Annotated in this window: 58 protein-coding genes (1 of these 58 running past the window's edge); 27 read left to right on the top strand and 31 right to left on the bottom strand. The window is 65.0% G+C overall.

Annotated features, from left to right (window positions below; translation table 11 throughout):
- Positions 1-320: the 5' end (the start) of a conjugal transfer protein gene (locus G6N59_RS28435; RefSeq protein ID WP_234884207.1), read on the bottom strand. 607 nt of this gene lie to the left of the window's left edge; the window shows 320 of its 927 coding nt (coding positions 1-320); its start codon is at positions 318-320; its stop codon lies off the left edge, out of view.
- Between the two features lie 125 nt (positions 321-445).
- Between G6N59_RS28435 and G6N59_RS28440 the strand changes: the two genes are divergently transcribed.
- The 3 genes from G6N59_RS28440 (at position 446) to G6N59_RS28450 (ending at position 4,051) form a co-directional block, all read left to right on the top strand.
- Positions 446-1,933, top strand: a complete 1,488-nt coding sequence (locus tag G6N59_RS28440; RefSeq protein ID WP_138230322.1) for a prolipoprotein diacylglyceryl transferase — start codon at positions 446-448, stop codon at positions 1,931-1,933.
- A gap of 9 nt (positions 1,934-1,942) precedes the next feature.
- Positions 1,943-2,116, top strand: coding sequence for a hypothetical protein (locus G6N59_RS28445; RefSeq protein ID WP_163910734.1), 174 nt, complete (start codon positions 1,943-1,945; stop codon positions 2,114-2,116).
- A 111-nt stretch (positions 2,117-2,227) separates the two neighbouring features.
- The gene (locus tag G6N59_RS28450) at positions 2,228-4,051 is read left to right on the top strand and encodes an AAA family ATPase (protein WP_138230323.1); all 1,824 of its coding nucleotides are present in this window, start codon (positions 2,228-2,230) and stop codon (positions 4,049-4,051) included.
- A gap of 132 nt (positions 4,052-4,183) precedes the next feature.
- On the opposite strand, the gene G6N59_RS28455 is transcribed toward G6N59_RS28450, so the two are convergent.
- The 7 genes from G6N59_RS28455 to G6N59_RS28485 all read right to left on the bottom strand — a co-directional run bounded on the left by G6N59_RS28455 (position 4,184) and on the right by G6N59_RS28485 (position 10,681).
- Positions 4,184-4,405: a YaaW family protein gene (locus tag G6N59_RS28455; protein WP_138230324.1), complete on the bottom strand. Its 222-nt coding sequence runs from the start codon at positions 4,403-4,405 to the stop codon at positions 4,184-4,186.
- A 56-nt stretch (positions 4,406-4,461) separates the two neighbouring features.
- A complete protein-coding gene (locus tag G6N59_RS28460; RefSeq protein ID WP_138230325.1) occupies positions 4,462-4,728 on the bottom strand; it encodes a hypothetical protein in 267 nt (88 codons plus the stop codon).
- Positions 4,725-5,147 (bottom strand): hypothetical protein, encoded by a 423-nt coding sequence (locus G6N59_RS28465; protein WP_138230326.1) that lies wholly within the window; start codon positions 5,145-5,147, stop codon positions 4,725-4,727. Before G6N59_RS28465 ends, G6N59_RS28460 begins: the two co-directional genes overlap by 4 nt.
- 157 nt (positions 5,148-5,304) lie before the next feature.
- Positions 5,305-7,119 carry a hypothetical protein gene (locus tag G6N59_RS28470; protein WP_234884208.1) on the bottom strand — a complete coding sequence of 605 codons (1,815 nt, stop codon included), beginning with the start codon at positions 7,117-7,119 and terminating at the stop codon, positions 5,305-5,307.
- Positions 7,120-7,426: 307 nt separating this feature from the next.
- Positions 7,427-8,419 (bottom strand): helicase associated domain-containing protein, encoded by a 993-nt coding sequence (locus tag G6N59_RS28475; RefSeq protein ID WP_138230328.1) that lies wholly within the window; start codon positions 8,417-8,419, stop codon positions 7,427-7,429.
- A gap of 263 nt (positions 8,420-8,682) precedes the next feature.
- Positions 8,683-9,696, bottom strand: a complete 1,014-nt coding sequence (locus tag G6N59_RS28480; RefSeq protein WP_163911835.1) for a hypothetical protein — start codon at positions 9,694-9,696, stop codon at positions 8,683-8,685.
- 361 nt (positions 9,697-10,057) lie between these two features.
- Positions 10,058-10,681 (bottom strand): crossover junction endodeoxyribonuclease RuvC, encoded by a 624-nt coding sequence (locus tag G6N59_RS28485; protein WP_138230330.1) that lies wholly within the window; start codon positions 10,679-10,681, stop codon positions 10,058-10,060.
- Positions 10,682-11,368: 687 nt separating this feature from the next.
- Between G6N59_RS28485 and G6N59_RS28490 the strand changes: the two genes are divergently transcribed.
- The 8 genes from G6N59_RS28490 to G6N59_RS28525 all read left to right on the top strand — a co-directional run bounded on the left by G6N59_RS28490 (position 11,369) and on the right by G6N59_RS28525 (position 20,303).
- Positions 11,369-11,560: a hypothetical protein gene (locus tag G6N59_RS28490; protein ID WP_138230331.1), complete on the top strand. Its 192-nt coding sequence runs from the start codon at positions 11,369-11,371 to the stop codon at positions 11,558-11,560.
- Positions 11,561-11,563: 3 nt separating this feature from the next.
- Positions 11,564-11,800: a hypothetical protein gene (locus tag G6N59_RS28495; protein WP_138230332.1), complete on the top strand. Its 237-nt coding sequence runs from the start codon at positions 11,564-11,566 to the stop codon at positions 11,798-11,800.
- Positions 11,797-12,018: a hypothetical protein gene (locus G6N59_RS28500; protein ID WP_138230333.1), complete on the top strand. Its 222-nt coding sequence runs from the start codon at positions 11,797-11,799 to the stop codon at positions 12,016-12,018. Before G6N59_RS28495 ends, G6N59_RS28500 begins: the two co-directional genes overlap by 4 nt.
- Positions 12,019-12,569: 551 nt before the next feature.
- Complete coding sequence (locus G6N59_RS28505) at positions 12,570-13,253, top strand: helix-turn-helix domain-containing protein (RefSeq protein ID WP_163911838.1); 684 nt, start codon at positions 12,570-12,572, stop codon at positions 13,251-13,253.
- Positions 13,254-13,317: 64 nt separating this feature from the next.
- Positions 13,318-14,964 carry a type VII secretion integral membrane protein EccD gene (eccD, locus tag G6N59_RS28510; RefSeq protein ID WP_235678703.1) on the top strand — a complete coding sequence of 549 codons (1,647 nt, stop codon included), beginning with the start codon at positions 13,318-13,320 and terminating at the stop codon, positions 14,962-14,964.
- A gap of 91 nt (positions 14,965-15,055) precedes the next feature.
- On the top strand, positions 15,056-16,411 hold the full coding sequence (mycP, locus tag G6N59_RS28515; RefSeq protein ID WP_138230388.1) for a type VII secretion-associated serine protease mycosin: 1,356 nt from the start codon (positions 15,056-15,058) through the stop codon (positions 16,409-16,411).
- A complete protein-coding gene (gene eccE, locus G6N59_RS28520; protein ID WP_234884210.1) occupies positions 16,411-18,519 on the top strand; it encodes a type VII secretion protein EccE in 2,109 nt (702 codons plus the stop codon). Before mycP ends, eccE begins: the two co-directional genes overlap by 1 nt.
- Before the next feature lie 89 nt (positions 18,520-18,608).
- Positions 18,609-20,303, top strand: a complete 1,695-nt coding sequence (locus G6N59_RS28525; protein ID WP_234884211.1) for a type IV secretory system conjugative DNA transfer family protein — start codon at positions 18,609-18,611, stop codon at positions 20,301-20,303.
- A 29-nt stretch (positions 20,304-20,332) separates the two neighbouring features.
- On the opposite strand, the gene G6N59_RS28530 is transcribed toward G6N59_RS28525, so the two are convergent.
- From G6N59_RS28530 to G6N59_RS28545, 4 genes are read right to left on the bottom strand one after another with little or no spacing between them, the layout of a single operon-like run.
- Complete coding sequence (locus tag G6N59_RS28530) at positions 20,333-21,319, bottom strand: DNA adenine methylase (protein ID WP_138230337.1); 987 nt, start codon at positions 21,317-21,319, stop codon at positions 20,333-20,335.
- A 3-nt stretch (positions 21,320-21,322) separates the two neighbouring features.
- Positions 21,323-21,523, bottom strand: coding sequence for a hypothetical protein (locus G6N59_RS28535; protein WP_163911841.1), 201 nt, complete (start codon positions 21,521-21,523; stop codon positions 21,323-21,325).
- 12 nt (positions 21,524-21,535) lie between these two features.
- Positions 21,536-21,799 (bottom strand): hypothetical protein, encoded by a 264-nt coding sequence (locus G6N59_RS28540; protein WP_138230338.1) that lies wholly within the window; start codon positions 21,797-21,799, stop codon positions 21,536-21,538.
- Positions 21,796-22,380, bottom strand: coding sequence for a hypothetical protein (locus G6N59_RS28545; protein ID WP_234884212.1), 585 nt, complete (start codon positions 22,378-22,380; stop codon positions 21,796-21,798). Before G6N59_RS28545 ends, G6N59_RS28540 begins: the two co-directional genes overlap by 4 nt.
- A 69-nt stretch (positions 22,381-22,449) precedes the next feature.
- Here G6N59_RS28545 and G6N59_RS28550 point away from each other — a divergent pair, with 69 nt between their 5' ends.
- Positions 22,450-22,950: a hypothetical protein gene (locus G6N59_RS28550; RefSeq protein ID WP_138230340.1), complete on the top strand. Its 501-nt coding sequence runs from the start codon at positions 22,450-22,452 to the stop codon at positions 22,948-22,950.
- A complete protein-coding gene (locus G6N59_RS28555) occupies positions 22,947-23,858 on the top strand; it encodes a hypothetical protein (protein WP_138230341.1) in 912 nt (303 codons plus the stop codon). Before G6N59_RS28550 ends, G6N59_RS28555 begins: the two co-directional genes overlap by 4 nt.
- A gap of 353 nt (positions 23,859-24,211) precedes the next feature.
- Here G6N59_RS28555 and G6N59_RS28560 read toward each other — a convergent pair whose 3' ends face one another.
- On the bottom strand, positions 24,212-24,655 hold the full coding sequence (locus tag G6N59_RS28560) for a hypothetical protein (protein WP_138230342.1): 444 nt from the start codon (positions 24,653-24,655) through the stop codon (positions 24,212-24,214).
- Positions 24,656-24,670: 15 nt separating this feature from the next.
- The gene (locus G6N59_RS28565; protein ID WP_138230343.1) at positions 24,671-27,652 is read right to left on the bottom strand and encodes a bifunctional DNA primase/polymerase; all 2,982 of its coding nucleotides are present in this window, start codon (positions 27,650-27,652) and stop codon (positions 24,671-24,673) included.
- Positions 27,653-28,141: 489 nt separating this feature from the next.
- On the opposite strand from G6N59_RS28565, the gene G6N59_RS32040 reads away from it, so the two are divergent.
- From G6N59_RS32040 to G6N59_RS28590, 6 genes are all read left to right on the top strand, one after another.
- Positions 28,142-28,483 (top strand): DUF7457 domain-containing protein, encoded by a 342-nt coding sequence (locus G6N59_RS32040; protein ID WP_420872672.1) that lies wholly within the window; start codon positions 28,142-28,144, stop codon positions 28,481-28,483.
- Between the two features lie 348 nt (positions 28,484-28,831).
- Positions 28,832-29,116 (top strand): hypothetical protein, encoded by a 285-nt coding sequence (locus tag G6N59_RS28570; protein WP_138230345.1) that lies wholly within the window; start codon positions 28,832-28,834, stop codon positions 29,114-29,116.
- The gene (locus G6N59_RS28575; protein ID WP_138230346.1) at positions 29,100-29,714 is read left to right on the top strand and encodes a hypothetical protein; all 615 of its coding nucleotides are present in this window, start codon (positions 29,100-29,102) and stop codon (positions 29,712-29,714) included. The genes G6N59_RS28570 and G6N59_RS28575 overlap by 17 nt, the downstream gene beginning before the upstream one ends.
- 60 nt (positions 29,715-29,774) lie before the next feature.
- Positions 29,775-30,485, top strand: coding sequence for a hypothetical protein (locus G6N59_RS28580; protein ID WP_138230347.1), 711 nt, complete (start codon positions 29,775-29,777; stop codon positions 30,483-30,485).
- Between the two features lie 332 nt (positions 30,486-30,817).
- Complete coding sequence (locus tag G6N59_RS28585) at positions 30,818-31,885, top strand: hypothetical protein (RefSeq protein WP_138230348.1); 1,068 nt, start codon at positions 30,818-30,820, stop codon at positions 31,883-31,885.
- A 141-nt stretch (positions 31,886-32,026) separates the two neighbouring features.
- Positions 32,027-32,377, top strand: a complete 351-nt coding sequence (locus G6N59_RS28590; protein WP_138230349.1) for a helix-turn-helix domain-containing protein — start codon at positions 32,027-32,029, stop codon at positions 32,375-32,377.
- Here the strand turns inward: G6N59_RS28590 and G6N59_RS28595 are convergent.
- The 3 genes from G6N59_RS28595 to G6N59_RS28605 form a co-directional block, all read right to left on the bottom strand.
- On the bottom strand, positions 32,371-33,321 hold the full coding sequence (locus G6N59_RS28595) for a lysozyme family protein (RefSeq protein ID WP_235678704.1): 951 nt from the start codon (positions 33,319-33,321) through the stop codon (positions 32,371-32,373). The two genes, G6N59_RS28590 and G6N59_RS28595, sit on opposite strands and share 7 nt — an antisense overlap.
- 94 nt (positions 33,322-33,415) lie before the next feature.
- Positions 33,416-35,296 carry a hypothetical protein gene (locus tag G6N59_RS28600; protein ID WP_138230351.1) on the bottom strand — a complete coding sequence of 627 codons (1,881 nt, stop codon included), beginning with the start codon at positions 35,294-35,296 and terminating at the stop codon, positions 33,416-33,418.
- 545 nt (positions 35,297-35,841) lie between these two features.
- Positions 35,842-36,249, bottom strand: a complete 408-nt coding sequence (locus G6N59_RS28605; RefSeq protein WP_138230353.1) for a hypothetical protein — start codon at positions 36,247-36,249, stop codon at positions 35,842-35,844.
- 81 nt (positions 36,250-36,330) lie between these two features.
- On the opposite strand from G6N59_RS28605, the gene G6N59_RS28610 reads away from it, so the two are divergent.
- A complete protein-coding gene (locus G6N59_RS28610; protein WP_138230354.1) occupies positions 36,331-37,869 on the top strand; it encodes a hypothetical protein in 1,539 nt (512 codons plus the stop codon).
- 31 nt (positions 37,870-37,900) lie between these two features.
- Here the strand turns inward: G6N59_RS28610 and G6N59_RS28615 are convergent, their stop codons facing one another.
- The 9 genes from G6N59_RS28615 to G6N59_RS28655 form a co-directional block, all read right to left on the bottom strand.
- Positions 37,901-39,136: a PPE domain-containing protein gene (locus G6N59_RS28615; protein ID WP_138230355.1), complete on the bottom strand. Its 1,236-nt coding sequence runs from the start codon at positions 39,134-39,136 to the stop codon at positions 37,901-37,903.
- Positions 39,137-39,186: 50 nt separating this feature from the next.
- The gene (locus G6N59_RS28620; protein ID WP_138230356.1) at positions 39,187-39,792 is read right to left on the bottom strand and encodes a hypothetical protein; all 606 of its coding nucleotides are present in this window, start codon (positions 39,790-39,792) and stop codon (positions 39,187-39,189) included.
- 368 nt (positions 39,793-40,160) lie between these two features.
- Complete coding sequence (locus tag G6N59_RS28625; RefSeq protein ID WP_138230357.1) at positions 40,161-40,466, bottom strand: hypothetical protein; 306 nt, start codon at positions 40,464-40,466, stop codon at positions 40,161-40,163.
- Positions 40,467-40,548: 82 nt separating this feature from the next.
- Positions 40,549-40,731: a hypothetical protein gene (locus G6N59_RS28630; protein WP_138230358.1), complete on the bottom strand. Its 183-nt coding sequence runs from the start codon at positions 40,729-40,731 to the stop codon at positions 40,549-40,551.
- A complete protein-coding gene (locus G6N59_RS28635) occupies positions 40,728-42,806 on the bottom strand; it encodes a hypothetical protein (RefSeq protein WP_179970251.1) in 2,079 nt (692 codons plus the stop codon). The genes G6N59_RS28630 and G6N59_RS28635 overlap by 4 nt, the downstream gene beginning before the upstream one ends.
- Before the next feature lie 99 nt (positions 42,807-42,905).
- Positions 42,906-43,868, bottom strand: a complete 963-nt coding sequence (locus G6N59_RS28640) for a C40 family peptidase (RefSeq protein WP_138230359.1) — start codon at positions 43,866-43,868, stop codon at positions 42,906-42,908.
- Positions 43,869-43,871: 3 nt separating this feature from the next.
- Positions 43,872-44,240 carry a hypothetical protein gene (locus G6N59_RS28645; protein ID WP_138230360.1) on the bottom strand — a complete coding sequence of 123 codons (369 nt, stop codon included), beginning with the start codon at positions 44,238-44,240 and terminating at the stop codon, positions 43,872-43,874.
- A 14-nt stretch (positions 44,241-44,254) separates the two neighbouring features.
- Positions 44,255-44,593: a hypothetical protein gene (locus tag G6N59_RS28650; protein ID WP_138230361.1), complete on the bottom strand. Its 339-nt coding sequence runs from the start codon at positions 44,591-44,593 to the stop codon at positions 44,255-44,257.
- Positions 44,594-44,794: 201 nt separating this feature from the next.
- Positions 44,795-45,037 (bottom strand): hypothetical protein, encoded by a 243-nt coding sequence (locus G6N59_RS28655; RefSeq protein WP_138230362.1) that lies wholly within the window; start codon positions 45,035-45,037, stop codon positions 44,795-44,797.
- 160 nt (positions 45,038-45,197) lie between these two features.
- Here G6N59_RS28655 and G6N59_RS28660 point away from each other — a divergent pair, with 160 nt between their 5' ends.
- Positions 45,198-46,751, top strand: coding sequence for an AMP-binding protein (locus G6N59_RS28660; protein WP_163911844.1), 1,554 nt, complete (start codon positions 45,198-45,200; stop codon positions 46,749-46,751).
- Positions 46,748-48,217: a FadD3 family acyl-CoA ligase gene (locus G6N59_RS28665; RefSeq protein WP_138230363.1), complete on the top strand. Its 1,470-nt coding sequence runs from the start codon at positions 46,748-46,750 to the stop codon at positions 48,215-48,217. Before G6N59_RS28660 ends, G6N59_RS28665 begins: the two co-directional genes overlap by 4 nt.
- A gap of 48 nt (positions 48,218-48,265) precedes the next feature.
- Here G6N59_RS28665 and G6N59_RS28670 read toward each other — a convergent pair whose 3' ends face one another.
- Both G6N59_RS28670 and G6N59_RS28675 read right to left on the bottom strand, forming a co-directional pair.
- Positions 48,266-48,451 (bottom strand): hypothetical protein, encoded by a 186-nt coding sequence (locus G6N59_RS28670; RefSeq protein ID WP_138230364.1) that lies wholly within the window; start codon positions 48,449-48,451, stop codon positions 48,266-48,268.
- Between the two features lie 38 nt (positions 48,452-48,489).
- Positions 48,490-49,143, bottom strand: coding sequence for a metallophosphoesterase family protein (locus tag G6N59_RS28675; RefSeq protein ID WP_235678757.1), 654 nt, complete (start codon positions 49,141-49,143; stop codon positions 48,490-48,492).
- Between the two features lie 116 nt (positions 49,144-49,259).
- Between G6N59_RS28675 and G6N59_RS28680 the strand changes: the two genes are divergently transcribed.
- Positions 49,260-50,258, top strand: coding sequence for a hypothetical protein (locus G6N59_RS28680; protein WP_163911847.1), 999 nt, complete (start codon positions 49,260-49,262; stop codon positions 50,256-50,258).
- Positions 50,259-50,329: 71 nt separating this feature from the next.
- Here the strand turns inward: G6N59_RS28680 and G6N59_RS28685 are convergent, their stop codons facing one another.
- From G6N59_RS28685 to G6N59_RS28695, 3 genes are all read right to left on the bottom strand, one after another.
- Positions 50,330-50,887 carry a DNA N-6-adenine-methyltransferase gene (locus tag G6N59_RS28685; protein WP_234884214.1) on the bottom strand — a complete coding sequence of 186 codons (558 nt, stop codon included), beginning with the start codon at positions 50,885-50,887 and terminating at the stop codon, positions 50,330-50,332.
- A gap of 22 nt (positions 50,888-50,909) precedes the next feature.
- Entirely contained in the window at positions 50,910-51,458 is a 549-nt protein-coding gene (locus G6N59_RS28690) for a hypothetical protein (protein WP_138230366.1), read from the bottom strand.
- A 195-nt stretch (positions 51,459-51,653) separates the two neighbouring features.
- Entirely contained in the window at positions 51,654-52,145 is a 492-nt protein-coding gene (locus G6N59_RS28695) for a hypothetical protein (RefSeq protein ID WP_138230367.1), read from the bottom strand.
- 731 nt (positions 52,146-52,876) lie between these two features.
- On the opposite strand from G6N59_RS28695, the gene G6N59_RS28700 reads away from it, so the two are divergent.
- From G6N59_RS28700 to G6N59_RS28715, 4 genes are all read left to right on the top strand, one after another.
- Positions 52,877-53,164, top strand: coding sequence for a type VII secretion target (locus G6N59_RS28700; protein ID WP_138230368.1), 288 nt, complete (start codon positions 52,877-52,879; stop codon positions 53,162-53,164).
- 5 nt (positions 53,165-53,169) lie between these two features.
- Positions 53,170-55,308: a Tox-REase-5 domain-containing protein gene (locus G6N59_RS28705; RefSeq protein WP_234884215.1), complete on the top strand. Its 2,139-nt coding sequence runs from the start codon at positions 53,170-53,172 to the stop codon at positions 55,306-55,308.
- Positions 55,309-55,327: 19 nt separating this feature from the next.
- Positions 55,328-56,032: a hypothetical protein gene (locus tag G6N59_RS28710; RefSeq protein WP_138230369.1), complete on the top strand. Its 705-nt coding sequence runs from the start codon at positions 55,328-55,330 to the stop codon at positions 56,030-56,032.
- 248 nt (positions 56,033-56,280) lie between these two features.
- On the top strand, positions 56,281-56,427 hold the full coding sequence (locus G6N59_RS28715) for a hypothetical protein (protein ID WP_163910737.1): 147 nt from the start codon (positions 56,281-56,283) through the stop codon (positions 56,425-56,427).
- Positions 56,428-56,499 lie beyond the last annotated feature (72 nt).

The following is a 56,499-nucleotide window of genomic DNA, read 5'->3' on the forward strand; positions in this document are numbered from 1 at the left end:
ACCTGGGACAACGTGATCGCTAGAGCCGCCGAAGATCGCGCCACCAACGGGTTCTCCGACGACGTGGTCCCGCCGAGCCAGAGCAGCAAGCTGTTTCTAGCGAAGTTCTGCACGCGGGTGACCTCGGTGATCGCTGCGTAGGTGTTAACCGGCTTGGGTAGCCGCGCCAAAATGCTCACCAGCAGCACTACCGCGCCCAGGACCATCACCAGCGACAGCGGGCCGCTGATCATTGCAAACAGCAGCGCTCGTTCGCGCGCCTTCGGTTTCCACTGCGACAAGTCAGTGAGCTTGCGCAAGGTCAGAACCAGGTTCGGCATGGGGTCCTCGATCCATCGCTGTTGATCCGCGCCGGGGCACCTCTGCGTCCCGGAGTCGGCCGTACCGTAGCCGCGCCTCGCCCTGTACTGGGACCTACGACGCGAGAGAGCCAGGGAGGATCCGCGTGAGCGTTTTCCGTGCACTGATGGATGCCCAGCGGCGCCCCGAGGACGAAGCCCGCCGCCTGACTCAGGCGATCGGCTCCGCACTGGGGGACGCAGACGGGCAACTCCGTCCCGATGCGCACCAAGCCGCCGAGGCCGCTGTCGCATCGGTCAACCAGCAGATTGCCGACGAGAAAGCGCCGCCGCGGCCCAAGCCGGTATGGCGCAGTGATGATTTCGAAGACGCCCTGCCCGACGAGCTCACCGTCGAGGATGCCGAGCGGTCTGCGGAGCCCTCGATCCAAACCGACCCTCGGTTTGTGCTTTCCGACGAACCGCTGCTTGCGGAGCCCGCGCGCTCGGCGACCACAGAGGCAGCTGCCGCCGGCATCGCGCCCCCGTGGGATACCGGAGTTGCCGCCGAAGACATCGCAGCTCGGGACCTCGAGCTCGAGGAGGCTGATCCCACGGGCCCGATCGAGTTGCCGGAAACGAGCGACGTCGAGTCGGCAGACGAACAACTGGACACCGAAGTCCACCACCCGGACAGCGCAGATGAGGCTGCGCCGGCGCCGGCGGTCTGGAATCCACACCAGCCGCCATCGCCGACTGACCTGTACGCGCCATTGAGTTCCCCGTGGGGGGACGCAGCTGAGATCGTGACGCCGCCAGCGGACACTGATGATGACGGCGACAGCGACGACCTCGACGAATCCAGCGGGCCACGTCCCGCGACGCGGGCGACCGACCCACCTGAAGACATCGACGCTCCCGAGGCTGACAAAGGGCCTTCGGTTCCCCAGCGTGTGCGGGACTGGATCGAAAGCACGTGGCAGGACCGCAGAAAGACGCTGCGTTTGGCCGCGGCTGCGGTTGTGTTGATCCTCGTAGTCAGCGTGATCGCGGTGTTCTCCACGAGCGGCAGCCGCGGCAATCCTCCCGACCCTGCCGGCACGTTGACGGCGCCGCCGCCTCAAGCTGACAATCCCGACCCCACCGTGAAAACGGAATCCCTGATCCCGTCGGAGGTTTCGGCCAGCTGCGGTAACGACTCCGACCCGGTCGCACCGTTCACCCACGACAAGACCCGAGCGTGGGTGTGCGACCGGATCAACGACCACGACTTGAACGTTCTCAACATGGGCTTCGACAAGCCGGTCGTGATCACCAAAATCTGCGTCGTCATGGGCTTCAACTATGTGGCCCCGGACGGGCGGGACGAGTGGTCGCGTCACCGGCTGGGCACCGCGGTCACCTGGCGGATGGGCGGCGGCCGCTTTCCGCAGACCATCAACCCCACCCGCACCGGTGTGTGCAAGGAGTTCGATTCGGTACGGACCCAGCAGATGTCGATGACGATCACTGCGAGCACGCGCCCGCCGGTCGGTAAAGACCAGAGCGCCGGCATCGGTGGCGCCGGCAGCGCCGATGACCCAGCCAAAATCGATCAGACCACCGCGGTGTCAACCATCGAGATCACCGGCTACCCGGTCACCCCCGCCGGCTAGGGACACTTCATGTCACGTCTTTTGTGGACCGTCACCACGCCGCGGCGGTTACGGCGCAACAGTTTGATCTTCCTGCTGTTGTGGACGGGGCTGGCCTTCGCGCATCACAGCGAGGTGTTCTCAGAGCCGCATGTAACTCGGGTGCACACCGAAATCGGCGTGCAGGTTGACACGACACGCTAAGGCTCCCCGCGCCCCGCACCCGAATTCTTCTGGCGGACAACGACGATATCGGCCGACGACCAGCACGCACCGACACACGACGGCCAGCCGCCGGAAAGGACGCATCCTCCGATGCTCAACCTCGATGCCCGCAAGTACCTCAACAGTGCCATCAGCGCGCTCGTTCAGCAGAACTACACCGTGGCAGAGCGCGACCTGGAGTACGCCGCCGAGAGTTGGCCGGATCAGTGCGACGTGCATCGTGCTCTGGCCTTTTCGCGCCGTCAGCGCGACGGCGGTCCCACGAGCCCATCGGACATCGCCAGTATCCGCGATGCGCTCGAATCGTTCGACGAACTGGTCAGCGACATCGACCCGAGCAAGGTCGAAGATTGGTTCACCACCACCTGGACCCTGCCGATGGTTCCGGTCAACTTGCCGCTGATCACCCGCGGACAGGTCCGTGCTGCCCACGCCGCCGCGCTGATCGAGCAGGGGCTCTTCGACGCGGCGCGCACGGAGTTGGACCTGGCGGCCAAAGAGCGGGTGGCACGCTCCGACAACTCCATGATGACCTGGAAGCAGGTCGCCGCGGTCGAGTGCTTGCTGTACTACCGCACCGCCCGCTGGGATGACCTGATCGCCGCTACCGCACCGCTGACGACGGCGTCCAGCACCGACGACACCGACCAGGTTCTTGCCGCTCTCGGAAATGCGCTCGGTGGTGCCGCCCTGGCGCACCTGGGATCGCACGACGCCGGGCAGACCAAGCTCAAGTACGCCATCGCGGCGAACTTTTCGACCGTGTCGGCATGGGCGTCGCTGCAACTCGGACTGTCCTACCGCGCCGCGGGCAACGAGGATGACGCACAAAAGGCACTCGCCGGCGGGATGCAGTACATGACATTGCCCGAACTGTCCGACGCGATCCGAAACAAGAGCGTGCGCATGCGCATTTCGGCCCCTGACGTAATCGCCGCACGCACCAGCTACTGGGATCCAGCGTCTGAGCCGGACATGGCCGATTTCCAGCGCCAGTCCTCGCAGGCCGAGCGCCAAGAAGTGCTGCAGAAAGCACTGGCGGAGCTCGAGGCCATGGACGGCATGGATGAGATCAAGGAGCAGGTGCTCACCATGAGCTCGGAGATCATGTTCGAAAATGAGCAGCGCCGACGGGGGATGAGCGTCAAGCCCAAGACTCGGCACCTGATCTTCAAAGGTCCGCCGGGAACAGGAAAGACGACGATCGCGAATCTGATCGTTCGCATCTTCTACGGGCTCGGAGTGATCCGCAGCCACACACTCGTGACAGCCAACCGCGCAGCGCTCATCGGTGCTTACGAGGGCAAGTCAGCGGAGAAAACGCTGGCCAAGCTCAACGACGCCCGCGGGGGTGTCATCTTCATCGACGAGGCGTACGAGCTTGTGCAGGACCGAGGTGGCCAGGCCGACCCATTCGGCTCCGAAGCGCTGACAACACTGCTCGACTACATGGACAACCACCGCGACGATCTGGTCGTGATCGTGGCTGGCTACGAGGCGCCGATCGAGCGGTTCCTGGGTGAGAACCCCGGCCTGAAGTCACGGTTTGCATACTCGCTGCCGTTCAACACCTACAGCGGCGACGAGATGTGGCGCATCCTGACCGGCATGGCCCGACAAGAGGGCCGTTCGATAGACCCATCGGTGGAGTTGAAGTTGAAGTTCAAGCAGATCATCGAGATCATGTGGGAAACCGATCAGCGCGGGGAACGTGTGCTGGACGTCGCCGGCAACGGGCGGTTCGCCCGCAACGTTTTTGAGCAGGCGCAGGGTCTGTCGTCGCGACGGATCATGCGCGGGGGAGCTGAGCTGTCGTCGCTTTCCAACGAACAGTTCCTGGAGCTCTCCAGCGAGGACATCCTCAGTGCGATGGCCAACATCCTGAAGGGATTCGGCATCGTCAATGTCGCATGAATCCGCTGCCCCGTGCGGTTATGTGCTGTGCGGGGCGGCGGTGGCCGCCGCCGCAACTCGGTTCATTGACCTCCAGGCCCCGTCAAGAAACCTCGGGCCGAACCCAGGTGAAAGTTCTTGCGCGCGGGGTAATCAACCCTCGAGCGCGGCAGCACCAAGTCCCACGATGATGAACTGCTGAATACTGGCCGGATCAAGCCGACCTCCGAAGCGCGCAAGGTCAAATCCGCCGATAAGTCGCTGTTGCGAGTGCACCCAGACCAGCTGCTTGTCAGCGTCTGCCGCGAACCGCAGGCTCACGTCGGCGACGGTGACGCGATACTCACGGCCGCGCCGAATCATCTTGATGTTCACGGCCTTAGCAATTCCGTCCCGCGGAAGCATCGCCAGCTGCGGCGACTACCGCCACCTCAAAACGTGGCCTCGTCCATCGCTCCCGGGGCGAGTGCGATGGAGGTTCCGGGGTCCGCCCCGGCGAGGAATTCGTGCGCAGATTTGGCGTGCTCGAGATCGGGGAACAACCGTCGCACGTACTCGACGGTGATCGAGTATCCGGACCGGTCGCCGCAGCCCCACGACGACATGTGCGCAACCCGGCCGTCGGGAAGTTCACGACTCCAGTGGCAACCCACAGAGGCCGATTCCCAGCCGGCGAAAGGGTCGGTGTCAGAACTCATTTGGATTCTCCGAGGGGGACGGCCTTACCGTCGTTGAGCATGGTTGCGGCCGCAGCTGCAGTCTCCGGGTCGGCAGCGTCGTCGACAAACGACTCCCATACCGCGGCCATATCGGGATCGATCTCGTCATCGACGTGAACACCGCTCGGGACGATTCTTCCGTCGGCGACTGCATCGGTGACCATCGACAGAATGTCGAACACCTCGCGAATCTCTTGAGTTCGCAACTCATCGTCGAGATCCTCGTCGAGCTCAGGGTGCAAGATTCCGCGCCGGGTGCACACCGTGATCACAGCCTCAGCGATTTCTTCGGCGCTTTCCGTATGCAGCATCGAGGCGACCTCGTGGAAGAACCCCTTGGGGGCGTGCGCGTTCGCAGTTGGCGACGCGATTCCTGGGGATGCCATTGGTCCGGTCATCGCGGTTCTCCTGGTCCTGTGACATTCACCGCGGGTGGTGGAAAGCGGTGCGGGTGGACTCGACGCTATCGACGCCCATCGATGTCGCCACGGGATTTGTTTCGACACGCCGGACCGAGGAGCTGCTTGTGGCGCTGGGGGTTTGTCGCCGACTCAGTCACCGCGCCGCGGCGTTCGCGGCCACCTGGTCGGCGACTGCGTTCACCTCGACGGTGCCATCACTGGAAACCCGCGCCGAAAGGACCCGGAACGTCGTGCTGTTATCGATGATGTGCCCACCGGCGACCGGCATACCGTCGCCGGTGTAGTACCGCACGCGCACGCGTCCAGCGCCCCCGCGCGAGGCCCCGTCCTGGCGAGCCAGTGTGTAGCCGGAGGTCGTGAATGCGCCGCCGGCCGGGAACACATCGGAGATGAAGTCTGCTTCACGCCCCCGGTATGCGGCCGGCACAGGATGTGTTGCGGTCAACACCCGCGGGGTGTGATCGCGCGAGCGGGCGATCTTGAACACCTCGAATGCAGACGCCAGTTTTGCGTCGCCGAGAAGCGCGGGCGCACCGGCCAGTTCAGGGTTGCGCCCACTGCGCGCGATCTGGTTGGCCGCAGCCACCATCGCAGCTGCGTCGGCGCGGACGTCGGCATGCTCTGGGCACAGTGCCTTGCCCGGAGGATCGATCGGCACCGGTGACACGGCGTCCCAATCCACTTGCAGCGACTGCCGGGCGCCGGGATAGTCAGCGTCAATGGTGTTGGCGCGGTGTCGGACCCGGAATCCGGATCGTGACGCAGCGTCGCGGTCTTCGGCCGGGACTGTCCCGGCGTACCGCTTCAGCGTGGCTTCGGGCAGGCGTGGTGTCCGAAGCTCGGCGGGGATGCGGGTCGCGACGAATTCGTGGCGTGCTGCGCGCGCGAACCGCAAGTGTCGGGCCAGATCGAAGCCTTCGGTACGTGAAGTCTGAGCCTGTGCGTCAGCGCCGTGTCGCGAACTGTGCGTCCGAGAGGCGAGAGCAGCGGCGGTGTGCGCCCGGGCTTTTCCCGCCAGCAGCGAAGCGTCACCTCGGGAGTTGACCGCGTAGCTCATTGCGGTGTCCCCGTAGAACGTGCGCTCGATGATCCGACGCCGAGCAGCAAGCCGCATCGACTGTGCCCGTGGGCTTTTGCCGACCATCACCGACTGCACGACTGCGTTCAGCCCCGAAGAGTTACCGCCGGCGGGAACACGCGTGAATTGGTCGAAGTCCACCGCCGGGATGCGGGCCACTACGTCGTCGATGCGCGAGTCTGAGTCGACGGGAAGTCGCAGGCCATCAACGACGACGCTGGTTCCCGTGGCTGCGGCATAGATTCGTATGCCACTGGCGATCTCGACTCCAGCGGCGGGGTCGCCACCGGCGCTGTGGACGCCGTTGATCAGGTCTGCCACGGTCAGTGGACGGGTTTGAGCGGCTGCCAGTTGGTCCACGAGCGGCGTCATCAGGCGGGGGGTGGCTGCAACGTTGGCCTGCTCTGTCACGTCCTCAAACAGCTTGTCGCTCATCCGCTGTGCAACGGCGGTCAACGCACCGATCTCGTCCAAGGTGTGCCGACGATAGAACTGCTGTACCCGGTCGGGAAGTTGATCGAAGGTGGTGCCCGGCGGTGGTGCCTTGATCGCACCGCTGGCGATCGCATCGATTCGAGTTTCGACCCGGTCCAGCTCGGCGGAGGCTTCGATCGGGTCGATGATTGCACCGTCGGTGATCAAGTCGCGCTCACACAGTGCTGAGGCCAGTTGCACCTTGGTGACGGCCAATGGGTCGTACTTGCCGCCATTGATCCGCTGTGCGGCGGGGGTCGAGGTCTCCCGCACTTCACTGAACACGTCGTTGTGCATGCCGGGCACACGGCGCAATGCCCCTGAGGGGGAGCGCAGCAGTTCGGTGGAGATGCCGGGGACGACGGCCTCCAGGCTGACCATCAAGTTGCTCAGCATCGATGGCGCCAAGGCGGATACGGCAGTGGCACTGGCCGGGCCCAGCTGAGATCGAACGTTGGAGCTGACGGTGCGTATCGTGACTCGGTTCTCCTGCCGGCGGGCTGATGCTGCTGCTCGCGACTGATCCGTCACCGGACACCGCCGGCATTGCCGCGTCGAACTGCTGTACTCGCTGAGAGAGACGCACATGTTCGAAGTCCTCTTCCTGCTAGTTTGTCACGTCCTGTTGCAGTCTGGCACGTACATGCAAATGAACACGCAAAAATGTCGCTCCCAGCGTTGCGCTCAGGCAGGCGCTGTGCGCTCAAGCGGCGCAGGTGGCCAGACCGTCCTCAAGCAGATTTAGCGACCGCAGCTGCGCGGCTTGCTCGTCGGGCATCCGTCCGGCGCGGTAACGGCGACGTTGTGATACCACCCAGCTGTAGAGCCAGTGGCCAGTGCCGATTGGACCCCCGGCGAGTTCACGGCGCAACTGCGCGCAGCGCGCATCGAACGAGGCCGCCCGGGCATTCCAGCGCCACCCGGGAAGCGAAGCGATCAGCTGGATGCGGATGCTGCTCAAATCGCCGCGGCGATAGAGGTCACGTTGAACCGAAATCCACCGCGCCAGTTCTGCTTCGGCTGAATCGGAGGACCCCGCATCGGGATAGCGGCGCTGCGCCGCCACGAAGGTTCGCAGCGCTGATAGCTGCTGTTCCCAGACATGGCGCGTCATCGTCCGCGACATCGACCCGTTCCAGCCGGGGAGCACTTCAAGCGCGGAGGCTCGCGAAACGTCCAGGCGGCCAGAACGCAGTGCAAACCGTTGCGCGGCCAGCCATCCTGATAGTTCCGGAGCGTCGGCGCGTGTGGGCAGCGCCCCGGTGCGATCCGCGTGCTGGCGCACCTGCGCCAGCGTTGAGTACCAGCGGTCAGCCCCCGGGGTCCAGCTGAACCCGGCCAGGTTTTCCAGGAGCCTCGCGCGGCCGGCCGGCATCGCCCCGCGTGCATGGGCACGACGCTGTGCTGTGAGCCACGCCGTGCGTTTTCCGCCGCCCAAAGCCAACCCCGCGCGATCGCGAGCCGCGCAGGCGAAGAAACGCAGTGTCCAAGGCTGATCAGCGACGGCGATAGCTGCCGGTGGCAGACGTGTGAGTGCGGCCTGCTGCTCTGGCGACAACAACCCCGCGCGCCGGCTCCACAGCGCCCACACCAGCCAGCTGTACTGGGCGCTGTCGGGTTCAGGTTCGCAGCCATTGCGGGACAGTTCCGCGGCGTGCGCGAACCATTCGTCATCAGTGGTGCGGGCGGCGGTCACCGATCATCCTTCCGACTCGGGTTTTCGCAACTGTTGGGCGCTGCGGACTGGGTTGCGACGAGTCTGACCGGAAGTCGCCCTATCTAGGCGCAGCGGCGCGACGACCGAACCGACAAGTGACTGTTCGGCCGGAGAACTGCCAAGCCGCGAGTACGGAGCGAGTGTCAGGCAGCGAGTAGTCGTGATGCGACACCGCGCCGGTAGTCGATACCGGGCGCCCCGGCGAAGAAGTCGACGGGGTCTGGTGCGACCGCGATCTGCGTTCAGGCCAGCGCGGAGGGGACCGTCGCGGTGATCGCGGTCAACAACATCGGGTCGCCGTCGGCCCAGGCGATCAGCTCGTCGTCTTCACGACGCAGCTGAGGGAAACTGGCGGCGCGCTTGGCCGCCTCGTGAATGGCCTGCACGCGAGTGGCCTCCTCGACCATCTCCATGCCCAGCGTCAAATCCACTGTGTAGATCCGGGCCTGCGGAATCGGTGCATCCTTGGGGACCGCAACCACTTTGGCGATGACTTGTGACACCGGCGGCATCGGCTCCCATCGCGTTCCGTCCCAGGACAGCATCATCGCCGCTCCGGCGTACTGGCCGAGCTGCACCCCGATGGCCAGCCACGAATAGTCGATCGACGAACTGGTCTTGAGATCACCAACCACCAACGTGCCGTCAGCGGTGACCGCAAGGAAGTCCAGCGTGCCCACCATGCCGGTCGCGGGAATGAACACAGTCCGCTCGACCATTCCAGCCACGAAACTCAGCCGATGGCGACGCATCGCCGCGAACAGCACGCGCAGGTACGGAATGAAGAGTGCCGGAACCTGCTCAATCGTCAGCACGCCTTCAAGTACCGCTTGGAGGTACCCATGCAGCTTGGTGCCGAAATCGCTGCCGTCATCAGCTCCTGCACGGCGCGCCGCCTGGTTGGAGACATTCGTCAGCGCGAGCTTGGAACCGAAGTCAAGTTCGGAGACGTGGTCGGCGCCGTCCAGGGACAAACCATCGAGCAGTTCGGGGTTGCGTGCCAGCCCCAGAACGGTGGCGCGAAGTCGCCAGTCAGTCAGCGCGCTGGAGTCGTCGAGCACTTTGGAATGCGACGTCGCGCGGGTGAACGTGTCCGTGTGTGCCAGGCCATCGAGTCCGGGCACGACGTAACTTCGCTTGTCGCGGGTGTACTGCGGAACCCACTTCCCAGGGACTTCAGGAGCATCTGGGATCGACGCCGTAGGAGGTGCGTACGGCGGCCGTTCGAGCAGATGCCGGGCTGACGGATCCGCCATGCGCTGAGACGGTGTGGTCGCCACACTGCCTATCAGCGGGGCTGCCGCTACCGACCCCGCCGCCGCGGGAGAGGTGGCTACTGATCCGATCGCCGGTGCCAGAGCCTGATGAGCTGCCGGGGCAACAGTTCCGATCGCCGGTGCGAGGGCCGGTGCCACGGCCGCAACCGATCCAATCGCCGGGACGATCGCGGTGACACCGGCGGCACTGTGCGTGGGCGAGCTCATTGGCGCACCGTATCCGGCGACACCGACATTCTTTGGTGCATGACATCGCGGCACGCGGAAGAATCCATGCGCAACTGTGCGCACTATCTTGCACCTACACGGATCGGCAACATGCAGGGGTATTTGCGGCTTCTCATGCCACCGATCGGAGTAGTCGTGGCGGCAGCGTGGGCTCGGGCAGCTTCGAGAGCACTTTGATGCGCGCGACGGTCTTGCTGATCGGAAGCCCGGGTACACCGAGCCAAGCTGCTCCCAGAGCGGCGGCGAATGATGCGTCGGCCCGATCTTCGATGTTCTTGTCCCGCGTCGCGTGCGGCCATGCCAGCGCGTAGGCAGCGGCCACTTGGCTCTTGCTCGAATTTCCGCGACCGGTGGCGAACTGCTTGATCTGTTGCGGGGTGACTTCCATGACCGGAACACCTGCGTTGCACAGGCCAGCGGTCACCGCCCACCAGAGGAATCCGCGTCGGGCCACGGAACTGTCCTTCCCCTTCACCGAAAACTGCAGGCCTTCGACCACGACCAGAACCGGGTCAGCGGCGATCACCTGCGCGACGATGCCATCCGTCAATGTGCAGTGCCGGGCGACGTGTGCGCTGAGTGTGTCCACCGCTGGGGGCGGAGATCCGTGCACTGCGGTGGACAGCTGCCCTGCGGCCACGTCGATAGCCGCAATCCCGGAACCGGTGAGGGACAGATCCAGTCCAATGACGTTCGCGCCGTTGCGGGTTGGGTCCAGATACGGGTGGGCGATCATGGCGTCAGCGTGGCAGCGACATGGGTGTGTGGCGTGCCCGCGGCGCGAGACACGCCGCCGGCGACAGGACGTGACAATTGCGGCGATCCGACGGTTACCGCATCATCTCCGGTACCTCGATCGGATCGGATTTGCGCCGCTGCTCCGCTCCCTTCTGGCGTATACCTTCCCGAAACGAGGCCTGACTTTCCCGTTCGACCTGCGCTGATGGTCAACACTGCGGTCAGAATCCTTGCTGTGCTGAGGGTTAACGTAGCTGTCGTGGTAACCGGGGGTGCCTCTGTGTCCGGATACTTGCTAAAACAGAGAACATCCAGATCGAGATATGTAACTAGTAGCACTAACTAAAAATGTAACGCATCTAGATACCCCTACAGGTATCGGGAGAGGGTTCTGCAGAGGCACCCTCGGTTGCCGCGACGGCTACGTGTTGATGCAGGTAGATGCCAGCGGTGACGGATTTATTGACCGTTTCACCAGGTCAGACGGGCAACTTACGTCTCCTCTCGGGAAGGTATGCGCCAGCGCGTAATTCAACGCGGTGAGGGCTTGTCGCGGCGGTGGGAAACCGCCGCTGGGATGGCCGAAGATTCGGTGAGTGACCGGGCCCGCGCCGTGGAGCTCGCGCCTGGCCGCGGACTGGCACTGTCCCGTCGCGTCACATGAGCGCGAGCAAGGAGTCAACGCGTGGCCCGATACGCATACAAGGGGCAGACCTATTCGCCGGGGGATCTCATCGAGCAACTGATCCGAGAAGGGGAGGCTTCGCCTGGTGCGCGGGGGATGTCGGCCGAAGATGTTCTCGGCCAGATCGCGGCTGTCAACGGAATCGATCGCGACGCGGTCGATTCGACCAGTTTCCCGCAGCGGATCGGCTGACTGATGGCGGAGCGCATCGGATACCTCGACGGTGGGCCGGACGCGCGCCACCTCGCGTTCGTCGACCCCGCGGGAGTCATCCGCGTGCAGGTCGATGCGCAGACCTGTCGCGATACCGGGCACCGCTTCGCGAACTGTGCGACCTGCGGCTGGAACGTACACGGGCCCGACCGCGGCGGCGTCGACGGTCAGATGGACGTGCATTTCGAAGAGCATCTGGCGGAGATGGGTTTGAAGTGATCAAGCCGATCTCGGAGCTTGTCACCGGTGACAGGGTCGTCGCCTTTGTGCTGCCTGGCTGCCGGCTTCAGGTCGTGCGCGGTGGGCCGTTCGAAGTCGATTCCGTCGTAGAAGCTGGCGGCGAGTGGGAGGGTGCTCCACAGATCAAGATTGTCGGCACCTCCCGCACCCGCGCTGCGCGCTACGCCAACGGTGCAACGCACGTCGAGGTTCAATGAGGCGAGTGTCTGTCCGCGGGGTTTTTCACCTGAACTCTGCGCGGCCTCCCGCCGCCGGCGCCTCGACCTGGCCGATGGGTGTGCCAGTCATCGACGCGCGCGGAGTCAAATAGCGGACTGTTACTCACTCGGGTTACCGCAGCGGGGAAGTCGTGCGGCCCCGACGTTCCGGCTCGGCGTCGCTGGGCAGCTTGACCGTTATATGTGCGCACCGTGGCGACCGCCAATTCGTAGCGTTCGGCGATGTCCGCCAATGACATCAGGGTTCGATCGTTGTCCAGCATCACAAGGTCGCCCCAGTCACAAAACATAACTATAGTTGTGATGCTGAAGTTTAGCCACGGCGCGGGGCGACACGCGCTGCGGCGGGGTTCCGCCGATTTCGATAAGTAATGTGCAGTTGATAAACGCGTGATCACAAAATCACATGTGTGAATGAGCGTGTCCGCTGGCGCGGCAACTGTCGCTAGATTGTCGTCCTTGTTATGGTTCCGTACCGCCGTGGACTCGTGCATACTCATGCGGTGCACGTCAGACCGGAAAGGACTGTGGTGGACAGCACTGAGCACGAGGGATGGGTCCGCGTCGGGCAAAGGGTTGCCGAGGCGCGGAAGGCTCTCGGCTTCACGAATCGCAAGGCGTTCGCTGAAAGTTGTGGTGTCTCCGACCGGCTGGTGACAGACCTAGAAACCGGTAATCGGGCCAATTTTTCGGCTCGGACTCTAGCTTTGCTGGAGGAGGGCTTGGGCTGGCCGATCGGGACTATGGGCATGATGGCCGCCGACGACTCGGTTGAGGCGCCGGAGGCGGGCATCGGCGGCGATCTGCAGTGGGGTTTTATGTACCAGGACCCCAAGCCGGTCCAAGTCGAGGTGCCTGTCATCCAACGTGCAATCACCGCGCTGACTGATGCGTCGCGGGTGGGGGCACTGAAGGGCCAAGAAGCGCACGCAGTTGGCGCTGCGTTGGTGCGTCTGAGCTGGCCATACGTCATACGGCTGATCGAGGACAACTGCCAGCCAGGCAAAGAAGTCCACCGCGGTGTGCGGCCACTATACGAATCATTCGAAGAGTTGGCCGCCGAATACGGCGTCGTTGATGCGTCAGCCCGGTACGCGCGGTGGCTCGCCGGCGATCTGGCGGAAAACGAGCTAACCGATAAGGACGTCAAGGCGTTCTGGCAGCGCCTCATCGAATCCCGGCGTGCCCGTCCCCGCCGCCATGGGGACGGATAGCCACAGCGCCGAGTAACACATGCACCACTCCGCGGAAACTCGGTGGGTGCATGCTTGACGTTGCGTGAAGCTGCCGACGGCAGTTCAGCGAGGCTGCTCGTCGCACACCTATGCGTGCCTGCAAGTTGCATGCCATCTATTCCGAACTTCAAACCGAAATCTGTTGGGGGGCATTTCGCGCCGCGTGCGCTCTGATGCTCCTTTGGCCGGTATTTCTGCGGGCATGAATCAGCCGGCATCCGTGCTCAGCGACACCACCTTCGTTGCGGTCAACGTGCATGCGCGCGACACCGCGTTCCACTGCAAGCTGCACGCCCACACCCCTGTGGTCGAACTACTTCCACAGCTGCGCAAGCAGTTTCTGGACCGCGCACACGGGGGCGAGCTGGGCACGTACCTGACCGCCGAGCGTGTTGAGTGGGCCCTGGAGGTCGGGCCGATCCGTGAGCGAATCGACCCCGAATCCACGCTGGACGAAGCAGAAATCGTGCCGGGGGCGGACCTCTACTTGACCCACCGTGCGCGCACCGAGAGCTATCCGGTGCTTCGCGATGATGTCGCTGAAGGTGCGGCTGAAGTGTCCAAGCGGTTGTTCACCGTTATCGATGGCCGCGACACGCGCCGGCTCGGGACCTTCGCGCTTCCGTTCGCCGTCGCCGCTGCATCGGTCATCGGCATGGGGGATGTGCTCTCGGGCGATCACGAAGGCCGCTGGATTGTGCTTGGCGCACTAGTCGCGCTTGCCCTGATGTGCGCATCGCTCGCCGCTGTACTTTCTCGCACAAGTGGCAGCTACAGCGATGTCAGCGCCTCGCTATGTGTTTCGGCGTACCTTGCCACAGCCGCGGCGGCGGTGACGGGAGTGCCCCGAGAGTTGGGGGTGTGGCACTTGACCACGGCGGGTGCCGCCGTAGCGACTGTTGCCGTCGCGCTGTGGTCGCTGACTGACAACCGGCCGCCGACACTGCATGTCGCTGTGGCTGCAGTTTCAGTTAGCGCAGTGCTCGTCGGACTTCTGCACGTGGCATTTTCGGTGTCATCGCAAGCCGTGGCTGCACAGATGATATTCGCCGCTGTCCTCATCATTGTGTGGAGCACGCCGTTTGCACGCGCAGTTGGCCGTATGCAGGTCAATTACATTCCCACCACCGGTGAACCGCTTGTGCGCCGCGCGGAGATGACGGTCGCACAAGTCTCGCGTCGCTCGACGTCGGGCGTGGCGATCGAATCGATGCTCAACCAGGAGAATCGCGTCATCACCACCCTGCATGCGCTGATCGGACTGGTCACGGCGGGCGGTGCGCTGTTGGTCGTCAGTGCCGCCGCTGCCGGGTTCTTCACGACCAACTACGAATGGCACATGTTCGCCTTGGTGGCCGCCGCCGCAGTGGCAGCGGTGGCTGTGGGGAGGGGCCTGGTGATCCGGGCGGCCGCGTTCCCGCTACTGGTGGCCGGACCTCTGGCGGCTACCGCGTACCTGGCCGGCCGGGCGTTGTCCGACCACCGCGCCGATCAAACTGTGCTGGTGGCGGGCACGGTTCCGCTACTGATTTTTGTTCTGCTGGCGGCGATTTGGTCGGTGCGGGCACAGACGCTGCACTCCCCGCTCGGAAAGCGGCGGCTGGAGTTCCTGGCCATCGCAGCGGTGGCGACCATGTTCCCGCTGCTTGTGCTGATCATGGACGGCTGGTCCAAGGTCCGAAACCGCTGAACCACCAAACATCCACCGACACAGGAGTATTGCCGTGAACTTGGCAGTAATTGCAAGACTGCTTCGGCGGCTGGCCGTGGCGATCGGAGTAATGGTCCTCGTGGCTGTTCTGGACCTGATGCCGCAGGCTTTTGCGTTGGCCCCGTACGCGTTTGATCTGGCTGTAGACATCGCCCCGCCGGATTCGCCGCCTGGACCAGAATTTCCGATGGTGCAGCGCTACCTCTGCGCTACTTCAGGTCAGCTGGCGGGCTCGCAGTTCGACTCGGTGCCGATCGACACAGTGTGGGGTGTGGCGGCCTTGCACGGGTTCGCCACTGGCAAAGGCCAAACAGTGGCCGTCATCGATTCCGGGGTCAACCGCAATGACCGACTGTCCCGACTGCTGGGTGGGGGAGACTACATTCTTGGCGGCGACGGACTGATGGACTGCGATCACCACGGAACCCTGGTGGCTGGCATCATTGGTGCCCAGGCGCGCAAGGGCGACGGATTCGTCGGTGTCGCGCCGGACTCCTCAATCGTTTCAATCCGCCAGACCTCCGATGTCTACGAGGTCGATTCCTCGAAAACCGCCAATGCACGAGAGGCGCACGCGGCGTCGAACATCACCACGCTGGCCAGGGCGATCGTGCACGCAGCGTCATTGAATGCCACTGTCATCAACATCTCGGCCACCGCGTGCATAGCGACCAACAAGCCGGTGGACCTACACGCCCTGGCGGGCGCTCTCTACTACGCCGCAGTGGTTAAGAACGTCGTGATCGTCACTGCGGCAGGCAATCTCGGCGGCGACTGTACTGCCAACCCGGGACCCGATCCGGCAACGCCCTCGGACGAACGGGGTTGGGGGGCGGTCAGCGCACTCTCGCTGCCGTCGATGTTCAGCGACTTCGTATTGTCGGTTGGCGGAACAACATTGACCGGTGACCCGTACATCAAGTCGATGCCGGGACCATGGGTCGGCGTCGCTGCCCCGGCGATCAATGTGGTCAGCCTCGACCCCGCCAAGATAAGTGGCGAGTTGATCAACGCCCAGCAGACCAAGAACGGCATCGAGCCGATCGCTGGAACGAGCTTCTCTTCGGCCAACGTCTCCGGGCTGGCCGCGCTGGTGCGTGAGCGGTACCCGAATCTGACCAGTCACCAGGTGATTGAACGGATCAAGCGCACAGCCCACGCACCGTCACAGACAATCAGCTCGATTCTCGGTTACGGCGTGGTCGACCCGATGGCGGCGCTGACCGCGCCCATCGACGACTCGATTCCGGCTGTGGCCGTGGGCGTTCCGTCGAGGGCGGCGATCCCTGGAGCGCCACCACCGCCGGCTGACAACCTCGGCCGTAACATCGCCTTGATCTCCCTGGCGGTTCTTGGCTCGGTGGTGTTCGTGGTCCTGGTGGTCGGACTGGCCCGCGGCGGCCGGACTCAGAAGGGGAGCAACTGATGGCACGCCGGAAACGAGACGAGGCTGCGGCCACCGCGGGGTCGGAAGCGTCGGCCCCGCGCACAGCGTCCCCCGGGCGCGAGCTGGTGTCACTCGACCCGCGCACCAGCATGGCTGCGTCGATGCTGGCCACCTCAGTGGCGTTCGGGGGCGCGGGGCTGGGTTTGCCTCCTGCCGCATGGGCCGGCTCAGCCGCCGCTGTAGTCGCGGCCTTCGGTGCCCGTGTCGGCGGCCGAACGCTGGGGCAGTGGGTGTCGCTCCGCCGTGGTGCGAACACCTTGCCGGACCAGGCCGCGCTGTTCTCCCGCGACGGCGTCGGCGTGGTTTTCGACGGCACGACCGTCAGCGCGTGCGTGAAAATCACGCCGCGTCCCTGGCAGCTGACCACTGTAAACGCGACCGGATCCAGTGAAACACCGGTGATTTCGGCTGATCAGCTGCGTCGTCAGCTGCGTCAGTATGACATCGGGCTGTCGCGCCTGGACGTGATCTGTGCCGGCTACAAGTTCGCAGTGCGGGACCACGCGGCCAGCACTCTGGACACCTTGATCGGCCCGGTGTCAGTACCGCTGGGCGGAACCACCGTCATCGTTGTCTCCCTGGACTTACAGGCCGACATTCTCGGCCCGGCCTATCGCCGGGCCCGTCGTGATTCGCTACCGGACGGTGTGTGCCAGACGCTGACGATCGCGGCGACCCGCGTGTGCTACGCCCTTGCCGAGCAGGGGTTCGGCGGGACGCTGATGGGCGCTCCAGAAGTGCGCGAGTTTCACGACGCGGTGCTGACCCAGGTGGCTCGGCCGATGTGCGCGCCCGGGTGGCGCCATTGCGGTGATACCGCGGGCGTACACACTCGTACCTACGTGCCCGGGCGCGGCCACTGGAACGCCGAATCGGCCGGTGGATGGAATCACCTGCAGGCCCACCGGCAGTACACGACACTGACTTTGACACCGCAGGGAGACGACCGGGCACTGGCACAACCCCTGATCACGTACGTGGTCAGAGGCGGGGACGCGCTGGCCAAAGCCGCTGGCTACGGCCTGCGCCCCGCAGTCGGACAGCAGGTCGCCGGGATCAATCAGGCGCTGCCGGTCTCCTCACGTGCGGTTCTGCGGTCATCGGGCGCTGTGATCGACGATCACCACCGGCTGGGGTTCGGGATACCCGCCGGCGGAGCCGGAATCTTCATCGGGACCGCGGTGGACAAGACCCGTGTGTTCGTCGCGGTATCACCGGCATTGGAGCCGCTGTGGATCTCGGGTCCGAAGCTGTTCGCAATGCAGCTGGTTGCGCGGTTGTCGACCCAGGACAAGCCGATCGCTGTCATGATCGATGATCCGGCTTGGCATCAGCTGATTGCGCACCGCAACACCCCGGCGCTCACGTCGGGGACCATAGAGTCCTCTCCTGCGGAAATCGTGGTCTGTACCCCGCCATGGTGGGAGCAGCACCGCGAACTGTGCGCGGGTAAAGCGGTTCTGCTGGTCACCGAGGACGCCCCCGGGCGGGGCGCCACCAACAGTCTGGCCATCGTGAAAGCACCCGGAGGCAGCGCGGAAATCGAAGTGTCCGTTGATGCTCAGTCCACTCGAGTGCTGTGGGAGCTGACTCCGATCGAGCGCCGGGCGCTGCTTGGTGACGCACAGACCGATGGATCGGCAACGCCGCGGGAAGGTTCTGCACTCAGACTGGGGGCTGTTGTGCAGCTCCCGGCGAGCCGGAGCGCCGCGCCCAAACGTAAGGCGGCGGCACAGGCGCCTGTGGTTCCCACAGTGCCGCAGGCAGATCCGTGGACGGCACCGGTGCTAGTTCAGACGGCGCCGCTGATCCCGCCGCCTGGACGAGATGCCGGCCGTGAAAGCGCTGATCGCTCCAAGGGCGCAGTTGTGCAGCCGCCTGCAAGGCCGGACCAGCCACCAAACACTGAGCAGCCCCGGTCGTCGCGAACCCCGCGGCCGGTGACAGCTCCGGTGCGCACCCGGCGAGCGGCGCCGCTGTCGGTTCCGGTCCAGCAGGAGGGTGTGCCCGGGTTCGTCACGCCACCGCAACCAGCACCGCGGCGGGCCGGCCGGCACCACCGCCCTGAAGACACGCCCAACCGCTGATGCACGTACGGGACACCAGTGGATTCGCGCACGCGTCTCATCAGTCGCAGGCGCTATGCCTAGGCACGCTCGGGGCTTCAGGGCTGTTGATGCCGGTGGCGGTATGGGGATTCGATTCGCTGTGGCGGTTCGGCGTTGGATGGGCCGCAGCACTCGCTGGAGCATGGTTCGTGTACCGGGCGCGCCGGCACTGGGAGCTGCACACCGCGAGCCTGCCCGGCGGTGGTGGCGCGCTCGATCCCGAACTCATCCCCAGCGGCGCTGGCACCGCGAACGTCACCGAGCTCTACCACCATGGGCATCTCCACACCGACATCGCCCGCTTGTTGAAAGTGGCGGCCTCCCAATTTCCGGGGAAGCTGGTGCTGGACACCGATGCCACTGAACTCGAAGACGACGGCAAGGGCGGCCGCAAACTGGTGAGTTGGGGGTTCAAGTGCGTCGAGCCTGGATTCCTCACCGACATCAAAACCCATGAGCGGCTGCAGAAGACTTTCGCCAAAAGCGTTGGCGGGTTTTGGTCGTTCACCTCTGATCCGCGCAACGACACCTTCGGTGGATCGCGTAAATCGTCGATCCCCAAGTTGGTGTTCCCTCCACATTGGCCCGTCGTCTCAAGCGTGGAGGAGGCGAAACAGAACTACACCGGGTGGGAATTCAAGGTCGGGGTTTCTGCTCGCGGCGAAGAGGGCGTGTGCCCAGAGACGATGCCGCACGTCATGTGCATCGGTGAATCAGGCTCTGGCAAATCGGTGTCAGTTAGAGCCTGGCTGGAGCAGTTCCGCACCGCTGGATGGCAGTTGATCCTGTCCGACGGTAAAGGCGCTGATTACGCCGGCTACTTCGCCCCACACGCCGAGGACAACAACCTCCCCGTTCCGGGCACCGTCGCCGTCGGTTTGGGCGCCACAGCTCGCGGAATGCCTTATATCGCAGCGATTGTGATCACATACCTGATCATGCAGGAGCGCCAGTCGGGGTCGATGGACGCCAAGATCGCTGATCCAGCCGGGTGGAACAATTTCATCCCGGTGCTGCTGGTCATGGACGAGATCAAGGGCATGCGAGAGAAGTGGAAGGGCTCGTTGTCCAAAGCCGAAAGCGATTCGATCGAATCGATGGTGACGGAAATTCTGGCCCTGGGCCGCGAGTTGCGTGTCCACGTGCTGCTGGTGTCCCAGGACGCTCGAGCGGTTTCGATTCCGAACACGTGGAAGTCGAACGTACCGATGAGCATCTGCCTCGGTAAGCCAGGCGATCTGACGCTCAAATATGGGTTCGGGGAGACGGTTCGCCACAAGGTGCGGTTGATCACCGACTCGATGGACCCGAAAGTGAAGGGGCGGTGCGTGATCGCCTCCGTGGACGAAAAGACGGGTGCGACGGATGCGACCGAGTACCAGGGCTACCTAGGCTATTCGCCTGGCGAGTCGTGGAACAACGTCAAACTACCACCGCAAGCCAAAGAGCACTGGCCATCGTTCAAAACCAATGTCTCGGACAAGGTTCCGCGGCTGTACACCCGCCAGTGGTTCATGATCGACGAGAAGTCCGAAGCTCAGCTGGCTGCTGAAAGCAAGGGCGCTCCGGACCGCGGGTTCATCGATTTCGACCTGTTCACGGTCGACGAAATCAAAGCCATGGACAGGGTGGCACTGGACATGCGTGGACCGGACGGCAAGATCGTCCCGAACCCGGCCATGGCCAAGTACGACCCGTCCAGCGTGCAGTACGTGTGCCGGCCGCCGGCCGGCGCGCACAAAGCCATCAAAGCCGACCTCTGACCGCCTCGGCTGGCGCTCCTTCAGGTCGCTCAAGCAGTCGGAACGAGCTGTGCTGGAAAGTAGTTCGATCGATGCGGATAACCCGCGGTGAGCCCTCCGACAGGTGCATGCTGGACCCACCGGGACTTCCCGGTGGGTAGCAGGGCCTGATCGTCGAGCACGGCGAGGTCGTCGGATAAGACTGCGAACTCCTCGTCGACGCGTTGTCGATTCGCCGTGTGCGCGATCTCGTAATCCAGTATTCGCCGGTCGGGATACAGGCCAAGGATCCGTGCGTCGTCGTCATATGTGAGTAGCCAGCGAGCAGCGCAGCTGGTGAGCGCGTGCGCGAGATTCTTGTGGTCCTCGAACGACATGCCTTCGGTGTACAGCCTGTTTCCCTGAACCAGATAAGGAGGATCGACGAACAGTACGAGCTCGTCTTCGATCCCGACCGACCCATCCAGCTCCGCGATGCGTTCGATTGCATCACCTTCATCAATGCGTATCTGGTTGCCCAACTGGTGGATTCGCTCGATTCGTTCCGCGAGCCCATCACCATTCCAGCGAGAACGCAGATGCCATCGACCGGACTGATTCTTTCCTCCGATCGGCCCGACACGATGGTTAACCATGCCAGAACGGGAGCACCGGTTGAGGACCAGTGCTGCCAGTGCGAGCTCGAGGTCGTCGATAGCGGCATCGTTGTCAGCCGCAGCGACAGTCTCGCGAGCGGTGTGCCAGATTGTCATGTCTGGCTGGCAGATTCGCACCTGCGCTGCAAGTTCGTCGCCTTGGGCCATGACAGTTCGCCAGAACGCAGCCAGTGACCGGTTCTTCTCGGTCAGCCAGACTTCAGAGACGGCGCCTCGGTCGAGCAGATGAAGTCCGGCGCCAGCGCCACCGGCGAACGGTTCGACCCAAATCTCGATGTCCATGAACCCAAACTGCGCCTCGAAGATGCCCGCCAGCGCCGGCGCCATGCGGCCCTTCCCGCCGGGATACCGCAGCGGGCTCAACCAGCGTTCCACCGGCATGGCTCAGTCCTCGATTCGAGCCGGGCAGAGTGCAAGAACATCGAACGACGTTCCCTCTGACGTCGTTATGCGGCAACGTGCTCCGTTACTGGCGGTGCCGTTGACCTGCACCGGCACGCAGAAAAGCTCGTCGGGAAGAGTGCAGTCCAGAAACGCTGCTGTCTGGCCGGGCTCGACGTACTGAGCGCGCGTGTTGTAGGTCACGGTCAATCGATCTCACCCGGGAAGCTGCATGCGCCACATTGCGAAGGCGTTGAAGATCATCGCGTTGAGCTGGTCCTGCAACGCATCAAGGCCCATCCGTAGCATCGGATCACTGATGCCGATGTACACGATGCGCCCCTGATAGACCACCACCGCGACATGTGGATCGTCGGGGTTATCGATCGCGATCCCGACAGCGCACGCACGGGCATACGCGGTGGTCTCGATGTCCGAGGCCAGTTGCAGTGCAGGCGAATCCGCCGCTGACTCGATCATCGTGGAGCCAGTGCTGCAGGTGCCGGCACAGTGGTGATCGTGGTGGGTGAACTAAGCGGCTGCTGGGTAGCGGCCGCCACGGCGTCACCCCCACTCGCGATGCCTGCGCCGTTGCTGCCGGGGTAGGGAGCCAGCGGCGCCGTGTAGCTGGGCACAGCTGCCACTGTGGTCGGAGCGAGCGAGGGAGCCGACTCCGCGGTGTGTCCGGGCTCGGTAGCGGCCACTGCTGGCACTGGTGCGCACGTGTACGGGTCGAAGCGACTTGTCGATGCACCGGTACCAGGCTCACCCTCGGTCCGTGCCACCGTGGTTACGGTCGTCGGAAGCGGCGCGCCCTGAGTGTCGGTGGGGGCACCAGCGGTGTCGGTGACTGACACCGAGGATGGGCCGCCGGCGATCGGCATGCACTGCCCGGGCGCCACAGTGGCGGTCACCGTAACGGTGGCCGGCGTCTGGCGAACTTCGTTGCCGGAGGGGCTGGCCGGAGTGGATTCGGGGTCGGCCAAAGCGACAGTTACCGTGGTCGACAAGGCGATTGCCGCGAAGGCGGGGGCCATCAGCGCACTCTTGAACGTGATCATGGTCGCCACGCTAGGGCTGATCCGCGCCCTGCAACCGCCCGCGGCGCGCAGTAACTACCCTCACGCGGCGTGAACACTCCCGCGATGCTGATCCGTACCGTCCTGTACGGGCTGCTGATCCAGCTGCTGGCGATCATCGTGATCGCAGCGGCGATTCCGGGCGGTGCATCCTGGTTGACACTGGTCGGCTATGTCACGGCGTTCTACGACCACAACGTGTTCGCGCTGCACATCGTGAGCGTGCCGTGGACCGACCCGGCTGTGTTCATCTCCCTTCAGACGTCTGTGCAGATGCTGGCGGTGGCGATGGCAGCCGCGGGGCTGATTACGCTGGCCCGCACCAACCCGTGGCAGCACGGTGTTCTTCCGGACTCCGCCCCACCGGGACGTGACAAAACGCTCCGCGATCCGCCGACTCCCGCTCCGGCTCCGATGCCGCCGCCTGGTGGCGCCAACTCGTCCACGGTGTCGGCACCGCCCCCCGGCCCCGCTGCTGGCGGTCCGCCCGCGGGTCGACCGCCATCGCCCCCGAGTCCGATGCCTCCTGCTCCAGGACCGGTGGGGCCATGAGTCGTCCGAAGTTCAACCCCCGGGCGCTGTTGCGCGGCCGGCATCCCGCCGCGGTGCTGGCTGCGATAGCCCGGCGTCGGCGCCAGCTGGTGTGGCTGCTCGCGACACTTGGGGCGCTGTCCGCGGTGGCGTGTGGTGTCCTCGCCGTGTGCTCCCTGCTTTTGGTCGTCCTGTCCCCGGCCGCCGCTCCGGTGGCGATCGCGGGAAAAGTGCTGTCGAACGTGGCGGACCTGTTTGGCGACGGTCAGGGGGAGGACAGCATCTCAGGGCGTCAGCTGCCCGCTGCGGGCGATGGAGGCAGCGAAAGTTGTCGGCCGCTGCCTCCGCCAGGGCTTGCTGTTTCGTCGGGTGAGCTGTCGTCCGCGCCGCCGAGCGCAGATCCTCCAACGCCAAGCCCAGCCACGGGCATAGCAGCGATCACGGTCGGCGCGGATGGGTCTCTGGACCGCACTGATGCCGCGGCCCTCATCGCCCCGATACCGCTGCGCACCAGTGCGTTGCGTGCCCACGTGTGGTTTCTCTACCGGATGTCTGGTCTAGGCGACTGGGACAGGTTCACCGCGGCATACCGCGACGCCCGGCTAAGCGACGATGACAAGCGCAGCGACGCCCCGCTTCAGCAAGTTCAGGCGCTCAATACCGTTGGCGCAGACATCGAGCGGTACAGGTTGACGGCCGCGGCGCTGGTTACCGCGGGGGAGCGTACGGGGCTGCTCTCAGACCCGTATCCGGACTATCAGCAGCTGGTGGCCACCGAGCTGGTAAGCAGCTGTTTCGACAATTCGAGCGCTGAGGACGCACGCATGACGCTGCCGCCGCCGGCGACGACCATTGCGCAGACGCCTCCACCCCCGGCTGTCACCGCTGCTGATAGCGAAAACGTGCCGAAAGATCGCCCCACTGGGTGAATCAGGTTCCTGGAGCGTCCGTTTCGACAGCGGCATGGAGTTCAACGCCTTCTGGGTGCGTCCAGGCGCTCGATATCCGGCAAGGACTTCCATCCGGAACCGCGATCATCGACGGTGCGATGGCAGCACGGCGACGTCCACACCGAACAGTCGACGTAGCGCTGTGTGACGGTCACCGTTCCGAGGTCGTAGACCTGTCCGCAGTGGGTGCAACGCGCCGGCGACGACATACCCCGGATTGCGTCAATGGTGTCGGGGTTAATGGCGGATCTTCCGTACATGTCGTATGCGTCGAATTGCGCGCTCATAGACCCCGCCTCCTCGTTGAACTGCGTCAGGAATCCAGATCAAGCTCAAGCTGCTATCCGGCGCGGTGCTTTGCCGTGTTCTCCCAGAACCTGTATCTCACTTTCGAATTCGTCGGCAGCCGTCGCATGCTCGGCTACCGAGACCAGGAGGTACGCCGCCTCTGTCGCGGTGTCGGGTCCTGCGGCCCTTAACAGTGCATGAACGTCGGTGGAGACCAGCCACAAATCGGCACACCCCGCATGGTGATATCGCGCGATGCGTGGGCGCGCGGCGCCGATCCACACAACGTAAGCGTCGGGCGCCCTCAGCGTTCCAGTCGTCAGCTGCACACCATTCGCAGCGAGCCGCCTAGCGGCGGCGGCGTTCGGAGCCTGGACGAACCGATGCAGCGTGACGCAGCGGTGGTAGGTGCCTGCGGGCAGGTGGCGCCCGGTGTCCATGGCCGCATTGTAATCTCTAAAATAGAGATATTCAACGCTGTGAGTCATTGTATTCTCCTCGCCCTATCGCGAACCGACGTTGGCGATGGCCGGTGCGACAGGTAGTACGGTCACAGTCGCACGGCCATCACTGGCGGCAGTTGAGTTGCCCAGCGTCAGGGCGTACGTGCGGCCATCGGGCATCGGTGTCAGATCACCGTTATGCACCATGTATGTGACCGCCTCTTGGACAAATCCTGGATCGGAACCACTCGCCTTGATCTCTGCCCGAAGCGCAGCCACGGTCAGCGGCTCATGTCGATCAGCCAAGTTGAAGGCCGCGAAAGTGATCGCAGCCTCCGCGTCATGCCGGCGCTCGGCCAGTTCTTGCACGCTGGCGGCGTCAGCATGTGCCCGCATGATTCCCATCTCGGTGCCTCGCTGGCGGGCCTGCGCGGCGACGACAGCCTCGGCCACCTCGACGAGGTGGAAGATGACCGTTCGGCGCACTTTCATCACCGCTTCGGCGGCGTACCAATGCACATCCTGTGGCTGGGCCAGCCCGTCGAGTACGGCCAGAATCGCGCAGATCTTCAGCTGCTGCAGCAGGGCATGTCGATCAGCGATCGCGGCGGCCCGATCACTGGGCGTGCTTGCGTCCGTGTACGAACCCGACGGGCTCATCGGGTTCGCTGTGGCTGAGCGCCACTGTTCCTCTTCCAGTTCCTTGCGGGCTGCCGGCGGTGGGGCGATCCACACAGGTGGACGCTGCCCACCCATGCTCGGCAGCATTGACGGCTGGCCGCCGTACCAATACACCGGCGCGGTCGCTAGCTGACTCGGGTAGTTACCGCCCCTGGCGATCATGCGCTGGCATCCCAGCCACAGGAAGCGTTGCGGAGTACCGCGGTCGGATTCGCTGAACAGAGGGGCCACCGCATCGGGCTGAGCTCCAAGCCGAATGCCGAAGCGATACGTGTGCGCCAAGACCATGCTGTGGCGCTCTTTGTCGGAGGTTGTGTTGCCGACGTCGCCGCCCATCCACATCGACCGGTACAGGCCCGAAGCTTTGGTGCCCTGCCGGCTCATCTCGGCGACGAAGACGTCGATCTCATCGCTACTGAGCAGAACCGAATCCGATGCGCGGGTGGCCCCGACGCTGCCGATGTGGGCCGCCGGGTCAAAATACGAGTCGTCCTCATCATCGGCCGCGTTGTCGGTGGCGCGAGGGAAGATCTTCAAGATACCTTCGCCCGTACCTGGCGGAACCATGTGCACACCGGGAACCAGGGCATCGGCCGCATTCAGCGTTACCGACTTCCCAGCGGCGGGCGGACCGACCAGCACGGTGTAGAGATTGAGCGAGGTTCCCGATCCTGTCGGCAGATTGTCCGGCGGCGTGGAGCCATCCGCAGGGATCAGCCGGACCGTCGGCGGGATGGTGGCGGCAACTCGCGGCAGAAGCGCTCCGAGCATGCCCCAGCGGCCTACACCCCGAGAGTCAGCGGCCGCCGCGACGTGGCTCAGACCGGGTGTCGCCGCGAAGATCCATTCATGCTCGACCAGCGTGTGTGTCTGTCGGTTGGCGACCGGCGGGTGGATAGCCGCGAATTCGGTCCGCGCATCCTTCACCGGCTTCACGTGGGCCGGTATGGGCGGCATGGGGTACTCGTAGATTTCATCGAGCCCCGGTATGGGGATCTCGGCGAGTGCTTTGCCTGGAAAGCGAACGATGCTGTGGCCGTTGATTTTTGGAGCGGAGCCGCTCGGAGTGGCTTCTGTCGATGTGGACTGCGGCGCCGCGGTCTCACGTGCTGTCGCGTCGCTCGTGTTGCTGTTGGACTTCAGGCGCGCCGCAAGCTCCGGCGGTATCGGGGCAGCGCCGCCGACAACAGCAGAGACTCCGTGTCGTTCCCCATGCGTGCTGTCCGAAGGGGTGGCGTACTGCCGTTTACGCATCGCCTCGGCGGCGGCACGAAATCGTTCGGCGCGAGCGGCTTCCCCCGCGGCCTCAGCGAGTCGGGCGGCCTGTTCGTGATGCTCGGGACGCACCGGCGTCGGGGGCTCGCGGTCGCCTCCCAGGGTGATGCCCACCGCGGCGGAAGCCTGCTGGACGGTTACGCCGCGCAGCTTCGCCGACAACGCCAGGCGGCTCACATGGTCGCCGGGAAGTTGCAGCTGCCCCAGCATGGTGCCGGACCAGATGTGCGCCCCCGACCCCTGCGCGCAATTCTCGTGCAGCGTCGCCGATTTCAGATTATCGGCACCCACCCAGTGCCAGATCTCGCAACCGCAGCCGTCGATATCTCCGGTGCGTGTCAGGCGGGGGTCGCCATCGAGCCAGGCGTCCCAGGGCACCGCGTCGATCGCGGCGGTGAGTTCGATGCTGCGCGCATCGGCTTCGAGGCGTTCACGCGGCGTCTTCGGGATCAGGATGCCGTGCAGCGGTTCGAGCCCGGGCGGCACGGGCACGGTGGTGTCGAAAAGCCAGGCGGGGGCGACCGGCAGATCGGCCGACGGACTGGCCAAGTCCAGCGGGCCACCCTCGCACGGAGCGTAGCGGTACTGCGGGGCCACCTCGAGCCAGCTCGGCGGGGCCACGGCGTAGCGCACCCCGGCCAGGACGTCGATCTTGCCACCGCCCGGCAGCATGATTCCCATCGTGTCGCTGGGAAACGTCGAGATATCGACGCCGTCGGGAACCCGCAGCCAGGCGTGCGAGCCGCCCGTTTTCGTGTTGAGCTTGCCGCTGTCGGGGTCAGAGAGCCCGGGCTGCAAAATGCCGACATGCTGGGATTTGGCCGGGATCACGGCCAACGAGATACCGGCGTTCTGCACAGCGTTGGTTGCCGCCTGGTTTTCCGCGTCGAGCACGATCATCCGAGACGGGGCCAGGTTCACGCCCAGGTTTCCGCCGGCATTGACGTGCGATTCGGCGTCGGCGACCGAAAGGGCCGGCCACCGCTGCCACTCTTTACCGCCAGGCCGTTTCACCTTGGCCATCAGGGGCATCAGGTGCGCACCGAGCCCGACCATGCGGGTGATGAGTTCGGTGGTGGCGCTCATTTGCAGCGTGCTCTCCAAGTCGGATGGTGGACGCGGTGCCGCTGACGGCACCCCCACGTGGGGTCAGCGGAAAACACGCTACGGCGGTGGTGAGTGGTCGGTGTTCCGCCGTGAAACTGCCCTCGTCGGCGTGTCGTCGGTGCGCGCGATGGTGAAGTTTCGATTCTCTATAATGGGGAATTTATCCCGTGAGTGGTTTGTGTGTGAGGACGACACCCCGGAGGTGGCATGGGCATCCCTGAAGGCGGCTTTGAGGTGTTGGCTGAGGCGGGCTGGGTCACCGTGATCGACGCCCGGTCTGGAGGCTGTGGATTTCCGTGTCCGGATACGGACAACCGGTTCGCGGTCGCGGCGACGTTGCGTGATGCGGGTTTCAAGCCGCATGTCAGTCCGGGTGGTGGACTCTACGCCACTCGCGTGGGCTAGCGGCATCGGCGTGTAGTCGTCCAATGCACTTGTCATATCTCTAAAATAGAGAATACTGGCGCTATGAATTCTTCGTTTACGGATGCATCTACGCGCCACGTGCTTGCAGATGTTTGGGAATCGGTCGCTGCGTGTTCTGCGCTAGGACTGAATTTCTGGTCTCACGGGCCGGGACCGGAAACTCTGTGGGCCCTCGACGACAACCGGCGGCCACACCTTCTCTGCGTCGATGCTGTGAACAGCGAGGTGCAGGCTATCTGTAGTTGGATCGAGACGGCCGCCGACGAACATCATTCAAGCTGCGCTTTCGAGCTGGGTCGTACGGCGTACCGCCGAGCTGACCCCGACGTTGCCGTCCTGTCGCTGTTCGAAGCTTCAACCGCGCCCCAGGCGCTTGGGGCGTGATCGGTGGCTGACGATACGGCCGAAGCGGCCACCTCCCTTCGAGCTGCATGCGAGGGACTGCTCGGTGAACTCAACGGACTTGTTCCCGAATCGAGCGGTTCGATGATCGCGTTCAGGGGCTCGCCCCGAAAGAGCTGGAGCTACGAGATTGCGTGGTGCGCGAAATGACCGAAAAGCAGACGAACGAGGGGCCATCCGACATGGCGCGCATGATGCGCATTCTCGATCAAGTCGCAGCCCAGGGGACTAGCTTACCGGCGGTTGGTCGCAAGCAGCGTCGCGCAGCTGCGCGCTCAGCACTCAAACAGGCCCGCGCGGAGGCTCGCGCGCGTGGCGAGGGAGGGAAACGTGAAGACTGACACCGCGGTATGGAATACCGCGACCGGAGTGGTGTGGGTCGAGTTCGCAGACGGGCGAACACCATTGCAGCTCGCGGAAGGGGTCCACGCCGAACTCGACGCGTACGATGCCGTCGTCGGCGCGGGATTCTCTCGGCGGGCGAACTGGCTGATCGTTCCCGGTGTTCCGCAACGACGTTCACTTGATGTGGCGCCGACAGGCCAGGGCCACCCCCTCCTTGCAATCGCTACAGGACACAGTCAGTGGGGAGTTGATGGTGTTCTCAATCCTTAAGCCAGATTTCGCGCAATATCGCACCGACCTGATCATCGACGAGTTCCCGCTCGCCATGACACTGGACGGGAAGGAGCAGTGGTGGCTTCCACAACTCCGGAACCCGCACCTGTTCATCGACGGGCCGTTGGGCAGCGGGAAGACCACCACGGCGCAGAATCTGGTGATCCAGGCATGCCGCAGCGGGTGGGACGTGCATCTGCTCCGTCGGTTCAGTCGCGAATACCGAGAGTTTGAGGATTGGCCTGGGGTGCGAATTGCCTCGACTCCGCTGGAACATAGTTCGCTGATCTCGAGCACGGATACAGCCGGCATGAACTTGGCGCCGTATCCCGTGCCGGTCTTGGTCGTGGTGGACACCGCACAGCTGCTGGCTGACGTCGGGAACGCCGGACTCGACCACTTGATGAATCTGGTGAATCGCCCTCAATCGCGTCGAGTCAACCTTGTGCTCGTTTCCGACCCGACGAGACCCGATGTCGTCCCAACAGTGACGCGCAAGCTCTACCGTATCGACCTCAGGCGGCCGTCCCACGGTGCCGAACCCCGCCCACCGAGTGTTATCGCACAGTGGCGACCAGTGGACCGCTCCAAGTAACCGTCTCGTGCCATCACCATCCATGGGCAGCGCAAATAGATGCGGACCGAAGGGAGAACCGTGACTCTCAGTTCCGACACGATCATCGGATTCGGCGGCGACGGCTTGCCAGATACGGACTGGCTCGGGTGCCATGAACGCGCGACACGCGAACAAGGCGACGTCGCACGTGCCGATGCGTTCTCCTGGATGATCGCGCAGTTCAACCGCCACGTTGTGCTGGTTCAGGATGCCGTCGACGAAGTCGATCCCGACATCTTTCCCCGTCAGTCAGTACGCGTCGGCAGTTACAGGCTGTTTGAATTCGCGGTCGCCCGAGAAGAGATGCGAACAGCACGCGTGGCGCAGCGCCAGTGCGCCGGAGAAATCCGCGCGGGCAACGAGAAAGCGGCAGTCGCGCGGCGAGATTCCGGTCCAACATACGAGGAAGCTGCCAAGGAAGAGATCCACGCCTGCATGAGCAATTTCCTCTGCGTCACCGCGTTTGCCGACGAGTTCCATGCGCCCGATCCGCTCCGGCGGTGGACCGACACCGTTCCGGAGCAGTGCCCCGACGAGCTGCGCAACTTCATTGATGCATACCTGGACACGTTGCGGTCAATCAGCGCGCTGCCTGCGCACGACGAGGCGTTGCGCTCCTATCTGCGATCGTTGCGCGATGTTTATGATGGCCCGGACGCCCACTTCGACGCCGCTGCTGGACGTGCGCATGCGTGGCGCGTGCTGATGTACGACGCCCGGATGTCGGATACGCGAAAACCGCTGGACTGACGTCGTTTTTGCAGCAGCTGCTATGGCACCGCTGCCGTCTTGACTGCCCCGGAGCGGCCCAGTGGTGCTCGTCCGATACGCCCCGGACCTCAAATTTGAGCCGCAGTGCAGCCCGGTCGAACCGGGTGTCCGCTCTGTCGGTATTGCCGGCGGCCGTGAATCCTCGCGAAGTCGAGATTGCTATCGGTTTCCTTCATGTCGGCGTGGCGTACGGCTCCGCTGGAATTGTCCTCCAGCGGTGTTAATCTCCAAAATAGAGACATCGGCCAGCTATCGGGCCTATATCAGCGCACTGGATTTGTTGACGTCAAAGATGAATGGAGGCAATGCCAATGTATGACATTCACGTCGTGGACCTGCGACACTCTCGCGACAGCCAGGGCCGAACCCGGATGCGTCTGATCGCCGATACAGTCCCAGACAGCAACCAGGCCGAACAGCTCGGACTGTCAGCCTGCCTCGAAGCCCTCGAGGAGGCGGGAGCCTTCGACATCGCTTACGGGCACGTGACTTCATCGCCCTCGTTCCCCAATACCGAGAACGTCGCCAAATTCGTTCTGAGTCTTGGTGCTCCGTTCGATGACATGGCGCGATACTGGATTTTGGACCAGGACACGGGCGCCTTTGTCGAGCACTCGGCGACTCCTGAGTCGTTGGCCCGACTGATTCGATCGCGCACCGGAGTCGAAGCGTGCGCCGGTGTGGCGCACGCGGCCCAAGCACTGGCCTCCGTTGCGCGATCGGGCTCAAGTTCGTTCCCAGCCATTCAGGCCGCACTGTGCTTTCTTGCGTCGCTGGACGCCGAGCATTGGCGCAACCCGCCAATGCTTTTCGAGGTTCGCGATGGCGTCGGGGTCGGCTGGAAGCACACCGCCCGCACGGTGGTGTCTGGCGCAACTCGATCGGCGGGCCGGTACAGCGTCGTGATCACCGGTCAGCGCGCGGTGTTTCTGCGAACCCGCAACAGCGCGTCCACTGCGGACAAGGCGGAGATCGCGCTGGATACCGCCACAGCCGGACAGATCATGGCCTTCCATCAGACCGGGTTGCTTCCAAGCGAAGCACGTGCCGCAGCTGAGGCGATCAATCCGGCTGTGGTGAACCCAGAACCGCCGGCGGCGACGCTCGCTGATCCACCGGACGCGTCGGCGAGCACAACTACGCACACCCCGCAGCTGCCCACCGATTCTCGACTCATCGCCAGCTGGGACACAACGACCGGTGCCATCGCCGTCATCACGCTAACAGGCCAAGTGGTGGCTAATGGCGTGAGCGCCCCGGACCGCGAAACCGCCGAGGCGGTAATCGACGCTGCTGGATTCACCCGCCGCGGAGAGTGGGAGGCCACGTTGGCGGCCCCGCACCAGCTGCGAGTCGCCGTGCTGCAAGGCACGGCGTGACAGCTGATTCTGAGGCGTCAGCGCTCGAGCCGGCAACGACGGGCGAGGTTCCGAATTTCAACGCGCCGCGCAACGGGTTCAGGGCACTTTTCCGTGTCATTGTGGGAAGCGCTAGACGCCGTGGCTGAAAAGAGGGAACCGATGGTCGGGTACGAACTTGTCTTTGCCGAGGACACTCCGCAGGAGTGCCTGAATCATCCCGCCGTCGTGCACTTCGTCCAGAAGATCCGTGAACTCACCCATGGCCGGCGGATTCGGACCGAAGACGGCCGCGAGCGTCGTCTGAGCGCCTTGCAGGTTCACCGGCTGCTCAAAGAGCGGGCCCCGAACCTGCCGATATCGAAGACGCAGGTGTACCGGTACTTCAACGGCACAGCGGTGCCCACCATCGACGTCATCACGGAACTGGCCGGGGTTTTCGGTGTATCACCGCGTGAGTTCGTTCCGAGCACCACCAGTAGTCGCGTCATGCGACCTGCGGTGGATCAGTAGCCGGTGTAACCCGCGGTTCCAACCCCTCGACGCTGGGCGAACGCTTCGAGCCCCGACCCGTCGGGGGAGACGTGATAGGTGTTCATCACGTAGTTCATCGAAGCCGCAGCACTGGCTACGGGGTCGTAGATCGAGTTGCTGGTTCCTGCCATGTGGTAGGCCGCGAACGTCGTCGGGATGCATTGCCAGGCGCCGCGGCTGCTGTTCGCGTGGGCGCCGTCGGACACGATCATGCCCGTGGCGTTGGAATCAGAGTTGTTGGCAGCGTTCGGATTGCGTGAAGATTCCCCCTCAGCCATGTGCTGATACAGCGCCTGCCACTGGGCGCGTAGCGTTGGGTCGTTGGGGACGCCGTTAATCGTCAGGGCCTGGTCGATGACTGCCGCCGTTTGTTGCGGAGTCATCTGCCCGCCGGGGTATTTATCCAGCGACACCTGCGAGACATCCAGAGGCTGCGGACGCTGAGGCGTGGTCGCCGAGGACGCCGACGCCGGGTCCCCGGGAACCTGCGGATAAATCCCGTTCGCGGCGTCTTGTTCGGCGCGCTCTTTCGACGCATCGACCAGCGCCTGCAGCAGCTGCGGGTCGATGGTGCTCAGTCCGGACGGCGGTGTCGATGGCATAGGCGGCGCCGGCATTGGTGCGGGTGCAGCCGCCGCTGGCGCGGGAGCAGGCGCGGCCTGACTTTGCCCTGATTGTGGGACAGTCGGCATCGAGGGCATCGACGACTTTCCCTCGCCGCCGATGCCTTTGACGTCGCGCCCGCCCCGGTCCTGGAGATCAGCCAGATCCTTGGTGTACTGGCCTGTCTTGTCACCAGCCGCACGAACTTTGTCACGTCCTGCTCGACCTTGGGCACTGGTGTCTTCGACCGCACTGGTCAGGCGGGGATCGACGCCCGGTGCTGTGGATTTTCCGTCGGTGCGAGCGGGCATGCCGTCCATGGCCCTGCCGGTACCGTCGATGACCGCGCCGAAGTCGTTGTTAATAGACCCAGTCACCGCGGTTGGTCCTTCCCAGCTGTGCTGTCGGCACGCATCACTTCACCGCGCTCGGATCGAGCTTCGGCGCCGTAGCGGAGGGGGCCGGAGCGCGAAGACCGGTGTCGGTGGCCGCGACGTTGGCCGGCCCACCGCCGGTGCCCGCCGCCGGGACGCCCGGGTTGCCTGATTGCGGAACCGACTGCGGCCCAGCGGGGGCAGCGTGCGCCGCTGGGGCAGGCGGTGCGGGAACGGGAGGTGCCGGAACCGCTGGTGCAGACCCATCGGCACCCGGAACGGAGAACGGAACCGCGCCTGTTGTCGGCCCACTCACCGCCGCGGTAGTCCCCGGAGCTCCCGGCGCGGTGGGATCGGACAGGCGGAAGTAACCTGCCTGATCGCCCATGTCCTGCGGCAGCATCTTCGCGTCGATCTCTTTGAACGAGGTCAAGTCGTAGAACTTGCCGTCGCCGAGGAGCAGGTACTGCTTGCCGGCGGCCACCAGGACATCGCCCGGCTTGGCTTCCGACGGGGCGATCTGATGACCCGGGTCCTGGCCCGGAACAGGCGGATTCAGACCAGCTTTCGCCGCGGCCTCGGCCAGGCTGATCGGGTGGTTCGGGTCGGCCTTGGCCAGGATTTCCATCATCTTGGCGGTCTTCGGATCCGGGAAGGTGACCTTGTGTCCCTTGACGTCCACGGTGGTGTTCGGAGCCGTCGCCGCGGCGGGCTTCGGCGCCCCGGGGCCAGGCACCGCCGCGGCAGGAGCCGGTGCCGCTGGGGGAGCCGGCGGCACGAGCGGCGCCGCGACCTGCGCACCCTTGTTGTCGGGCTTGGAGGCAGCCAGGTCGGGCTTGGGCTTGGCGGGGCCATCCTTCTTCGGGTCCACCAGAGGTGTGCCTTCGGAGGGTTTGGCCGACGGCGTGCCGCCCAGCGGTGTCCCGCCGAGCGGAGATCCGCCCATGGGGGAACCTCCGAACGGGCTGCCGCCCAGCGGCGATCCGCCGAGCGGGCTCTTGTTGCCCAGCGATGACAGCAGCTTTGAGATGTCGTCTTTCGGAGCGTCTTTCGCCGGCGTTGCCGGTGACGTAGGCGGCGGGGTGGCGGGCGCCACTGTGTGCGGCGCAGCCGGAGCTGGCGCAGCTGGGTTCGGGGTCGCTGGCTTGTTCGACGGTGCTGGGCGGGCCGCCGGCGCCAGCGTGGCGACGGTGTCACCGAACAGTTTCGATAGCTTGTCCGATGCGGCTGCAATCGCCGTCTGCCCTGTCGTCATCTGATTCGCCAGAGACGTGGCCGGACCTGAGTCAGACAGCTGGCCGTCGTTGGCAAGCTGTTGGCGCACTTTGTGGTTGGTGTCGATCATGGCTTTGTACTGCTTGTCGGCGGCATCGGATGCGGCGGTCAGCTGCGCGGTGATCAGCTTGGCTGCCGCAGGCAGCTTGGCCATCGCCGTGAACTGCGAGGCCAGCTTTTCCCGGTACTGCTGCATGTACGGTTCACCCGAGTTGGACAAGGTGTGGTCGATCTGGGCGAAGACTTCAGCGATGCCCTGCAGCCAGTCGGTCACTGCCTTCTGTACCTCGGGGGTGTCGAGACGAAGAGTGTTGGGCGGGTTGGAGTTCCACACCGTCCCGGCTGGGCCGTCGGCGAACGAGAAGATCTTCTGTTGTACGGCTGTCAAGCTGGCGTCGGCATCGCGGACCCCCGGAGCCTGTGCTGCGGCACCCGGAAGCATGTGAGTGTCGGTGCCGTTGGGCGGATCCCACAGCCCGTAGGAACTGTGACCGTCCGCACCGAACTGCTCCCACAACAGGTCGGCTCCCAGCGCGATCCACCCGACTGGGCCGGGAATCACACCGATGCCGTTGAGGATCGCTCCGACGTAGTTTCCGTGCTCGGCGTCGTCGATTGCCTGCCCGGCGGCAAAAACACTGCCCACCAACGGCAATGCTCGAAGTCCACCTTTGGCGAGGCCTTTCACAGCGGTGCTTGCCAGGCCGGAACCGGGAATCGCTTTCTCTGCGACGGAAGCGCCCTTGGCTGCCCACGACTGGCTGGCATCCCATTGAGCCTTGGCTAGTCCTGCGATGCCCTTGACCGGCTCTCCAGCTTTGAAGGGCGCGAACGCATCTGGTGGCAGACCCAGGTTGGTTAGCGCTTTTTCGGCACGCGGTGACAAGTTCGATGTTGGAGCTGGCGGGGGCGTAGTTGGCGCGGCTGGTCCCGTGGCGGCTGGCGTAATCGCCGCCGGTGCTGCCGGTGCTGCCGGTGCTGCCGGTGCTGCCGGTGCTGCGGGAGCTGCCGGTGCTGCGGGAGCTGGCGGTGCTGCGGGAGCTGGCGGTGCTGCCGGCGCAGACGTGACCGGATCGTTCGCAGGGCTAAAGTATCTCGCGCCGGGCTCATCGGTCGGTGCAGGTGCGCTCCAGTCGCGAGGTTGGTCAGCGTGCGCCGGAGCCCAGGGGGCCCCGAATGTGTCGGGGGTGCTCACAAGTTCTCCTGACTATTTGGAAGATTGGCGGCTTGGACTGGCTGTTTGGCTTCTGCCCGCGCATCAGTGACCAGTGCGTCAAAGAGGGTGAAGAACCCAGGCCCAGGGGTATAGGTGCGGCTGACTGCGTCATAAACTTCGCCGCGCTCGACGAGCCGCCGTCCAAGGGTGGCAGCGGAAACGTCGGAAGGCGGATTCTTCCGAGACCGAATTACCGCCTCCAGATCGGCGAGTGTCGCATCGAGGTGTGCAGACACAGCTGCCTCTTGGGCCGCGGCCGAAGGTTCTCGAACAGCGCTGATGTCAAGCACGGGTGTATGCGATGACTGCGCTGCGAAAAATGCAGATGCCATCGTATGCATAAATAGCTGGGTATCGCGCCCAGCTCCGGCAATTGTCGCCATGGAGCACACCTTAGGTCGGTTACGGCGTGTCGTTGTTGTGCGGCGCATTTCCACCAGTAGCTGCCCTTTACCGTGGTCGCTATGAATCTTGCACCGGCACGACTTCGTCACGTCGCGACGCAGCGGCCAAACCCGCTGCGGATCACTGGCGCGCAGAAGGCAATAGCCGCGGTGATGAACGGTGTGGACCCCGAACCAGGGGATCTCGAAGGCCTGGGTGAGCTGCGCATCGATGCGCAGACGCTGCACTTGTCTGCCGCCGCGGCTCTGCGGCAGGTTCTCCTGTCCCGTCCAACTCCTGGTGCCCTTCGGACATCGCGGCACCGCCGGCGCATTGGGACCGATCAACACGTGGTTCGCGATGCCTACTACCTGGCACTCGCGCTGGCTGATTGCACCGGGCCAACCGCGCTGGCAGCGGCCATCGGCAACATCTGCACAGACTGGCTTGAGCCAGCGGCGCTGGTGGGCCGTCTGCAGGTGCGGTTCCTTGAGCAGGTGTGCGCACAGATCGACATGACCGCCAACCACTTGCCCGTGGTGCCCCGGCTGTCAGGTGTCATGTCCCGCGACATCCTGGCTGCCGGCGGCCGACTAGCCCCGGGAACGGTTTTGCTTCCCGATCATGCCTTCGACCAGCGCGACCGTGACGAGGAAGGAAGTCCCTGGTTGCACGCGACGTCGACGGTGATGGTTGCCGGTCATTCGGGTCCAGTGATTGTCGATGCCGGTCCGGACAGTTTGACCGGAGCGTGGTCGGCACGCATAGCGGCCCCGGTCACCGTCACCGCTGCGGCCGGCCGCTGGCCGGTGACCGCGGTCGAGGACTGCCTCCGCTTGTGCTCGGCGCCGGTGCGAGCGTGGGTGGCGTCAATGGACCGTCAGCTTTCAGGCGAGGACAACGAGGATCTGTCACTGCGCATTGGGGCACCGCTACGGCAGTTCCTGATCAGCCCCGCCACCGTGGCGGTTACTGCGGCGGTGGCGGCCTCACGCGGTGAATCTCCTGTTCCTGCCCTCGGCTCTGGCGAGGATGTCTCCGTTTCTGGCGCGCTGCCAGCGGTGCCGCTGATGCCGGCGGGTCGCAGCGACGAACGTGAACGCCATCCGATGGCGTCGACACTGCTTCCCCTCATGCGAGCTGGAGGGGAAGCAGGAGCCGAACTCGCCGAGGACACCATCCTCGAAGGATGTGGGTACGTCGCCGAAATTCATCGCGACGAGATGGCTCTGCTGTCAGCGGTGTCGGCCGCCGAACTCGACCGCGAGGTGGAGGTGACGATCAATTTCTCCACACCGCAGTGGCAGGACGTGACAGCCCTGATCGGTGACGTCCGGGCGACGGGAGTGATGCGGCTCGGCGCGCCCGTGTTCGGCCGAGTTGATCAGGAAATTATCGCTGGAGCCAGGCATCGGCTGAGTCTGCGTGCGCGCGTGACGTTCGGCGTGCCTGTACATACGCGTGAGGGATACGGTGTTGTTCTCCCGGCTGGGACGCGGCTGGCACTGCTTGGCGCTGATGTGTCGAAGCATCACACGACGCTGTATGCCACCCAGCGCAGTGCAACCCCAGAGGATGTCGACGACGCCGCTCAGAAGCAGGACGTCAACGCGGCTTGACCGATGGTGGGGAGCGGTGGGGCGTAGGCACCTAGTCGAACAGTTCGCGTTCACTGCCTTCCGCTGACCGTGCAGCTGCATCCTGTCCAGCAGGTGTGTACGAGGCCAGCACCGTTTCGCCGCGGCGAGAGCGCTGACCTTCACCTGCGCCGGCCGCCGCTGGAGGCGCCATGCCGCCCGGAGTTCCGTTGACGGTCGCGCCCGCCAGCTTCTCCTGTGTCGGTGCCACTGAGATCCCCGACAGCACCGACGTTCGGTTCGCCGATCCGCTCGAAGACTCCGACTTCGAAGTCAGCGCCGGGCCTAGTCCGCCCATACCGCCGACGCCACCCATCGACACACCCCCAGCGCCGACGCCCGCACCCACGGGAGAGGCGCCACCCAGAGGCAGCCCACCGACCCCTGCAAGCGCTGGCGCGAACGACGATCCCGTGGAGCCGCCGTTGAGCAGACCACCGAGACCAGAGGCCGAACCGAACGCCTGCATCGGTCCACTGAGCAGCCCCTGGATTCCCTGTAGCGGATTGCTCATACCCTGGCCGGCGCTCTGAAGTGCTTGCATCGGAGCGGAGAACAAGGACGACATCTGGCTTACTCCACCGGCCTGGCTGCCACCCTGACCGACTGCCTGCGACGCCTGCGCAGCTGCCTGCGACGAAGCGTTGCCCCCAGCTTGCGACGCCAGCTGCCCGGCCTGCGACATCGCGTCACCAGCGTCGGCCAGCGCACTGGCCGCGTTGGACAGCGGCGGCGGAGGCGGGATTGGGACCGGCAACGTAGCTGCCGTGATCACCTCGCCGTAGGTGCTACCGATCGACGCGTTCTGCATCGTGTACGCGCCGTACTCCGCATTCAGCGCCCCGATGAGCGGAGTGTTCTGTCCGAAAAAGTTGCTGGCCTCGGCTGCGGCTTCCCGGACTCGGTTGTTGATCGATTGCATCGACGGAATCATCGACGAACGGGTGACACCGTAACTTTCGGCAACCACAGCGCAGATCGCAGCTTGTTTGAACGCAATCCCGGCCATGGAACCTAGCCAGGTCAGAAACGGTGGCGTCGCAGCTTGATGGGTCATCGACCGCACACCCGAGATCGACGCCAGCGAGGCCATCATCTGCCCACCGGTGATGCCCATTGTTGCCAACGTGGCCGAGGCCAAACCCAACCAAGCAGCCGAGGCTGCGGCCCAGGTGGCTGACGTCGAACCGGTCTCGATCACCGACGCGTTGATTTCCGGGGTCGATTCGCCCCAAGGGTGATACGGCATGAGATTCCCTTTCGAGTTGTGTGGTTGTCGGGTCGGTGCGGGTCGGGAGGTTAGGAGTTGGGTGGCGGTGGCGGCGGAGAAGGTGGAGGCAGCGGAGCCACAGTCAGCGCGCCCGAGTTGCCGACAAGCTTCGCGACATCGCCAATCCGGTCCACCTGCACGGCGTTCAGGGCCGCCATGTCGTTTGCCGACGGGCGTGAGACTTTGGCCGAGCGCGAACCCATGGTCAGTTGCGACAGACCTGAGGGCGCGAATTCGGCAGCCAGGTCCCCGGCGTGGAACGTCATCGTTGTCGCGTCCGTAGCCGGGTAGTCCACAACGGCGTCCGGTCCGGGAGCCAGCGCCTTGAGAGCTTGGGCGATCGGGAAAGAAATGGCGCCCAGACGATCGCCGACCTCGATCCAATCTGGATCGTTGGTGGGCACACCGATCGTCGCCCAAAATGCCGCGCTGCCCCGCAGCAGCACCCGGTCACTGAGGGTGAGCAGTTCAGCAGACTGCGATTGCGATTGCACTGTGCCGTGCGCGATTCCGCGCACGACATCGACAGTCTCTTTGACCTCGAGCCGAGCGGCGGCTGAATCCACCGTCGAACTCAGCGAGACCTGCGAATTCGCCAGTGATCGCGCACTGATGCTGACCGCGGCGCTCTCCATTACAGACAGGTGCCGCGTTGCCGGAGGGGGTGATACTGGCGGTGTCCGAAATACCAGCCATATCGTCAGAGGCACCGCGGCCAGCGCCCATACCAAGCCCACAATCTGCACCGCTTGCAGTGCTCGTGCACGGGCACTCGGTCCCGGCAACTCCCACATTTCCCGCACGCTTGTTCTCCTTGCCATGGCCCATCTTTTGGGGATGCAGCCGGCACGCTAACCGCGCCGTTGCGGACCACGATGAAGCGGCGCGTAGGTGAAAAGCCACCGGCCCTGTCCCGGGGAAGAACAGAGCCGGTGGCTTCGCGGGACACACTCGAGCGGGCGGGAACGGGGGGGAGGGGGACCGCCGCGCGAATGTGTCGTGCCTAGATCGCCGCAACCGCAGCGCCACCAGCGGCCGAAAGGCCCTGGAAGGTCACGTTTTCGGTGGTGGTCTCCGAAGCACGCTCACCGAGCTGCTCGATACCCGCACCCAACGCGGCGATGAAATTGGCAGTCGTGACGCCCTGCTGGCTCGTCGCGGCTGCCGAATCCAGGTCGTTACCGGGAGGGGACACCGCAGCAGCGGCGGCGGTTGCGGTTCCCGCGGCGGCGGTGAAGCCGGTGGTCTCCGACACCAAGCCAGCGACCTGGCCGACAACGTCGGCGAAATTGTCTACACCAACAGTCATTGCTCAACTCCTTGTCTGTCATCGGTGCGGCTGATCCGCCCGGTGGTCTTGAACGGTTCCCGCGGATTCGGGGACCGCACACTCATTGCGATGCGCGCGGAGCCGGCAGGCTCAGCGGGTGCTGGTACTCGGTCGCGTCCTCGGTCATGTAGTGGATCGCCGACATGACCGACGCAGCCAGTTCGGCCCCGTTGCGTTCAGTGACGGTCCCAGACAGCCGCACCAGCGGCACCCCGCCGGCGACGAACACGTTTATCTCGGTCATAGCGCAACACCTGCGACCACCGATTCCGGGATGCGCAGCGCGCACCGCAGCGCATACCGTGCGTCATCGACATCGCCTGCCTTCAGATCCGCCATGGCGGCTGACAGCAAGTAATGCGCCCAACGCGGTGCGTATCCGGCCGGCCCCATCTGACCTGACCAACGGGCCTGGCTGGCCAGCTCTTCCAAATCGGCGGCCGATTTCCAAGGGTGCCCCCAGGCGGAGCGAAGCAGCTGCAGCACCTCGTCGATGTCTTCGGCCTCGATGGCATCGAAGTTCCACCGCGGTGACGTGCCAGCGGTGATGTTCACCGCGCCGAGCTCGTCCGGACCCAAGACGAGGACGCCTTGTGCCTCGGCGTCCGGGTCTGTGGCGACCACCGCGTCGAACGGTCCGGCTAGCCCCAGGCCGGCGGCTTCCAGGAGCGGGCGCCACGGCTGGCTGCACCCCAGCCAGCGGGCGACGAAGCTGTCCGGCACCAGGGTCATGAGCGGTGTCAAATGGCTGGCAGCTCGCATGTCCGGGGGCAAGAATCCAAGCCCATCGCTGGTCACGAACACCGCCGTGTTGGCGCTGACCCCGACAGCGATCTCGGTGGTCAGCCCTGCTTTGACATGCATTCTTGACAGCCCAGCGGCGATCGACGCGGCGACCACCTGCATATCGGTGGCGTGTGCGAGCCCTTTGAGGTCTGCTCCGAAGTCGAGCAGCTCGGCGGGGGTGTCACGTCCCTGCGGCTGGTAACGAATCGGCGCGGCATCAGCTGCACCGGCCCCACCGCTGCGCTGCGATGCGGGTGCGGATCGCGCTGCCGGCCCAGGCGGGAGCCCACCCATCATCGGCGGCATCATTGGCGGCATTGGGGACCCACCAACGGCCGGCGCAGGCGCCGCCGACGGTGACAACGTTGCCGTACCCGCACCGCCACCACCGTCGCCCGAGGACGTGTGTGTGCTCGGGGACGACAGCGAGTCCGCGCCGGTGACCGCCTGGCCCGAAGACAGCGTGGTCGCAGGGGCGCTGCCGGCGGGCGCAGCCGTGCTGGCCGGCGCCGTGGGGGTGGTAGCCGTCGTCTCGATGCGCGCCTGGGCATCCTTGTTCTGCTGCTCTTCGGCCGCAGATACCGGCGTGGTTCGAGCGTTTTCAGGGTTGTGGGCTCCGGCCAGTGTTGTGCGTCCGAGCCCCGGACCCACCCCGTTCAACGGCGAACCGGCGGGACCCGAATGTGCGCGAGCCCCCGACAGTGTCGCGCCCTGCTCGCCGACACCCGAAGTCTTGGCCAGTTTCGCCAATGCATCCTGAGTGATCGGCACCCCAGACCCGCCGGGGATTTTCTTCATCAGCTCGCCGATCATGGCCTGCGCCGGCTGAGTAATCGGGGCAAGCCCCTGCGCGAGGTTGGGCATCGGCAAGTTCGGCGGCTTCATCATCTGGCCGCCCACGTTCTGAAGCAGCGACCCCAGCGCGCCGTCGGGCATGCCCGGCACGATCGGGTTGGAACTCGAGGTAGGCGCCATCGTTGACGGAATGTCCGGGGTCGCGCCTTTCTGCACACCGGCTACCAGCGAGTCCTGCGTGGACTTGTGGTTGGACCCGAGCTGATCCGCAGACTTTTTGGCCTGGTCCAGCAGCTCGTGATACTTCCTGGTGAACTCGGCCTGGTTGCGCGGCGACTCAGGACCGCCCGATCCGGCATACGAGGCGATCAGCTCTTGAACGGCGGCTTCGAAACTGACCGCCGTGCCGTTGAGCTGCACTTTAGTGTTCAGGATGTCCTGCGCCATGACGGAGGCGCCCTGTCCCATATTGATCTGGTTCAGAGCGCGGTCGAACGCTGCGCGCTTGTCCTCGCTGAAACCTTCCAGCAGCTGAGTAGGGGTCTGGCCCGTGGCGTTGGCCTCGATGAGGGCGAACATCACCTCAGCGGTGTCGCCAGTGCCCACCGATTCAGCGGCCTGCTGGAACAGCTGCACCACCGAGGCAGCTGTTCCGGACTCCGACGTTGTGGGGTAGTTGTTGCCGATGATCTCGGCGGCATGCGGCGTTGTGACAGGCGGAATATCAGTCGGGGACATGGGGTGTGTCCGTCCTCTCTGTCTGTTCGCGTCGCCAAGAGCGCAGCGGTGCGCCGGTCATCTTGGCCTGGGGCGCGGATCGACGCCGGGTGCGGCGCGTCATACGTCGGACACCACGCGCACGAACTGGGTTCCAGGTCGCGCGTTGGAGAACATGACGTCGGTGCCGGACTGCTGCGCCTCCACGACTTTCCCGTCACCGACATAGACCTGAACGTGCTCATTGGGATCAGTGGGGAACGCGAGATCGCCAGCAACCGCGTCGGCGGCGCTCACCAGATGCCCCGCGGTGTACTGGTCACCGGATACGCGGGGCAATTCCACACCGGAGGCCTGGTACACCAGATACCGAGCCAGGCCCGAGCAGTCGAACCCCGTCTTGTTGTAGTCGCCGGCGGCGTTGGCTGCTGCGTTCGAGGTGTTGCCCGAACACGTCGGCCCGTTCAGATCGCCCGAGCCCCACGAATACGGGATGCCGGCTGCGACCACCTGGCGGGCCAGATCGATGATGCGCTGCTGGTACTGCGTGCTTCCGGGACTGTTGGGGCCCGCAGTCCCCGAACCGCCACCGTGGCCAGAAGCGGTGGTCAGGCCGCCCGTACCCAGCGCGCTTGAACCGTCCCCACCGAGAAGCTTGGCGATCTCTTGAGCAGCTTTCGGGTTGGACAACGCCCCCGGATTGGACTGTCCGGCCGACGACGCCGGGACCTGCGGCATCTGCGGCATCCCCCCGCCGCCCTGTCCGGCCGCTCCGAGCAGAGAGGATGCCCCGGCGCCCAACGCACCGAGCATGGCACCGCTGATCCCATTAAGACCGTCGGCGCCTCCCTTGTCGATCGCGGTTTTGCCCTTGGAATCCTTGCTCGTCTTGTCGATGCTGTCGGATGCTTTATCACTGGCTTTGCGGGTTTGGGCCGTGGTGTCGTCAACGGCGCCCGTTAGGCGGGGGTCCACTCCGGGCGCGCTCGGCTTACCGTCGATGCGAGCAGCGCTCAGCTGGCCGGACGCCGACGATGTTCCCGCCTGGATTACCGCGTCGTTGGTGCTGATTGAGGATGTCATCGGCTACGCGCTTTTCACGTTTGACGCCGCGGCGGAGTCGATGGAGTTCAGCCCCTGCAGCAGCTTGCTCAGGTCGGATATCGCGGTCTTCACCGAACCGCCCGCGGCTCCGACCTGGGTTCCTACGCCGTTGACCGCAGTGTCGAGTGCGGCAAGCACAGCCGCATAGGCGGGAGCGGCGGTCCCAGCGGTGCCGCCATCCGCGCCACCGGAAGCCACCACACCCTTGCTGGCCGCGGCCGCCACCGCGGCGGCCACTTTTCCGGAGTCGGAGACCTTGCTGGTCAGGGTGTCCTGGAGGCTGGTCAGCGAAGTCAAGGTCTGCTGAAAACCCTCTCGGCTGGTGATGGTGATGTTCGCGTTGTCCGCCATGTTCCGGTCCTTGCTCAGAGTGTCTTGATCTTGTTGGCTGCGGCACCGTCGGTCGCGGTGATCTTCGAGAACTTGTCGCTGGCCGTGTCCGCACAGCTGCCGGCGATGCTGCACAACGCATCGGTGGCCGCACGGCCTGCGTTGCTCCAGGAACGCAGGCCGGTGAGCACGTCGTGGTACACCGGCGCCGGCCCACCGGTGGTGAAGGATGAAGCCTCTTTTTCTGCTTCATCCACGACACGTGCCAGTTGGTCGCCGAAGGTGCGCAGGGACGTGACAGCGGTGCGGATTGCCTCGACCTTGGACAGGAAGGTGCCGCGGTCGGCGATTTCAACGGTGTCACCGCTTGTCATGCTGATACCTCCAGCTGCTCTGAGATCGGTTCATTTTGCCGACCCGATTTATGCGAATTTTGCATGTGCAAATATGAGTGCAGTTTAGGGCGGATTTTGCGGTCTGGTGCTTGATACACGTCTCAAGCCACCCCATCGGACGCCCCGTCGCGTTCCCTGGGGGTCCGAGGTGGCCTCGATTTCGGTCCTGAGTCCGAGCAGTCACAGGTTCACGGTGAACCGGGATCCGACTGGCAGCAGCCCGCCTTCGCAAAAGCGAATGTCGACGATGGCCGAGTCGCCGGGGACGGCGTCAGTGCTTACGAGGATCGCCGGCGCGAATTCAACCTGACCCCACGGGTCCAGAGCGTCGTGAAGTCCCGGAGTGTCGACATCGGCGGACACCGCCTGGGGTGCGCCACCAACGCCGTTACGCAGAACAACAACTGAGAGTTCGACTTTCATGTGGGCCATCGTGAGTTTTCCGAGTCGCCGAGCGTGCCCGCGGCGCGAATGACACGAGTGTCGCTGGAACACGCCTCGAGGCGTGTTGAAGAGTGTCGCATGCTGGCCGCATCCAATGATATTGGCTTTCTCTGTTTAGGAGAATACGATTCCCGGTGTCATGACTGGTCTCCGCAGCCCCGTAAACCGCACCGTGCCCGCCGATCTCGCCGCCAGATACCGAGACAACGGCTGGTGGACCACCGAAACCGTCGGTGACCTGCTGGCTGCCGGCGTGCGGGCCGCGCCCGACGCCGACTTCCGGATCCACTCGGCAGTCCGGGGCTGGTCGGGTACCTACGCCGAGGCCGAGCACGTGGCCCGCCGGCTCGCCGCGGGACTGCGGGCCCGTGGTGTCGGCCCCGGCGACGTCGTGGCCTTCCAACTGCCGAACTGGATGGAAGCCGCCGCGGTGTTCTGGGCGGCGGCGTTTCTGGGCGCGGTCGTTGTCCCGATCGTGCACTTCTACGGCCGCAAGGAACTGGCGCACATCCTCGCGGACGCCGCCCCGCGCGTCTTCATCACCGCCGACAACGCCGGTCGCCCCGCCCACCATGCCGATCTGTGCGCCGACGTGCCGATCGTCGGGGTGGTGGGCCGCGATTTCGACGACCTGCTCGCCGCGGAACCGATGGCGGGCACCCTGGCCGTCGACCCGGCGGCGCCGGCGCTGATCGCCTACACCTCCGGCACGACGAGCAACCCCAAAGGCGTCGTGCACAGCCATCAGTCACTGGTCTGCGAGACCCGCCAACTCAACGCCGGTTACCCCACCGAACGCGGCAAGGAGCTGACCGTCGCGCCCGTCGGCCATTTCATCGGCATGGTCGGGGCGTTCCTGATGCCGGTGCTGGAGGGGCGGCCCATCAACCTCTGCGACAGCTGGGATCCCGGCCAGGTGCTGGCCCTGCTGAAACGCGACGGCCTGGCGGTCGGCGGCGGACCGCCGTACTTCGTCACCAGCCTGCTCGACCATCCCGACTGCACGGACGAACACCGGTCGCTGTTGAAAACCGTTGGCCTGGGCGGATCGTCCGTTCCGGCAGCGGTGACGCGCCGGCTGTCGGACCTCGGCGTCTTCGTCTACCGCGCCTACGGCAGCACCGAGCACCCGTCGATCACCGGCACGCATCCGACCGCGCCCGAGGCGAAGCGACTGTTCACCGACGGCGACCCGCGGCCGGGCGTCGAGATCCGGTTGAACGACGAGGGTGAGATCTTCAGTCGCGGTCCCGACCTGTGTCTGGGCTACACCGACGATCAACTGACGGCGAAGGCCTTTGACGACGACGGCTGGTACCGCACCGGCGACATCGGATTCCTCGACGACGACGGGTATCTCACGATCACCGACCGCAAGTCCGATGTGATCATCCGTGCCGGCGAGAACGTCAGCGCCGTCGAGGTCGAAGAGGTACTGCTCGGCATGGAGAGCATCGCCGACGCCGTGGTGGTGGCCGCACCTGATACCCGACTCGGTGAGCGCGTCGCTGCCGTCGTGCGCGTGCGGCCTGGTCATATCCTGCCGACGCTGCAACAGGTGCGCGAGCACTTCGCGGCGGCCGGCGTGGCGCGCCAGAAGTGGCCCGAGGAACTGCACGAGGTGGCGGACTATCCCCGGACCGCCAGCGGCAAGGTGCAGAAATTCCTGGTGCGCCAAGGGCTTCGATCATGAGCTGGCGCACAATTCCGGAGATGGTGCTGAGCACCGCGGACAGATTCGGTGACGCGGAAGCTCTGGTCGATGGACCGCTGCGCCTGTCGTACGCCGAACTGGCGGGGCGTATCCGGCGAGCAGCGGGCGCCTTCCACGCGCTGGGGGTCGCGAAGGGCGACCGGGTTGCCATCTGGGCGCCCAACTCGGCCGACTGGGTGACCGCCGCGTTGGGGCTGATCACCGCTGGGGGAGTAGTGGTTCCGGTCAACACCCGGTTCAAGGCCGTGGAGGCGGCCGACATCATCACCCGCAGCGGCGCCAAGGCGGTGATGGTCGAGAAAGGTTTCCTGGGGCAGGATTTCGATGTCCCCGCCCGTGTGCCGGCCATCGACCTGAGGTCGGGGTTCCTCGACAACGCAGAGCCCTACGAGTGCCGCGACATCGACGGTGACGACATCGCCGACATCATTTACACGTCGGGTACGACCGGTCGCCCCAAGGGCGTGATGATGAACCATCGGCAGACCCTGCGGCAGTACGCCGAGTGGTGCGACCGGGTCGACCTCCGGGAAGGCGACCGATATCTGATCGTCAACCCGTTCTTCCACACCTTCGGTTACAAGGCGGGCATCATCGCCGCGCTGATCCGCGGCGCCACCATACTGCCGGTGGCGGTGTTCGACGCCGACGCCGTCGTGGAACTCGTTGAGCGCGAACGTATCACCATGCTTCCCGGCCCGCCGACGCTCTATCACTCGCTGCTCGCGGTGCCGGACAAGGCAAGGCTCGCGACGCTGCGAGCCGGCGTCACCGGCGCCGCCGACATCCCTGTGGAGTTGGTGCGCCGAGTCCTCCACGAGTTGCCTTTCCAGACGCTCGCGACGGGGTACGGGTTGACAGAGTGCGGCACGGCCACGATGTCCCGGCCGGGCGACTCGTTCGAGGACATCGCCACGACGGTGGGCCGGCCCTCGGAGGGGATCGAGGTTCGCATAGCCGACGACGGCGAAGTGTTGGTCCGCGGCTACACCGTGATGGCGGGATACCTCGACGATCCGGTCGCCACTGCGGAGGCCGTCGACTCTGACGGCTGGTTGCACACCGGTGATCTCGGGTCGTTCGACGACAGCGGCCGGCTGCGCATCATCGGCCGGAAGAAGGACATGTTCATTGTCGGTGGCTTCAATGCGTATCCGGCGGAAATCGAGGGTTACCTGCTCGAACATCCGGCGGCGGATCAGGTCGCGGTCATCGGTGTTCCCGACGACCGGTTGGGGCAAGTAGGGATGGCGTTCGTCGTCTCGGCGTTGCCCGTGACCGAACAACAGCTGGTCGCGTGGAGTCGGGAGCGGATGGCGGGGTTCAAGGCGCCGCGGTTCGTCGAATTCGTCGAGGAACTGCCGCAGAACGCCACCGGCAAGGTCACCAAGGACGCGCTGGTGGCGATGGCCGGTCCGACGTTGCAGCGTCGCGCCGACGCATGAGCGTCTATCGGAGGGCCTGTCGGCTGGCAGAAAGCCGGTGTTGCTGGCCTACTGGTGCTGGTACGAGCGCGGATTTCCATTGAGGTCGTAGAAGGCAACGTCGCCGACGGCGCCACCGATCACCTTCACGATAAGTTCACCGGCAAGGAGCCGTTCCCGGAACAACGCCAGCGCTTCCTCTTTCGACTCGGCGGTGTTCCGGGTTTCGATACTGATCCCGTAAGTGTTGGCCATGTCTCTCTCATCGTCGATGGTGTTGGTCGGGCGAGACACTACGACCGCGGCGTCGAAACCCTAGCTTCCGGCACGCGGTCGACGGGAAGATCGATGACTGCGTGTCCGTGCACGTAGAACACCTCGGTCCCGCCGTGCAGCGATCGTTCCGGGTTGTCGTAGGTGTGCCCGTGCATCAGCCACTGCGGCTGATGTCGATCTGTCCAATGCCTGAGCGCTTCGATCCCGACATGAGCCGAGTCTTCGGCGTCGTTGATCCCAGCTGGAGGGCAGTGCGTTATGACGAGTTCCGCGCCCGGCAGTCGATCGATCGCACGCGTGTACTCGTGCTGCTCGAATAGAACGTCATCGAGATCTGCCTTGTAGCGCACGCAGCCTTGCGCGGCGAGGATGCGGAGGGGTCGATACCCACGCAGTGACAACGTTCCCTGCCGTGCAGGCAAGCGCCGGTCTCCCACCAAGTCCACGATGCCGTACTCAGGGAAATAGTCTTGGGTGCAATGGTTTCCGTACACACCAGCCGCCAGCGGTGCACCGGACCGGGCAATCGCAGCGGCGTGGACGGTCGAATAATCGCCGAGACTGATCAGCGCATCGGGCTGATGCGCTGCAACTAGCGACCGCAGGTCATACCGGCCGTCGATGTCCTCGGGCCAGGTGTGAGCTGAGTCTGCGATGACGAGTAGACGCATGGTCGGCACCGTAGGAGTTGAAGCGCGGGAGGATGGGTACACGACGCGGCGGAGCATGGCGGCCGTCCCGCACGAGGCGCGCCCAGCCCCGTAGGGCCGTGGGCATCAGATTTACCGTGCGCGGCATGTCGCATTTCGGCCGCCGTTTCCGCAGATCTGCCCGCCCGATGCCTGCTTCGCGGCGGGCTGTGCCGGACCCGCTACCGAGGCTGGCACTGCCTCCGACCCATCAGTCTGTCCAGTCGCTCGACGTGTTTGACCACGACGGACCACTGGATTCAATCCCGCTCGGCGTAGGCGTGGACGGCGTCGTGAGTTGGAGCCTGGAACGCAGCAACGGGCTCCTGGTGAACGGCGGAACAGGCGGCGGCACCACCCAATTCATGCGTGCGGTGACCGAGCAGTGCCGCACCCGCGGCTGGCAGGTACTCATCGCCGATGGATTTGGGTTCGAATTCATGGGCTTCCGCGGAACGGCCAATGTGTCGTACGTCAGTGACCTGCTGATCGACATGGCGGTCAAGTACCGCGATTACCTGACCACGTTGGAACTTGCGCACAGCATCATGACCAGCCGCAGGGAAGTCTTGTCCCATCCCGACCAAGCCGAGAGATTCGCGCCGCTGCTGTTGGTCCTCGGCGAGCTCGCAGGCCCGATGCCGCGTTGGGAGTATGAGCTGGATCAGAAACAAATCCGCCGCATCCACAAGATGATCGAAGACCTGCTGGCCGCCGACCAGAAACTTCGGTGCCATGTTCTCATCTCCGTAGGAAGCGGATGGAGACGGCGTGTGCCGAAGTCATGGGCTACGTGGTGCGACACCGTGATTTTTGACTACCGCCCGGAGCGGGCTTCGGTGGCCCATTACGCCGACCCGTCGTCGGCGTTGGAGGCGGTGAAAGCAGCAGCGACCCACCGGTACCCGCCTAAAGGTCGCGGCGTGATCGTTTCGACCCGCGGCTCGACTGTGGGAGCTAGTCAGTTTCAAGCCTTTCTGACGTACAGCCCCGCGGAGAAGGACCTGCAACGTCATTCGTCCGAAGTCGCAGAGGGGTGGAAAGAGTTCAAACTCGCGGTGTCCGACGCGGCGCCGGCGCTGCATCCCCCGCTGTGATGGGGCGCGCACGAGGACTATCCGATGTACGAAAGTCGCTACGATGGCGCGGAGACATTCAGCAGCAGCGGTCAAGCAGCGTCAACAACGGCGCTACCGCCGGTCAGATCGGATTCGGCGTAGTCACATTGGTTGAGCTGGATATACGTTCCGTCTAGACCGGAGTGCCGCAACGCCCGAGCATCGCGTTCGCCATAGGCGATCAGGCATGAGGGAGCTCCGGCATTGGCCTTGGCCCGTGTCCCGTCGGCATAGTGGAAATGGATACGGCCGTGCAGGAACATCACGGCGGTCGCTCGTTTCCACACCGCTTCAACGAACCATGCGGTCTCGGTGCGCGCGAAAATCAGTGCTGTGCCGGCTCCATGATCCGCGAGCTTGTGCAACCATTTCACGGCCTCGCGGGAATACGGCGGATTCAGCCACACCCGCCCAAACCACGGTGACTCAAGGCCGTCAGTGGGTAGGGTGTAGTGCGTTCTGGCGGTCGGCCACGGCTTGGGATCCGGTGCCGCACAAGGGTCTAGGTCGAATTGCCCCAATTTCGCCAACAGATCGGGAGGCGTCAGCCACGTATCCGTCAACATCGATGCCGATTGGTGGCCGCCCATCGCCAGGCCTCTGCTCATCAGGTTCCTCCTGCTCGTACAGTCAGCGCTCGGTCTTGATGCCGAATGCGACCGGGGCAGGGGATGGCTCGTAGTCGCCACCCTCACGCCAGTCGCGGCAGTAGGGGCACCACGGCCGTAGCTTGCGGTGTATCGAACGGGCGTAGACGAGCGGAACTATCCACACGAGACCAGGGATCTGGAGCAGCTCGGGCGCTGCGTTCGGATACAGCGCGCGCACGATCGCCGGAACGCCCGCACAGAAGAACAGCAGCGTTGCGAATCCCACCCACGTAGACCCGAAATGGGATAACCGCAGAAGCAACTTCTGACGTCGCGCACGGTCCGGCGCATCGACAGGCATGTCCCGCACACATGGAATGCACAGCGCGGTGCTGCACTGATGAACGATCGACGCGAATACGCACACGCCCCAGATTGCGACGATGGTCGTGCTGATCGCTGTCGGCACGAGGATGCGCTCGCACACAGTGGCGAGCACCGCTGCGGCAAACGTGCGCATCTCCCAATGCGCCAGTGTGGCAATCAATCTGGACGAGCGCGGCTGGTCTCCGTGCACCGCGGAGGTCATTGGCGGGCTCTCTCAATTCGGGAAGCTGACCGGGTCATCTCACGATGATTACCCGATCCGGCCCAACCGCTGCCGCGTCCTGCACGACACGCGGAGATTGACCGAGTTTCGGGGCGTTGGACCTATTCGGCCAAGCACGTATCGACCAGCGGGGCTTCGGCCACGCGTGACACGAGCACTCACAGCCGCGGCGAGTTACGGCATTCCCCGCCGGTATGACGCTTGGACTCTTACTAGCTGGTCTCGTGCTTGTCCGACGAGCTCGAGCTGCATCGCCGGCGAGATTCCGCCCGAACGGGCCACCGCTAGGACTTTCTCGGGCATGTCGCACAACTCTGCGAGGGCTTGGTCAACCTCGGGGTTGTCCACCTCTTTGGCCAACTCCGCGACGAGGGGGATGGCGGTGCCCAAAAAGTCGAGGACAAGGTCGGTGCCTGGCGGCAGAATCTGGTCCCGCAGGGCCACCCATTCGGCATTGTCGAACGCTTCAGGTACCGCAGCGCACCGGTACACAACCTGTGACAGCGTGTTTCGCATCGTCGCAGACAGCGATCCGGTTGACGTGTCCAGGACTGCTCGCACCAGCGCAACAACTTCGTCTATCGATATCGCCGCGTAGCCGAATGGGATCGCCGGCCGACGTCGTTGAATCCGCCGGCGTGGCGTCTCGCCGCTGTTGTCGCTCATAGTGAGTCCCCCCTGGATCTATTGGGTGGTTCGTTCAAGCACTGGCTGCGGCAGTGTGCGTTGCTGCGTTCCTACGGCTCAATGCGGCGGCGACTTAACGACTAGACAGACGCCGCAGCGGCAGGCCCGAACACTACTCGCCGGGGTTCTGTTGGTTGACACGCTAGGGTGATTGCTTGTGCGTTGGCGATACCAGTCTGGCTGGGCACCACTGATGAATAGTCAGGTGGCCCTTACCGTTTCCAGTCGGAATTTCGCACGTCACTAGCGCGAGCCACGATCCGCGTGTCGTCTGTGCCCACGCGTGTAACGAGCCGGGCAAGGCGTCGTTGAAGCACGCCAAACCCTCCATCTTGACCCTTAAGGAGACCCGGTCGAGCCGGAAGCAGTCATCCCGGCTGCCCAGAAGCTGGTTCACGTCCACCAGTACGGGCTGTGGAGGATCGATGGTGCGCCGTGTCGGCGGGATCATCTCTACCGGCCAATGCGCAAACATCGGTTCGAACATGCTTTCGAGTATGCATCCGCCCGGGCATGCTTCGCCAGACGGGCATTAGGAATTTCGAACTTGGCGGGATGCACTCGGGGCCGGACGAAATAGGGGAAGCTCTCCGCTACGGGCCTGTACGCGATGCACTGACCATCTCCACGGGCTGAACATCACCACACCCAGTCAGCGCTGTCACGTCCCCCGCACTGCCCTTATCCTTGGATCCAGGGGAGGGGGATCCATGTCTGATGTGGTCCGCGTCGACGCCGAGGGCCTGGCGTCGCATGCCGCCGTCTGTGACAGCGTTGCCGACGCTCTGTCTGGCAGGGTCGCGCCGACGGCTACCGGCCACATCACGCAGGCCAGCACATCTGCGGTGACCACCGGCCACGGGATCATCGACGCTGTCACTGGACATCTCGCGGCGCGGGCCACCTCTTTCGGCTACAAGCTGCGCGTCGCGTCGGGGGTGTACGTGGACACCGACGAAGCTGGTGCGGGCACCATCGCCGCAATCGTCGAGGTCTGAAACGCGTGGCCGGCGGATCCCTGACCCGCGCCGACATCGAGGCATGGTCCACCGAGCACCTCGAGGCCGCGGCAACGCACTGGTCCACCACAGCCCAGGCCTGGGAGGACCACTTCACCACCATCCACACGGGCATGTCGCGGCCCGGCGGAACGACGTGGGAAGGTGCCGGCGCCGACGGCGCGGTAGAAGCCAGCTGGGTTGACCTGGTCAAAGTGCGCGGCGCCGCCGATGCACTGCACAGCGCTAGCGGGCACGCCACCAACGGTTCCGGTGACATCGCCTGGGCGAAGCGGCAGGCCTTGGATGCGATCGCCGAAGCGGAGGAGGACGGCTTCGCGGTCGGGCAGGACCTGTCGGTGAAGGACAAGACCGCGGGCTCCCTGCTGCGCGACTCCGCGAGCAGACAGCAGCGGGCCCAGGAGCATGCGCACGCGATCGCAGCTGCGGTGCAGCAGCTGGTTGGGATCGATAAGCAGACAGCCGACCGGATTCACGGCGCGCTGGCGCCGCTCGGCCAGTCGCTGTTCCCCGAAGATGGCGGGAAGCACGACACCGCGGTGAGACCGGTGGACTATCACCCCGGCGAGAAGCCAGGTGACAAGCACGACGGGAAGCCGGGCGAGAAGCCGCCCGGACCGAAGGACCCGCTGGCGGACCTGATCTTGCCACCCGACCCCGCGGCGAAGAAGCCCGGCGAGAAGCCGCCCCCCTCGCCGGAATCGTTGGCGTCGCTGATGCTGCCGCCCGACCCGGCGAATCAAACGGGGAAGCCGCCGGTGGATCCGCTGGGCGCTCTCACCGCGCCGCCGGGTACTTCACCGGGCCAGGCAGCGGCGGCGACGCCGAAGTTCGACCCGAACACTCCGGAGGGTCGGGCAGGTCTGGCCTTGGCGCGCCAAGTCCTGTCGACCGATCCCAGGGTGCCGCCCGCCGAGGTAGATCAGCGCCTGGCCGCGATGACCGCGAACGCGGAGAAGCCGCTGCCACCGCCACCTGTGCACGACCCCGGCCCGAAGTCATCCTTGCCCGGCTGGGGCGAACGCCTCGGCGATAAGTTCAACGACTTCACCAACAACATGCACGAAGGGTTCTACGCCCGCGGCCGCGAAACGCTCGACGGGATCGAGAACCTCACCGGCACCGGAGGACCCGGGCACCCCGGCGTCGCCGACTCCTGGAAGCAGCTCGCGCAGGGCACCGTCGACGACATTCGCAACGACCCGCTGCGCTGGCACGCCGCTCAGCACGAGGGCCACGAGATGGTCGACAACCCCGGCCGCTACGCCGGCAAGATGCTGTTCGACGGCACCACCGCAGCTGCCACGGCACCCTTGGGCGGTGAAGGCCTACTCGCGCGAGGCGCGCTTGAAGGAACCGTCGAGCGCGGTGTCCAGCAGGAGGTAACCCACGGTGTCGTGGGCCACGATCCCGCGCCCACAACCCCGCACGCACCCGCCGACGTGCCGACAGCCGGTGACCACGGGCTGATCGGGCACGGCAGTGACGCCGCTCCGCCGCCAGTGGAGCACCACAGCCCGCTCGAGGACATGCTGCTCGGCGGGCACCATGACGCAAACCCGGTTGACGTTCCGCCGACACACACCCCGCCGGCACCCGACGCCTTCGACCCCGGGCAGGGATCGCACTACAACTCCGGCGATCCGCACCACCCGGGTAACTGGCCGCCGCATACTCCCGAGTCGACGTGGCAGAAGGGCGACACCGAACCCGGTTGGCGGCACGTCAATCGGGGCCCCGACAAGCCGTGGATGGACTTCCAGGGGCAGGTCGGCGGAGTTGAACGCACCCCGGACGGTCACATCCCGGAGTACGTCCGGATAGACCCCACCACCGGGAAGCCGGTCGATTACGACGGGCAGCTTTTCCGTGGGCCGCAGGAGGTTTACCTCGAGGCGAAAGACGGGCATCGAGGTTTGGCCTTCGCACCAGACAGCACTTACTGGGAAGGCCGGGCTGACAAGACGCTGGAGCAGGTCGAACGCCAACTCCGCGCGCTCCCCCCCGATGCGATTCTGGAATGGCACGTCTCCGACCCGTACGGCGCCGCGGCGATACGAAAGCTGTTCGAGGCCAACGGCATCTACGACGTCCCAGTCATCTACACCCCGAGGGTGCCGTGAGCGATAGGATTAGCAGATCATGAGTACCGCAGTCACCGCGCCGGTATGGGGGAGCCGCGACGCGATCCTGCGCTCTGTGTGGGTCGCGACCGGAGAGTCCCCCGAATGGATCGCGCAGCGCACCGACGAGTTGCTGCGGCAGCTGCAGTCGGCCTTCGACGTGCCGTACTGGCGGACGTCGAAGGATCAGCGGTGGGAGGGTTCTCCCGCGGCCCTGGCCGAGATCGTGCGCGAGTTCGTCGGCACCGGCATCGACGGTGACCCGGAGCCCGAGAACGGCTACGTGTTCACTGTCTCGGGGGCGGGCCCGCGAGTTGCACCGCGCGTCCGGGTGTCTGCCGGCTCCGTCTCCACGGGGGGTCGACTCCCAAGCCACCACTTGACGGTCGAGCTTCGCGAGATGTACGTCGGTGCGATCACCGCGGAGGACGGCGACATCGTGTGTGCCGCGGTGGCCCGGACCTGGGGGCCTGCCATGTTCGCATTGGCTGACGACCCGACTCGGGGCACCGCTCGTCGCGGCAACTGGAAGATCGGCATCGGGTACCGCACCTGGATCAGCTCCGAGGTCGGCACGGTCAGCCGCGTCGCGGAGGGGCTCACCGCAACGGAATTGGCTGGGGGGACGTTGATCTCGGCGCCGGATGACTGGCCCGCAGAGCGGGTGGTCGCCGCGATGATGGAGACGCTCGCCGCGAACGGTCTCGACGAAGTGCCGCACTGAGCGGCTCCGGAGGGGCACGATGGCCTACATGGCCGGTCAGCTGGTCTTCTTGTTGATCGCCGCGGTGCTGATCGGTGGCGCGGTCTGGGCGGTATTGGCGATGCGCAAGCCGCGACCACCGCTCGAGGACAACGACGACGAGTGGTGACGCGGTACTCGAACACGCAGATGGCCGAACTGAACGCCGCAATCCAACCCCGCCTGTCGGTGGTGTACGACCGGTCCGCGGCGCTGTCCAGCAAGCGTGGGTGGCAGATCGTGGACCGGGCGATGAAGAAGGGCACCGTCGGCGGCGACGTCGGCACACGGAGCCGACGTGGCGGGTGGCCGGGATCGCCGCGGACGCGGTGATCATGCTGGCGAACATCCTGCGCCGGGTGGACCAGGACTGCTGAGCCGGCAGTCACGGTTGAATTCCATCGGCGGGGTCGACGCGCTCCGGCGTGCCCATTGCGGCACACTGGCAG

Origin of the sequence: Mycolicibacterium aubagnense (assembly GCF_010730955.1) — a bacterium.
GTDB classification, from domain to species: Bacteria; Actinomycetota; Actinomycetes; order Mycobacteriales; family Mycobacteriaceae; genus Mycobacterium; species Mycobacterium aubagnense.

Bases quoted from the DNA above. Each gene is read 5' to 3' on its own strand.
- G6N59_RS28710 (WP_138230369.1), top strand. From the start codon at position 55,328: ATGAGTACCGCAGTCACCGCGCCGGTATGGGGGAGCCGCGACGCGATC.
- G6N59_RS28595 (WP_235678704.1), bottom strand. From the start codon at position 33,321: ATGGACGGCATGCCCGCTCGCACCGACGGAAAATCCACAGCACCGGGC.
- G6N59_RS28700 (WP_138230368.1), top strand. From the start codon at position 52,877: ATGTCTGATGTGGTCCGCGTCGACGCCGAGGGCCTGGCGTCGCATGCC.
- G6N59_RS28695 (WP_138230367.1), bottom strand. From the start codon at position 52,145: ATGAGCGACAACAGCGGCGAGACGCCACGCCGGCGGATTCAACGACGT.
- G6N59_RS28585 (WP_138230348.1), top strand. From the start codon at position 30,818: ATGTATGACATTCACGTCGTGGACCTGCGACACTCTCGCGACAGCCAG.
- G6N59_RS28525 (WP_234884211.1), top strand. From the start codon at position 18,609: ATGCCGGTGGCGGTATGGGGATTCGATTCGCTGTGGCGGTTCGGCGTT.
- G6N59_RS28660 (WP_163911844.1), top strand. From the start codon at position 45,198: ATGACTGGTCTCCGCAGCCCCGTAAACCGCACCGTGCCCGCCGATCTC.
- G6N59_RS28675 (WP_235678757.1), bottom strand. From the start codon at position 49,143: ATGCGTCTACTCGTCATCGCAGACTCAGCTCACACCTGGCCCGAGGAC.
- G6N59_RS28655 (WP_138230362.1), bottom strand. From the start codon at position 45,037: ATGAAAGTCGAACTCTCAGTTGTTGTTCTGCGTAACGGCGTTGGTGGC.
- G6N59_RS28670 (WP_138230364.1), bottom strand. From the start codon at position 48,451: ATGGCCAACACTTACGGGATCAGTATCGAAACCCGGAACACCGCCGAG.
- G6N59_RS28465 (WP_138230326.1), bottom strand. From the start codon at position 5,147: ATGACCGGACCAATGGCATCCCCAGGAATCGCGTCGCCAACTGCGAAC.
- G6N59_RS28620 (WP_138230356.1), bottom strand. From the start codon at position 39,792: ATGGAGAGCGCCGCGGTCAGCATCAGTGCGCGATCACTGGCGAATTCG.
- G6N59_RS28645 (WP_138230360.1), bottom strand. From the start codon at position 44,240: ATGGCGGACAACGCGAACATCACCATCACCAGCCGAGAGGGTTTTCAG.
- G6N59_RS28625 (WP_138230357.1), bottom strand. From the start codon at position 40,466: ATGACTGTTGGTGTAGACAATTTCGCCGACGTTGTCGGCCAGGTCGCT.
- G6N59_RS28635 (WP_179970251.1), bottom strand. From the start codon at position 42,806: ATGTCCCCGACTGATATTCCGCCTGTCACAACGCCGCATGCCGCCGAG.
- G6N59_RS28605 (WP_138230353.1), bottom strand. From the start codon at position 36,249: ATGGCGACAATTGCCGGAGCTGGGCGCGATACCCAGCTATTTATGCAT.
- G6N59_RS28485 (WP_138230330.1), bottom strand. From the start codon at position 10,681: ATGATCGCCCACCCGTATCTGGACCCAACCCGCAACGGCGCGAACGTC.
- G6N59_RS28445 (WP_163910734.1), top strand. From the start codon at position 1,943: ATGTCACGTCTTTTGTGGACCGTCACCACGCCGCGGCGGTTACGGCGC.
- G6N59_RS28650 (WP_138230361.1), bottom strand. From the start codon at position 44,593: ATGACAAGCGGTGACACCGTTGAAATCGCCGACCGCGGCACCTTCCTG.
- G6N59_RS28555 (WP_138230341.1), top strand. From the start codon at position 22,947: ATGAGTCGTCCGAAGTTCAACCCCCGGGCGCTGTTGCGCGGCCGGCAT.
- G6N59_RS28615 (WP_138230355.1), bottom strand. From the start codon at position 39,136: ATGCCGTATCACCCTTGGGGCGAATCGACCCCGGAAATCAACGCGTCG.
- G6N59_RS28480 (WP_163911835.1), bottom strand. From the start codon at position 9,696: ATGGCGGATCCGTCAGCCCGGCATCTGCTCGAACGGCCGCCGTACGCA.
- G6N59_RS28460 (WP_138230325.1), bottom strand. From the start codon at position 4,728: ATGAGTTCTGACACCGACCCTTTCGCCGGCTGGGAATCGGCCTCTGTG.
- G6N59_RS28685 (WP_234884214.1), bottom strand. From the start codon at position 50,887: ATGAGCAGAGGCCTGGCGATGGGCGGCCACCAATCGGCATCGATGTTG.
- G6N59_RS32040 (WP_420872672.1), top strand. From the start codon at position 28,142: ATGAATTCTTCGTTTACGGATGCATCTACGCGCCACGTGCTTGCAGAT.
- G6N59_RS28630 (WP_138230358.1), bottom strand. From the start codon at position 40,731: ATGACCGAGATAAACGTGTTCGTCGCCGGCGGGGTGCCGCTGGTGCGG.
- G6N59_RS28610 (WP_138230354.1), top strand. From the start codon at position 36,331: ATGAATCTTGCACCGGCACGACTTCGTCACGTCGCGACGCAGCGGCCA.
- G6N59_RS28540 (WP_138230338.1), bottom strand. From the start codon at position 21,799: ATGATCGAGTCAGCGGCGGATTCGCCTGCACTGCAACTGGCCTCGGAC.
- mycP (WP_138230388.1), top strand. From the start codon at position 15,056: ATGGTCCTCGTGGCTGTTCTGGACCTGATGCCGCAGGCTTTTGCGTTG.
- G6N59_RS28450 (WP_138230323.1), top strand. From the start codon at position 2,228: ATGCTCAACCTCGATGCCCGCAAGTACCTCAACAGTGCCATCAGCGCG.
- G6N59_RS28470 (WP_234884208.1), bottom strand. From the start codon at position 7,119: ATGCTGAGCAACTTGATGGTCAGCCTGGAGGCCGTCGTCCCCGGCATC.
- G6N59_RS28665 (WP_138230363.1), top strand. From the start codon at position 46,748: ATGAGCTGGCGCACAATTCCGGAGATGGTGCTGAGCACCGCGGACAGA.
- G6N59_RS28530 (WP_138230337.1), bottom strand. From the start codon at position 21,319: ATGCCGGTGGAACGCTGGTTGAGCCCGCTGCGGTATCCCGGCGGGAAG.
- eccE (WP_234884210.1), top strand. From the start codon at position 16,411: ATGGCACGCCGGAAACGAGACGAGGCTGCGGCCACCGCGGGGTCGGAA.
- G6N59_RS28545 (WP_234884212.1), bottom strand. From the start codon at position 22,380: ATGATCACGTTCAAGAGTGCGCTGATGGCCCCCGCCTTCGCGGCAATC.
- G6N59_RS28560 (WP_138230342.1), bottom strand. From the start codon at position 24,655: ATGACTCACAGCGTTGAATATCTCTATTTTAGAGATTACAATGCGGCC.
- G6N59_RS28640 (WP_138230359.1), bottom strand. From the start codon at position 43,868: ATGACATCCTCAATCAGCACCAACGACGCGGTAATCCAGGCGGGAACA.
- G6N59_RS28590 (WP_138230349.1), top strand. From the start codon at position 32,027: ATGGTCGGGTACGAACTTGTCTTTGCCGAGGACACTCCGCAGGAGTGC.
- G6N59_RS28565 (WP_138230343.1), bottom strand. From the start codon at position 27,652: ATGAGCGCCACCACCGAACTCATCACCCGCATGGTCGGGCTCGGTGCG.
- G6N59_RS28690 (WP_138230366.1), bottom strand. From the start codon at position 51,458: ATGACCTCCGCGGTGCACGGAGACCAGCCGCGCTCGTCCAGATTGATT.
- G6N59_RS28495 (WP_138230332.1), top strand. From the start codon at position 11,564: ATGGCGGAGCGCATCGGATACCTCGACGGTGGGCCGGACGCGCGCCAC.